The 50,165-nt window shown below is 59.4% G+C and carries 37 protein-coding genes, 1 tRNA gene and 1 riboswitch (1 of these 39 only partly in view); of the genes, 25 read left to right on the top strand and 13 right to left on the bottom strand.

From position 1 onward, the window contains the following. The first annotated feature begins 434 nt into the window (after window positions 1-434). Genes HY962_05490 through HY962_05470 form a run of 5 tightly spaced genes read left to right on the top strand, consistent with a single transcriptional unit; the run spans window position 435 to window position 9,059 of the window. Window positions 435-2,042, top strand: coding sequence for a DUF362 domain-containing protein (locus HY962_05490; GenBank protein MBI5646366.1), 1,608 nt, complete (start codon window positions 435-437; stop codon window positions 2,040-2,042). Between the two features lie 22 nt (window positions 2,043-2,064). Continuing rightward, on the top strand, window positions 2,065-3,354 hold the full coding sequence (locus HY962_05485) for a DUF362 domain-containing protein (protein ID MBI5646365.1): 1,290 nt from the start codon (window positions 2,065-2,067) through the stop codon (window positions 3,352-3,354). A 27-nt stretch (window positions 3,355-3,381) separates the two neighbouring features. Next, a complete protein-coding gene (locus tag HY962_05480) occupies window positions 3,382-3,927 on the top strand; it encodes a hypothetical protein (protein ID MBI5646364.1) in 546 nt (181 codons plus the stop codon). Beyond that, window positions 3,924-4,835, top strand: coding sequence for a DUF362 domain-containing protein (locus HY962_05475; GenBank protein MBI5646363.1), 912 nt, complete (start codon window positions 3,924-3,926; stop codon window positions 4,833-4,835). Before HY962_05480 ends, HY962_05475 begins: the two co-directional genes overlap by 4 nt. Window positions 4,836-4,871: 36 nt before the next feature. Further along, window positions 4,872-9,059, top strand: a complete 4,188-nt coding sequence (locus HY962_05470; protein MBI5646362.1) for a hypothetical protein — start codon at window positions 4,872-4,874, stop codon at window positions 9,057-9,059. Between the two features lie 287 nt (window positions 9,060-9,346). Here HY962_05470 and HY962_05465 read toward each other — a convergent pair whose 3' ends face one another. Genes HY962_05465 through HY962_05455 form a run of 3 tightly spaced genes read right to left on the bottom strand, consistent with a single transcriptional unit; the run spans window position 9,347 to window position 12,934 of the window. Next, complete coding sequence (locus HY962_05465) at window positions 9,347-10,231, bottom strand: hypothetical protein (protein ID MBI5646361.1); 885 nt, start codon at window positions 10,229-10,231, stop codon at window positions 9,347-9,349. Next, window positions 10,228-11,913 (bottom strand): 4Fe-4S binding protein, encoded by a 1,686-nt coding sequence (locus tag HY962_05460; protein MBI5646360.1) that lies wholly within the window; start codon window positions 11,911-11,913, stop codon window positions 10,228-10,230. The genes HY962_05465 and HY962_05460 overlap by 4 nt, the downstream gene beginning before the upstream one ends. Window positions 11,914-11,959: 46 nt before the next feature. Next, window positions 11,960-12,934, bottom strand: a complete 975-nt coding sequence (locus HY962_05455) for a DUF362 domain-containing protein (GenBank protein MBI5646359.1) — start codon at window positions 12,932-12,934, stop codon at window positions 11,960-11,962. A 447-nt stretch (window positions 12,935-13,381) separates the two neighbouring features. Here HY962_05455 and HY962_05450 point away from each other — a divergent pair, with 447 nt between their 5' ends. The 11 genes from HY962_05450 (at window position 13,382) to HY962_05400 (ending at window position 25,130) form a co-directional block, all read left to right on the top strand. After that, the gene (locus HY962_05450) at window positions 13,382-13,744 is read left to right on the top strand and encodes a four helix bundle protein (protein ID MBI5646358.1); all 363 of its coding nucleotides are present in this window, start codon (window positions 13,382-13,384) and stop codon (window positions 13,742-13,744) included. 439 nt (window positions 13,745-14,183) lie between these two features. Then, window positions 14,184-14,774, top strand: coding sequence for a thymidine kinase (locus HY962_05445; protein ID MBI5646357.1), 591 nt, complete (start codon window positions 14,184-14,186; stop codon window positions 14,772-14,774). Further along, on the top strand, window positions 14,774-15,604 hold the full coding sequence (locus HY962_05440; protein ID MBI5646356.1) for a purine-nucleoside phosphorylase: 831 nt from the start codon (window positions 14,774-14,776) through the stop codon (window positions 15,602-15,604). Before HY962_05445 ends, HY962_05440 begins: the two co-directional genes overlap by 1 nt. Beyond that, window positions 15,601-17,943, top strand: a complete 2,343-nt coding sequence (locus HY962_05435; protein ID MBI5646355.1) for a hypothetical protein — start codon at window positions 15,601-15,603, stop codon at window positions 17,941-17,943. Before HY962_05440 ends, HY962_05435 begins: the two co-directional genes overlap by 4 nt. 218 nt (window positions 17,944-18,161) lie before the next feature. Further along, entirely contained in the window at window positions 18,162-18,797 is a 636-nt protein-coding gene (locus HY962_05430) for a chemotaxis protein CheW (protein ID MBI5646354.1), read from the top strand. After that, complete coding sequence (locus HY962_05425; protein MBI5646353.1) at window positions 18,794-19,273, top strand: hypothetical protein; 480 nt, start codon at window positions 18,794-18,796, stop codon at window positions 19,271-19,273. The genes HY962_05430 and HY962_05425 overlap by 4 nt, the downstream gene beginning before the upstream one ends. A gap of 8 nt (window positions 19,274-19,281) precedes the next feature. Continuing rightward, entirely contained in the window at window positions 19,282-19,899 is a 618-nt protein-coding gene (locus tag HY962_05420; GenBank protein ID MBI5646352.1) for a hypothetical protein, read from the top strand. Window positions 19,900-20,262: 363 nt separating this feature from the next. Then, on the top strand, window positions 20,263-20,643 hold the full coding sequence (locus HY962_05415; protein ID MBI5646351.1) for a DUF4402 domain-containing protein: 381 nt from the start codon (window positions 20,263-20,265) through the stop codon (window positions 20,641-20,643). A gap of 27 nt (window positions 20,644-20,670) precedes the next feature. Further along, window positions 20,671-21,189, top strand: coding sequence for a hypothetical protein (locus HY962_05410; GenBank protein MBI5646350.1), 519 nt, complete (start codon window positions 20,671-20,673; stop codon window positions 21,187-21,189). A gap of 23 nt (window positions 21,190-21,212) precedes the next feature. Continuing rightward, complete coding sequence (locus HY962_05405; protein ID MBI5646349.1) at window positions 21,213-22,043, top strand: hypothetical protein; 831 nt, start codon at window positions 21,213-21,215, stop codon at window positions 22,041-22,043. Window positions 22,044-22,292: 249 nt separating this feature from the next. Continuing rightward, complete coding sequence (locus HY962_05400) at window positions 22,293-25,130, top strand: hypothetical protein (protein MBI5646348.1); 2,838 nt, start codon at window positions 22,293-22,295, stop codon at window positions 25,128-25,130. A gap of 70 nt (window positions 25,131-25,200) precedes the next feature. Here the strand turns inward: HY962_05400 and HY962_05395 are convergent, their stop codons facing one another. The 4 genes from HY962_05395 to HY962_05380 all read right to left on the bottom strand — a co-directional run bounded on the left by HY962_05395 (window position 25,201) and on the right by HY962_05380 (window position 30,698). Then, the gene (locus tag HY962_05395) at window positions 25,201-26,607 is read right to left on the bottom strand and encodes a sigma-54-dependent Fis family transcriptional regulator (GenBank protein ID MBI5646347.1); all 1,407 of its coding nucleotides are present in this window, start codon (window positions 26,605-26,607) and stop codon (window positions 25,201-25,203) included. Between the two features lie 13 nt (window positions 26,608-26,620). Beyond that, window positions 26,621-27,091, bottom strand: coding sequence for a chemotaxis protein CheW (locus HY962_05390; protein MBI5646346.1), 471 nt, complete (start codon window positions 27,089-27,091; stop codon window positions 26,621-26,623). A gap of 206 nt (window positions 27,092-27,297) precedes the next feature. Further along, on the bottom strand, window positions 27,298-28,695 hold the full coding sequence (locus tag HY962_05385; GenBank protein MBI5646345.1) for a sigma-54-dependent Fis family transcriptional regulator: 1,398 nt from the start codon (window positions 28,693-28,695) through the stop codon (window positions 27,298-27,300). Further along, window positions 28,692-30,698 carry a PAS domain-containing protein gene (locus HY962_05380; GenBank protein ID MBI5646344.1) on the bottom strand — a complete coding sequence of 669 codons (2,007 nt, stop codon included), beginning with the start codon at window positions 30,696-30,698 and terminating at the stop codon, window positions 28,692-28,694. Before HY962_05380 ends, HY962_05385 begins: the two co-directional genes overlap by 4 nt. A gap of 248 nt (window positions 30,699-30,946) precedes the next feature. Here HY962_05380 and HY962_05375 point away from each other — a divergent pair, with 248 nt between their 5' ends. From HY962_05375 to HY962_05355, 5 genes are all read left to right on the top strand, one after another. Continuing rightward, a complete protein-coding gene (locus tag HY962_05375; protein ID MBI5646343.1) occupies window positions 30,947-32,668 on the top strand; it encodes a DUF1800 domain-containing protein in 1,722 nt (573 codons plus the stop codon). 13 nt (window positions 32,669-32,681) lie between these two features. Beyond that, window positions 32,682-34,256: a DUF1501 domain-containing protein gene (locus HY962_05370; GenBank protein MBI5646342.1), complete on the top strand. Its 1,575-nt coding sequence runs from the start codon at window positions 32,682-32,684 to the stop codon at window positions 34,254-34,256. Window positions 34,257-34,373: 117 nt separating this feature from the next. Then, the gene (locus HY962_05365; protein MBI5646341.1) at window positions 34,374-34,961 is read left to right on the top strand and encodes a pseudouridine synthase; all 588 of its coding nucleotides are present in this window, start codon (window positions 34,374-34,376) and stop codon (window positions 34,959-34,961) included. Window positions 34,962-35,097: 136 nt separating this feature from the next. Continuing rightward, entirely contained in the window at window positions 35,098-39,855 is a 4,758-nt protein-coding gene (locus tag HY962_05360) for a choice-of-anchor D domain-containing protein (GenBank protein ID MBI5646340.1), read from the top strand. A gap of 10 nt (window positions 39,856-39,865) precedes the next feature. After that, entirely contained in the window at window positions 39,866-40,624 is a 759-nt protein-coding gene (locus HY962_05355) for a hypothetical protein (GenBank protein MBI5646339.1), read from the top strand. A gap of 168 nt (window positions 40,625-40,792) precedes the next feature. Here the strand turns inward: HY962_05355 and HY962_05350 are convergent, their stop codons facing one another. The 6 genes from HY962_05350 to HY962_05325 form a co-directional block, all read right to left on the bottom strand. After that, window positions 40,793-42,790 carry a M23 family metallopeptidase gene (locus tag HY962_05350; GenBank protein MBI5646338.1) on the bottom strand — a complete coding sequence of 666 codons (1,998 nt, stop codon included), beginning with the start codon at window positions 42,788-42,790 and terminating at the stop codon, window positions 40,793-40,795. Between the two features lie 14 nt (window positions 42,791-42,804). Continuing rightward, the gene (locus HY962_05345) at window positions 42,805-43,467 is read right to left on the bottom strand and encodes a fumarylacetoacetate hydrolase family protein (GenBank protein MBI5646337.1); all 663 of its coding nucleotides are present in this window, start codon (window positions 43,465-43,467) and stop codon (window positions 42,805-42,807) included. 93 nt (window positions 43,468-43,560) lie between these two features. Beyond that, window positions 43,561-44,841: an adenosylhomocysteinase gene (locus HY962_05340; protein MBI5646336.1), complete on the bottom strand. Its 1,281-nt coding sequence runs from the start codon at window positions 44,839-44,841 to the stop codon at window positions 43,561-43,563. Between the two features lie 60 nt (window positions 44,842-44,901). Continuing rightward, entirely contained in the window at window positions 44,902-46,047 is a 1,146-nt protein-coding gene (locus HY962_05335) for a methionine adenosyltransferase (GenBank protein MBI5646335.1), read from the bottom strand. Between the two features lie 99 nt (window positions 46,048-46,146). Next, a complete protein-coding gene (locus HY962_05330) occupies window positions 46,147-46,380 on the bottom strand; it encodes a hypothetical protein (protein MBI5646334.1) in 234 nt (77 codons plus the stop codon). A gap of 82 nt (window positions 46,381-46,462) precedes the next feature. Then, a riboswitch (SAM riboswitch) is annotated at window positions 46,463-46,577 on the bottom strand. A 105-nt stretch (window positions 46,578-46,682) separates the two neighbouring features. Further along, window positions 46,683-46,758: transfer RNA gene (locus tag HY962_05325), tRNA-Thr, on the bottom strand. 110 nt (window positions 46,759-46,868) lie between these two features. Here HY962_05325 and HY962_05320 point away from each other — a divergent pair. From HY962_05320 to HY962_05305, 4 genes are all read left to right on the top strand, one after another. Continuing rightward, a complete protein-coding gene (locus tag HY962_05320; GenBank protein ID MBI5646333.1) occupies window positions 46,869-47,459 on the top strand; it encodes an aminodeoxychorismate/anthranilate synthase component II in 591 nt (196 codons plus the stop codon). Beyond that, a complete protein-coding gene (gene pabB, locus HY962_05315) occupies window positions 47,456-48,868 on the top strand; it encodes an aminodeoxychorismate synthase component I (GenBank protein ID MBI5646332.1) in 1,413 nt (470 codons plus the stop codon). The genes HY962_05320 and pabB overlap by 4 nt, the downstream gene beginning before the upstream one ends. Further along, the gene (locus HY962_05310; protein ID MBI5646331.1) at window positions 48,865-49,689 is read left to right on the top strand and encodes an aminotransferase class IV; all 825 of its coding nucleotides are present in this window, start codon (window positions 48,865-48,867) and stop codon (window positions 49,687-49,689) included. Before pabB ends, HY962_05310 begins: the two co-directional genes overlap by 4 nt. A gap of 105 nt (window positions 49,690-49,794) precedes the next feature. Beyond that, a protein-coding gene (locus tag HY962_05305) for an NADH-quinone oxidoreductase subunit J (GenBank protein ID MBI5646330.1) crosses the window boundary here: on the top strand, window positions 49,795-50,165 show its 5' portion. Its footprint extends 151 nt past the window's final position; the window shows 371 of its 522 coding nt (coding positions 1-371); its start codon is at window positions 49,795-49,797; its stop codon lies off the right edge, out of view.

Genomic DNA, 50,165 nt, shown 5'->3' with positions numbered 1-50,165 from the left:
TTGGGCAAACAGAAATCTAAACACCACGTGCGAGGCTTGCTATGTTAAACATCGGGTCTGTCCCGCTCTCCCGCTGTCCCGCTGTCCCGCTCTCCCGCTGTCCCCAGAGTCGTCGCGCTTCGACTCCGCTCAGCGAGACACAAGGTTACTGTCCCGTCTCACGTCTTCCGTCTCACGTCTTCCGTCTCTCCCGCTGCCCCAGAGTCGTCGCGCTTCGACTCCGCTCAGCGAGACACAAGGTTACTGTCCCGTCTCACGTCTTTACGCCTTCACCTCTTTACGCCTTTAAGTAAGACGCTCAAGAATTCCGTCGAAAAACGTTTGATACGTAGAGCATCATTATCCTATATTCCAGTGGCAAACTATCAGTCTTGTGAAAGGGCCCGCTCCCGCGCAGATATACCCGCAGTACACTATGATTCCGGAGGATGCTTATGTCCGACAGTTCACGTCCGCGATCGCGGCGCGACTTTCTGAAGGCCGGTTCCGCGCTTGCGGGACTGACAGCGCTTCCGGTCCCGCTCTCCTCCCTTGCCGCCACCGACGCGGCGCCCGACACACCACACACCACAGCGTATAAATATCCGAATCCGGGACGTATCGTCATCGTCGAACACCCGAATGCCGTGTCGGGCTACAACAACGTGAACGCGGCCGTTGTGCAGTCCATGTTCGACGAGGGAATCATGCAGCTCACGGGCATCACGAGTTCGCCCGCGTCTGCGCTGGCGTCGCTGTTTCCCGGACTGACCACCTCCAAAAAAATCGCCATCAAGCCGAATCTCATCAATTCCTCGGTGCCGACACGCAAGGAGTTGCTCAAGGCCGTCATCACACGGCTCGTGCAGATGCTGGGCGGTTTTCCCGCCGCGAACATCACCGTGTACGAGCGCCATTCCATGAGCGCGGGCGGGTACTCGCAGACCTACTTCGGTCAGCAGGTCAATCTGGTGGTGGACAGCAGCTTTCCGAATCTTGGCTACACTATCCTGTGCAACGGAAAAAATCGACCGTACAGCAAGTCGCTCTACGAGGCGGATTATCTGATCAACATGCCCGTGGCGAAAGACCACAGTTGCGGATCCGGACTGAATTTCACGCTCTCGTTCAAAAACCATATGGGCACCGTGAATCCGGGCGGATCACTCGGCATTCACTGCGATAAAACCGCGGTGATGGACATCATGGCCAGCAGCGTGATGGTGACAAAGCAGCGGCTCGTCATTCTCGACGCGCTGTATGCGATTTACAACGGCGGCCCCAGCGGATCGCCGCAGGCCTCGCCAAAAAAGATCATGCTCTCGCAGGATCCCGTCACCATCGACGCGCAGGGCCGCATCCTTCTCAACGCCCTGCGCACCGCCAACAGACTCTCCGCCAAATCCGGCACATACATCGATGAAGCCGCGGCAACGCCCTACGAAATCGGCATTGCGGATCCCGCGCTGATGACCGTGATTCCCGTGCTGCTGCCCGTGCGTCTCACCTTGTTTACGGCCTTTGTGGAAAACGAGAAGGTGCGCCTGCGCTGGGCCACGGAGAGTGAAACAAACAACACCGGATTCGGCATCGAACGAAGCAGGGACGAGGGCGCGACGTGGATGCAGATCGCGTTTGCGAAGGGCGCGGGCACTACCACGGTGCGGCAGGAGTATTCCTATCTGGATGAAGACGCGGGCACACCATCTTCGCCGCTTCTGTACCGGCTGAAGCAGATCGACACGGACGGGCGCGAGGAATACAGTCCGACCGTCGAAGTGCGCACCGAGCCCGTCGAGGACGGCTGGACCATCGATCAGAATTACCCGAATCCCTTCTCCGGCAGTACCGACATACCGGTGACACTTCCCCGGTCCACCTTCCTGCATCTCGAGGTAATCGACACAAAAGGCGGGCGTGTCGCGGTGCTCTGCGACCGTGTGGTGGATGCGGGTCAGACGTATTTCACCTGGGAGGCAAAGGATGTTGCCGCCGGTGTGTACATCTGCCGGGGCACGGCGGAAGGCCGCACCATACAAATCCAGCTCATCAACGTTCAATAGGGCCGACACGATGGACGACAGTATGAACGGACGCCGACGATTTCTGACAGGCGCTGCTGCAGCCGTACTTGCGGGCTCGCTTCCCTCACGCCTCGCAGCGACACTGCCCCCCTCAAAAGCGGCCGCGTATAAGTACCCGAATCCGGGACGCATCGTGACGGTAACACATACGGGTGCGGTGCAGGGGTATAACAAGGTGAGCGAACCCATCGTGCAGAGCATGTTCGACGAGGGCATACAACGTTTCACCGGCATCACCTCGTCGCCCGCCGACGCGCTGGCCTCGTTGTTCCCCGGCCTGACGACGGCAAAAAAGATCGCGATCAAACCGAACCTCATTAATTCGTCGGTCCCCACGCGCAAGGAACTGGTCAAAGCGCTGCTCACGCGGCTGGTGCAGATGCTCGGCGGCTTCCCCGCCGCCAACATTACCCTGTACGAGCGGCACGCGGCGCGCGACGGCGGCTACAGCACATCGTACTTCGGCGTGAACGCGGGGTATGTGCAGGATGCGAGTTTCCCCAACCTCGGCTACACCATCATGTGCGACGGCAAGGCGCGGCCGTACAGCAAGACGTTGCACGACGCCGACTACCTCATCAACATGCCGGTGCTGAAGGATCACTACTGCGGAATCGACTTCACACTTGCGTTCAAGAATCACATGGGCACCGTCAATCCCGGCGGCTCTCTCGGCATCTGCAGCAACAAGAAGGCCGTGCTCGACATCATGGCAGATCCGGTGATGGTACAGAAGCAGGTGCTGGTGGTGATGGACTGCCTGTTCGGCGTGATCAACGGCGGTCCCGGTGGCAGTCCGCAAATTTCCCCGAACACGATCACGATTTCGCAGGATCCGGTGACATCGGACTACTTCGGACGCTCGCTCATCAACGACGGACGCAAGAAGGCCGGCTATTCGACCAAGGCCGGCGGGTACATCGAGGAGGCCGCCGCGGCGCCGTATTCCATCGGTGTGGCGAATCCCGCGGAAATGACCGTGATCCCGATTTCGATGACCACGGGAATACACGAGTCGCAACCCGATCTCGACTGGACCCTGTCCGACTGCTATCCGCAGCCCGTCTCCACTCGCGCCGAATTTGTACTGGACCTTCCGGCGTCATCGACCGTCCGCGCAGGCGTATACGACACGCGGGGCCGGCTGCTTGCGACAATCGTCGACGGTTCACTCGCGCCGGGATCACATATCCTGCACTGGTCGCCGATTTCGCAGCCGCACGGCATGTACATCCTCCGCGTGGACATCGGCGGCAATACCGTGACGCGCAGTTTCCTTCACGCACTCTGATTCTCCCACCTCCAAACATCCTTCCCCATGCGACCGAGTGTCCTTCTTCTCGTGTTCTGCTGCGCGGTGCTTGCCGCCTGCGACAAATCCGAAACGCCCTCGAACAACACCGTGGTTTCGATTACCGACCTATTGCCGCGCGACAACGAGATCAGCGGCTGGGCGCGGGGGTCGCGCGCATGGGTGGCGCGGAACAAGGACGATTTGCAGCGCGAGATCGACGGAGGTTTCGAGATTTACACAAAGAACGGATTTGTCGAGGGCGCGCTGCAGAATTACACAGGGACGGTAAACGGACAGCCGGGCATCGAGTGTGACGTGGAAGTGTACGATCAGCACAGCGCTGCCGAAGCCGACGCGCTCTTTGATGATCCCGAAAAGGCCTTCTCGAGTCCGATAACACCCACGCGTCCGCCGTCGACCAAGGCGCAGATTCAGAAGGACGTGTTCTCGTACCGGATGAAATTCACCAAGGGGAAATACTTCGTCGCGATAACGATCGGAAGCCCCGACGACAAGACGCAGGAAGTGATCGAGATCTTTGCGACAAACATCGCGGCGAAAATCAAATGAACCGCCGCTCTTTCCTGCTATCCTCACTCCTGGCGGCGCCGGCTCTTCGTTCCCTCGACACACTCGCGCAGGGGGTGATGAAGGATGAACCGTACGACCTGGCCATCGTGCGCGGCAGCGACGTGGCCGCGAATGTGACGGCGGCCGTGAACGCGGTTGGCGGGATGTCGGCCTTTGTGAAGCCCGGCAACGTCGTGTTTCTGAAGCCGAACATGTCTTTCCCGAATCCGCCCGAATGGGGAACGACAACACATCCCGAGGTGATACGCGCGGTGGCCGCATTGTGCGTGGCTGCGGGCGCGCGCCGCGTGGTGGTGGCTGACTTCCCGATGAGCCGTGCAGCCCTGTGTTTTGAACGCAGCGGCATGACGGCGCTGGCCGCCGAGTGCCGCGATTTCACCTTCGTCGAACTCAACGACGAACATCAGTTCGAACCTGTGACCATCGACGGCGGCGAGGAGGTGAAGGAGCTTCTCATACCGAAGCTCGTGCGCAAGGCCGACGTGTTCATTAATCTGCCCACGGCAAAAGTGCACTCCGCAACAACGGTAAGTTTCGGACTCAAAAATCTGATGGGATTGTTCTGGGACCGCATGCGCTTTCATCGCGACTTCGATCTGCATAACGCCATCGTGGATCTGGCGGGTGTGCTGCGACCGCAGCTCACGATCATGGACGCCACCTACCTGCTGCTCTCGAACGGTCCGCAGGGACCGGGCAAGGTGGAGCATGCCAAGACCATCGTCGCCGGAGCCGCACCCCTTGCAGTCGATGCGGCCACGTGTTCGCTCGCGTCCTGGAACGGCCGCAGCACCGCACCCGCATCGGTGAAACATCTTGCGCGCGCCGCCGAACGCGGACTCGGCTCGCTCGACATCTCGCGCCTGCGCATTCACCGCGCGGGCTGACATCCCGGGCTGTTTCCGCCGCCCGCCCTGCCCTGCATGAACTCCACCATACCCTCCCGCCGCCTCCGGCCATCAGCTTTTTTCATCACTCTCCTCGTCTGTTCCTGCTTTGCGCTTCCAAGCGCGCGGTCGCAGGTACAGAGGCAGTCGCCCACGCGCACAAGTGACGCGCTGCAACTGCTCGACGCGTTGTGGGTGGGCGGCGACCGCGGCCTGTTTCAATATCGAAGCAGCGAGAACGTGTGGTCAGCGCGTGGCGCGGAATCGGGACTGCCCGAACGTGTGACGCGGCTCTTTGCCGACGACGACGTCCTGTGGATAGGAAGTGATCACGGTGTAACGCGCCACGACGTGCGCTCGAATGCCACCACCGCGTTCGACACGACACGCGGCATCCCCGCGGGCCGCGTGCGCTGTTTCGCGGCGGAGCCCGATTACGTGTGGGTCGGAACCGAGCGTGGCGCAGCGCGCTACGACAAACTCATCGAGCAATGGCAGACCATCGACGCGCGGCACGGACTCACAGGCACCGCGGTGCACGCCATCGCACCGCGCGAGGGGCGCGTGCTGCTGGCCACCGACAGCGCCGTGTGCGAGTACGATCCGCGCTACGAAAAATGGCGGACATACAGACCCGAAACTCCGGAACCCATACGCGACGCATTTTTTGCGGGCACATATCTCTGGCTGCTGCTCGATTCCGAACTGCTGCGCTTCGACGCCGCGTCGAATGTGTTCCAACGCTACACACTCGCGGCGCTCGGCGGCGCGGGCGCCGTTCGCAGCATCTTCATCGACGGATCCTCGTTCTGGCTGCAGACCGCCGATAATCTCTGGCAATACGACACGCAGAGCGACGCGGTGCGTCCCTTCCTCGAGATCACGAATCTGCCCGACCGCGACATTCAGGCCGTGGCGGTCGTGTCGGCCTCGAGCATCTGGTTCGCAACAGCCGGCGGATTGTCGCATTACGAGAACCGCACCCGCGGCACGAATCAGGGAAAGTCGTGGACGTACCTCACTCGTGCGTCCGGAGTGCCCTTTCAGCAGTGTTCCGCGCTGTATGCCTCCGGCCAGAGCATCGCGGCGTTCACCGACACATTCATCGCCACATTCACCACCTCCGATGCGCGCTGGAACACCTTCCCGCTTCCCGAAGTCCGCGGATCCGGTGGCCAGGACCTTCTGCAATTCGACAACACCTCGGGCACGATGCTTCGCTTCGGCAAGGACGTGACGCTGTCCCTGGGGGGATCGCGCGCCTCGTTTCTGATCCGTGACGCGTTTACTTCCCGCGCGGAGACATCGAAGAACTTCGATCTGAAAGCGCGGCTCGATCTCGGCGGCGGCCGCACCATGACGGCCACCTACAACGACGTCGATTTCAGCGATGTGACCTATGGCGTCGAATATCGCGGAGCGTCCGACGACATACTGCAGCTCGCGCAGGCCGGGGATTTGCGCGTGGAGCAGGGCGCGCGCAGCATACTGCAGCCCATGGGTTTATTCGGCGCGGGCGCGCGCGCGGCCTTCGGTGAACGGACGGCGAAATACCGGCGGCCCCTCGTCGAAATAACGGCCGCGGGCGGGCATCAGACCACCGCGCGCACCACCGAAGCGTTTCTCGGCAGAAACTCCGCGCGTATGAGCCGCGTGCGAACGCCATGGTATCAGCGGCGCAAATACTTCCGCCTCGATTCGTTACAGAACGATGTACGCGTGGAGCCGGAGACCTTCGAGCTGTTCCTCGATGTCGATCCCGCCACACACGAGCGGCGCGGTGGCACCTCCGACACGGTGATCGCCGGACGCGTCGGACGCTGGCTGCGGCTGCTGCCGATACAGGATTTCACACTCGACGCGGAACGCGGCATCGTGCGCCTGCGCAACGAGGCCGGCACGCGCACACTTATCGCGCGCGCCGTGATCGACGGCCGTCCCGCGGACGTCGTGCTGAACACCTCCGCGCATACAGCGCACGAGATGCGCAACGTGTACGCGCTCGGTGTAACGGGCATCGTGCCCTCCTCGCTCCGTTGCAGTGATTGGATGCTTGCGCCCGAGTACGGACTCGACCGCGACCGCGACGGACTCATCGATCACGAACACATGGATTACGACGAGGGTGTGCTGCAATTTCCTGCGGCGCGGCCCTTCCCCGCCGACACATACAGCGACACCGCCTCCACAGGCGGCCGGTTGATGAGTTTCGGCTTTCTTACCAGCACCTACAGTTATGCACTTGCGCATCCCCGCCTTGTGCGCGGTTCGGAGTTGGTGCTTGTCGACGGACTGCTGACCCGCGCGGGCGAGGATTACGTGCTCGACTACACAAGCGGCGCCCTCTCGTTCACACGCGACGGCGTGGTGCACGACGACAGCCGCATCGAAGTGACATACGAATATGTGTCGGTCGATGACGAACGATTGTACGCGCAGGCATCGGTGACGGTCTCGCCGTCGGATCTGCTCCAGGGCTCTTTGACAGGGGCGGCATTCACCACGGGTCCCAACAACGTGCCCACCACCGTCGTCCACGCGATGGCCGACGCCCGGGTGCAGAGCGGCGGATTCGACGTGCGCATCGCTCCCGAATTTTCGCGCAGCCACACCGCATGGGACATGCCCGGCGCACCGCCGTCCGATGGAAACGCCCTTGCCGTGGTTCTTGCCGCGAGTTATGGACCGGCCCGCCTGAATGCGGCGGCCCGCCGTCGTGACGCCGGGTATGTCGGAAATTTCAAACGCTGGTATTCCTTCGGCGACCTGCATCAGAGCGCCAGTGTGCAGGGTGAAGTGGACGTGTTTCCGCAACTGCGCCTGTTCGGCAGCTACCGTCTTCGCGGCGGTCAGGAACAATGGGATCCGAATGATCGTCAACTCGACGCGGGTGTGAAGTGGTTCGATCCGGCCTACCCGTCGCTCACACTGCGCTTTACACGCGGTACAGAGGACGCCGCTTTCCTCCCGCTGCAGCACATGTACACCCGCGCGGGAAGCGGACAACGTTCCGCGCTGCGAGCCGACGTGCAATACGTGCTGCCCGAGACCGCTCTGCGCGCAAGCGGACTCTCGAATGCCAGTCTCATCTCCTACCTCCGCTACGGCGAGGAAGAGAATCCCTCCGTGCCGTACAGCGCCTGGACCACGCTGCCCGCGACCTTCCGTTTCAACAACACCTACGTGCGTGTCACCGTTGCGCCGCGCCCGATGTTCACGTTCACCACGTATTATCGGGGTGATGAACACCGTGCTTCTCGCTTCAACGGGGAATGGACGCGTGTGCAAAGTCTCGAGCGCCTCTTTCTCGACGGTGTGATGGAACATGTGCCGGGCCTGTCGCTCTCGGGCCGCTACACCGGCGATGTGCTTCAGTATGGATTGCCCGGTGCAGCCGGACGCACGAACAGCGCCGTTACACGCGTCCTGCAACTCGGCACTCGGTTTTCGCCCGGAACGATTCTCGCGTCGCTCAGCGACTTTACCGTTGAAGTGAATGTGCGCCGCGATACACGCCGCAACACCGAGGACGGATCCGCGAGCGAGATGTTCCTCTCCCTCTTCACCGGCTCCGATGGACGGGAAGCAGGAAGGAGCAACACGGATTTTCTCGAGACAAAATTGGAATGGCGTCCCACGCCCGGCTTTCTCTCGGTGACCACGGGACGTTTCACCGGCGGAAAGATGGAAGAGGGACGGTGGTATTTTCTCGACATGCGGCGTGATCTGATACAACGTCTCGATCTGCACGGGGACGACGCGGCGCTGTATACATTGCAGTTCAGCGTACTCGACGGGCGCAATCCCGTAAGCGAGTTTGTGCGTGTCGCGCCCTTTGTGTTCACCGAACACCGTCTGCACCGCACCCTGCTCGGACGTTTCACGTTCGGCGCCGGATTCGAGACACGCACGGAAGGCCGCCGCGTGCAACGGGCGACCACACTGTCGCCCGGACTCAGTCTCACCTTCTCCGTGCAGAACAGCGGCCTGCTCCCGCGTCTCGAGCTGCGTTACGATCTCGGTCTCGGATACACCGATGCGCGCAGCGAGAGCCGTTACGGTGACACCTACGTCTCGCGCGGCATGAGCAACGGCTTTTCGCTCGACGTGTATCCCTTCGGTGCTTCCTACCTGCGTTTCATGCTCAACAACTCACTCACCGCAACCTCCGGCAGCACAGTCTCAAACACCACTGCCACGGTGCAGGCAGTTGTTCAGTTGTGATGACGTTGTTGTGTGGATTCTGCCCGTGGGATCTGGTGATGGTTGAATGTTGAAAGTAGCAATGTAGCAATGTAGAAGGTAGCAAGGTGGCAATGTTGAAGGTAGCAAGGCGGAAGGGAGAAAATTGAACTCGAGAGCATGAAACGGTCGCTCCGCTGCTACTTTCCACATTCAACATTCTTTTACTTTCCACTTTGCTACTTTCCACATTCTACAATCTTTTACTTTCCACATTCTACAATCTTTTACTATCCACATTCTACAATCTTTTACTTTCTACTTTCCACCTACGGGAAACGGGCTACAAAGTCCTTCAGAAAACCCTTCACGAGCGAGGCATCTGTTGCGGGATACACACCGAGCAGTATGCGGCCTTTGACGAGTAAGACCACGTCTTTCGCTTCACGGTGTTTGCCTGTGAGAACCGACGTGCCGAGCCCCGCGTAGGCCTTGTCTTTCGAGCCGGGCTGCGAGAGCGCGGGCCGCAGGCCTTTGAGGCGCGTTTCCGCTGACGCGGGTGTATCGGCCTGACTGAAAAACGCGGTCAACGATTTGCCCTTCACAGTGTACTGGGCCGTGTAGGTATCGCGTAATTCGTTTCTACCGAGATAATTCTTTTTCTCGAAGGTCTCTGAATTTTTCACCAACCCGCCAGGAAGGAAATACGCGAGCAAGGTGGGCGCCTTTTTAAACGTGCCGATATTGCGCGACACGATGTCGGCCGCCTTTTTCATTGCGGTGCGCGTATCCTGATCGTCGCTGAAGGCCGAGATCTTGATATAGTTTTTCGCCTGATAAAAATTCAGCGAGACACCCTCCTGATAACCGCCGGCGCCGATGCTGATGAACTTGTACGACGGAGCCCGCTCGCGCGCGTACAGGCCAAATGCGCCTTCGAAATCCGCAAACTCGTACACGTCGATCACCATACTCTTGTCACCGGCGGCAAGATCCACTGTCACCACTTCCTTGAAGCCGTAGTCGATATACACGTCGGCGCCCCCGTTAATGTATTCCCAGAGCTTCTCGGCTTTGAACGAGCGTGGCTCCCCTTTGCGCGTCCATCCCTTCACCTCGTTGTCTTTCGGGAGGAGGCGGAAATTGCCGGAGGGTTGGGCATGGAGCGACGAGAGAAGGACACACGCCAGGAGTGCTGCGAGTATGTGTTTCATGAGGCGGATGGTTTTTGTGGCTGATTCGTTTTCAGCAGAATGCTGTTTTTCGGATTGCGCGTCTCGCCGACACTCGAGATGTAAATGGCCGGCTGGCCCTTGATCGGACACGCATACGTGCATGCGCCGCACCCCACGCAGAGCTGCGGATCCACATGCGGGCGCTTCAGTGTGACGTATTCCCCGGCGCGGTTCACCACTTCGACCTGCTCGAAATAAATCGCCTTGGGTGACGTCGGACACCATTCTTCACACACGATACATTCGGTGGCCATCGCCCACGGCAGGCAGCGGCCCGTGTCGTAAAACGCCGTGCCGATGCGGAGCGGCGGACGCGTGTCGTTCTCCGCGCCCTTCACATGCACCCAGGCCTTTTCACGTTCGGTGATCTCGTCGATGGCGCCTGTCGGACACACCGTACCACACAACACACAAGTGGGTTCGCAATAGCCGACGCGCGGCACGAGCATCGGCGACCACACGCCCTCGAAGCCCGCCTGCAGGAAGGTCGGATGCAGCGCGTTGTTCGGACACACATTCATACATTCGCCGCAGCGCACACAGCGCGCGAGGAAATCCTTCTCGGGAAGCGAACCCGGAGGCCGCACCAACGAGGGATCGGCTGCGCGTGTCACACCGGTCTCGGCGCGCATCAGAGGTATGGCTGCAAAACCCGCGCCGACGGAGGTCAGAACAGCGCGTCGCCCCGCGTCCACATCCTGGCGCGATTCTTCCTGCACAGGGAAGAAACGGAATTCGATGCCCGCCTCGGGGCAGGTGGCGACGCAGTTCAGGCACAGGTGGCATTCGCTCTGCCTCCACGTGTATCCGGGCTGCGGATCGTCCGCACCCTGGCACTCGAGCGCGCAGCGGTTACAGTCGGTGCAGAGCGAGTGGTTTTTCTGCATGCCGAAAATCGCGAAGCGTGAGAAGAGGCCGAGCAGCGCGCCGAGCGGACAGAGACCCCGGCACCAGAATCGCGCGATATAGCGGTTCGCCACAAGCACCGCTGCAAAGAGCAGTCCCACAATCAGCGCGCTCTGGAATATCACCGGTTTGGCGCGCAGTACCGCGTGCTGCAACAGCCACTCCGTCCCGTCAAATATCGGATTCGCAAATCCGAATATTCCGGAACCGCTCAGATCGGCGGCGCCTTGAAAGGCGGTGTTCCAGGCGGGAAGCACCGCCAGCGACATGGCGCGCGTCAGGAAGGCGATGGGATCGAGCCAGCCCACTTGCAGTGAGCCGAAGACCGCCGCACCAAAAAAGCCCGCGAGACCGTAATACTTCCATCGCTGATATGGCCGGTAACGGTTTGCGTCGAGACGCGCCCTGCCCTTCGGCCTGCCAGCGCGTATGCTGCCGACGAGGTGATTGATTGTGCCCATCGGACAAATCCACCCGCAGAAGAAGCGGCCGATAAACACGGTGCCCGCGAGGATGAGAAGCGCCCACAGCATACCCTCGTACAGACGGCCTGTTGTGAGGATGGTGTAGAGCGCCAGCAACGGATCCGCCTCGAGGAAAAGCCCGACGGGCGCGCTGATTGTCGGCAGCGCATCGGGCGCTCCGATCGCATCCACGCTCGTCTTCAACAGGAAGTAGATGAACAGCACGAGGAACAGTCCCTGCGACACGCGGCGGGCCTGCCGCCATAGTGTGTACGTGCGCGCGCGGGTCATGATTGATACTCCGGGACGAGGGCGGCGGCGCACGGGTTGGAGCGTGTCATACGGTGAACTCGTCGATGGGGAGAGTGCGATAGTCCGCCGTGCCGAGGCCGCGCTCCTGCGCGAAGCCCAGATAGTTCAGCCGGTCGCGCGTAAGTCCGAAAAACGTTTCAGCGGCGTAGGCGTCGGCGGCAACCGTATCTGCGCAGGCGACGAGCGTCTTTGTGTATTCCACATCCGCGAGATTGCCGCCCTGCGGACCGTTGCGCCGGAGTATGCGGAAGGCATCGACGACGGTCAGTGTGGGTCGCAGGAAATTGCCGAGATCGGCGAGACTGTTGTGTATGTCCTGATGCAGGCGGCTCCGGTTGCCGCTGATGATGCCGTACAGATTCTTGAGCGCGAGTGTGGTGCCGGTCAGCGAATGGTGTTTGGCGATAGGTACATTTATGACCTTGTCGGCCTCGAGGAAACTCTTGAGCACGGGCTGTTTGCCAAGCATCACGCCGCCCGTATTCACTTCCGTGAAATCCGATTCGCGCGGACGGCGCACCTCGGCGCCCGCCTCTTCCGCGGCGCGCGCAATGCCGCTACGCTGGAAGCAGCGTTCCGTCTCATTACAGGTGACATCGGTCACGATCACCTTTGCGGCACCCGCGGCGAGGCAGAGCTGGATGATCTCGCGCACCACGGCGGGATTGGTGTTTGCGGCCTGCTCGGGCATGCGGTCCCATCCGATGTTTGGCTTCACCACCACGACGTCGCCACGTTTGATGAAGGTGCCCATGCCGCCGAGTTTCTCTATGCTTGCGCGCGCGAGCAACGCCGGATCCTCGCCATGTACGACGGCAAGCCGCGGCGCAAGGCCTGCTATGCGTAGATCACGCACGAGCGGCTTGGTCTCGTCTTCATCAAACGGCCTGGGGTCGCGCACGTGCAGTGCCAGACCGGCGGTGCTTGTGAGCGCGGCCAGCCCGGCGGCCTTGCCGGTTCGGGAGAGGAATTCGCGGCGCGTTAATCTTTCGTTATCCATGGGGTTTGCCGGTCTATTCCTGGCAAATTAGGGATGCCGGAGGTCGGGTTCAACTACACGCCTATGGAGAGTGGGGCATGGGTCTACCTTACTCCAGTGAGGAGTCAGGAGACAGGAGGCAGGAGACACGTATCGACGTAGCGCCTGTCTCCTGTCTCCTTCATCCTGTATCCTCACACGAGTTTTAGGACCCAGGAGACAGGAGGCAGGAGACACGAATCGACGTAGCGCCTGTCTCCTGTCTCCTTCATCCTGTATCCTCACGCGAGTTTTAGGACCCAGGAGACAGGAGGCAGGAGACACGAATCGACGTAGCGCCTGTCTCCTGTCTCCTTCATCCTGTATCCTCACGGGAGTGTTCGGACTCGGGATCCCATTTTCGGGAACAATAATCCCTCGGGAAGCGTACTCTGTAGGGTTGCATCAAGGGAGATTCTGAGGCAGGTTATGGCAGCACAGTCTTTTACCGATTTACTCGTCTGGAGAAAAGCGCACTCGTTGGTGTTGGTGTCGTATGCGGAGAGTGAGGGATTTCCTATGACAGAACAATACGGTCTCACGTCTCAACTTCGTCGGGCGGTTGTGTCCGTTCCTGCAAACATCGCCGAAGGATTCAAGCGTCAGTCCGATGCGGAAAAAATCCGATTCCTTAACATCGCGCAGGCATCCTTGGAAGAGACTCGATATTATATTCTTCTTGCACGTGATCTAAACTACTCCAACAACGTTTCGTGGGAGCCCCATGCCGAGGAGGTGTCACGATTGCTGACTTCGTACAAAAAATCCATTGAAAGGCGTGTTCGACGCTGAAGGCCGTCGACTCAGCATCTGTCTCCTTTCTCCTGTATACTCACGTGAGTGTTAGGACACAGGAGTAAGGAGTCAGGAGACACGAATCGAGATAGTACCTTCCTCCTGTCTCCTTTCTCCTGACTCCTCACTCGAATGGTAGGACCCAGGAGACAGGAGGCAGGAGACACGAATCGACGTAGCGCCTGTCTCCTGTCTCCTTCATCCTGTATCCTCACACGCGTGTTAGGACCAACGCGATAGGAGGCAGGAGACACAGACCGACGCAGTGCCTGTCTCCTGTCTCCTTCATCCTGTATCCTCACGCGAGTGATAGGACCCAGCAGAATAGACACAGCGCCCGGCCTATGAGAGTGCAACGCTTTGGGCAAACCCGGAATTCCCGCTATCTTACCCGCCACTTTCAATCAGACACGACACTACAGTGGACACCATCCCCATCAAAAATCTGCCCCAGGACATTGGCTGGATCGAAGTCGTGTGCGGCAGCATGTTCAGCGGAAAAACCGAGGAACTGATCCGCCGCCTGCGACGCGCGCAGATCGCAAAACAGCGCGTGGCGATTTTCAAACCGGAGATCGACACCCGCTACAGCAACGGACACATCGTCTCACACAGCGGCTCCTCGCTGCCATCCGTCACCGTCACCACCCCGCAGGAAATACTCGACGGCTGTCACGGCGTCGACGTCGTGGGCATCGACGAGGCACAGTTCTTCGACAACACGCTTGTGGAAGTCTGCGAGCGGCTCGCCAATACAGGGCGGCGTGTCATCGTGGCAGGGTTGGATCAGGACTACCTCGGCCAGCCCTTCGAACCGATGCCGCAGCTTCTGGCCATCGCCGAATACATCACCAAGACACTCGCGATCTGCATGGTGTGCGGCAATCCCGCCAACAGGACGCAGCGCGTGACAAAGAGCGACGTGCGTGTGCTGGTGGGGGCCGCGGGCGCCTACGAGGCGCGCTGCCGGAGTTGCTTCACCACCGATCTCGAACACGTCGTCCCCGCATCGGATTCGCGCGGCTGATGTCGGACGCCGCCACATCCGCCGCCGACATTGCGCGCGGCATAGCCGCTGTGCTGCGCGAGCGGCTCGTCGACAGCGCCGATACCGCCATCGTGTTCGGTTCCGGCCTCGGTGATGCGGCGGACGCGCTCGACGCGCAGCACTCGATCGCGGCCTCGGATCTGCCGGGGTACCCCGCATCGACCGTGCCTGGGCACGAGGGGCGCATCACCGCCGGACGCATCGGCGGAAAAACCGTGCTTGCCTTCCGCGGACGCATGCACGTATTCGAGGGTTTTCACACGGACGCGTCGGCGCTGCCCGCATTCATCGCCGCCGAAATGGGAGTTCAGGAGCTGATTGTCACAAATGCCGCGGGCGGCGTGCATCCCCTGCTCGACACGGGCGACCTCATGCTTGTGACGGATTACCTCGTGCTCCCGCTCTCGCTGCGCATGGGAGGCGGACTGTCGGCCTTCGACGCTGCGGGCGGCATCGATCCACGCGGGTACGGCGACGCCGGATGTGTCGCGCGCGCACGCACCGCCGCGAACGACGCGGGCATACAGTTGCGCGAGGGCTGTTACGGATACTGCTCCGGACCCTCCTATGAAACCCGCGCGGAGATCGCATTTCTGCGTGGTGCCGGAGTCGATGCCATTGGCATGTCGAGTGTTCCCGAAATTGTCGCCGCGTCGCGGCGCGGAATCCGGACCGTTGCGATATCGTGCATCACCAACAAAAGCGCCGTCGTGCCCACCGTCACCGCGCACGACGACGTGACACGCGTGGCGGGCGAGGCAGCGGGCCGGCTGCACCTCTGGCTGGAACACTACATCCGCGCGCTGTGAGCCGTTCGATCGCCATCCTCGGCTTCCTGCTGCTGCTCTGCCAGGCGGCGCGGGCGGCGGGTCCCGGCGACACAACGTCGATAGACCTGCGCGGTCTCGCGGCTTTCAAGCCCGGCGACGACGAAGTGTGGCGCAGCAAGTACATCGACGAGCGCGAGGACGGATGGAACTTCATACCCGTACCCGGCTCCTGGGAGCGCGCGGGATATCCCCTGCTTGACGGCTTCGGCTGGTACCGCCTGCGCTTCCGCATCCCGACCGCGCTGCGCCGCGACTCGCTGCTGCTCGTGATGAGCGCGGTGGATGACGCCGACGAGGCCTATCTGAACGGCGTGCTTGTAGGCGAGACGGGCGCCTTCCCGCCCGCGCCTCGATCGGAATTCGCGTCGCTCCGCGTGTATCCGCTTCCGCGCGAGTTTCGCGAGGAGTACAATCTGCTCGCGGTACGCGTGTACGACATGGGCGATTCCGGCGGCATCGCGGGATCCATATTCCGGATAATCAGAGCCGATTCTCTTCCATCCGTGCTCGATGAAATCGTTGACGCGCCGTTCCGCCGCTCGCCGTTGTTTCTGAGCAACGGCGCGGCGGTCTCGGCCCTCGATCCCGTGACGCTCCAGATTGCATGGACAAAGCCGCATCTTTTCCATGAACTCGAGAACGGGGTCCCGACGCAGTCGATACTCAGTGCCTGCGGGATCACGGTCGAGGTCCGCGGCACAAGGAAACCGCTCGCGGACTGCGAGATGACGGAGATCGGCTACGTCCGCAACACGGCCATCATCACCGCCCGCTTCCGCGAAGGATTCGATGTGAGCTGGTTCCATCCGCGCGCGACACGCGGACGTGTGCTTGCGATTCGTGTTGCGATGCGTGCCGGCGCCCCCGTCACCGATCCGGGCCTCTTCGCCACGTTCGACCGCAGTTACTGGGCGCTGCGTGAATTCAACGACGAGGATCCCCTCGAACGGCGCCGCACCTTCGTGCTCGCCTGGAACTCGTGTTGCGACGAACTCGCGCAGCGCGACCTCGCCGACGCGCTCGACGCCCCGGCTGTTGATGGACACAAGTCCTGGTCGCTCGAGGCCGAGATACATCGCTGGGAGGTTATTCTGAAGGACGCGCTTTACGCTCCGGCCGCATTGCGCGAGAACGAACGCCGCGTGTACGAGACGAGCCGCGCGATCCTGCTCTCGGCGCAGGTGCGAGAGGCGGGCATGGGCGAGGGACAGATCGTCTCGGCCTTTGCGCCTGATTCGCGCGCGCGCTGCCAGCCGCGCGACCATTTCGCGGCGTGCATCGCACTGGCGACCTGCGGTCTACACACACAGGCCGCCGCGGGACTCGCCTTTGTCGACAAAGCCGATGCGGGCGAATACGCGCGCTTCGACGTGTATGGGGAGGAGTTCGGCGTCGGCTTTCCGTACCGGATAACGCCCGCCTGGTATCTCGGCAACGGCACGGAAAAGCGGTGGCAGCGTCCCGACCACGCGCAACTCTCGCTCGATGGCACAGCGCTGTACATCGAGGCGGTGGAAGCATACCGACGCGCGATCGCGCGTCGCGAAACGGCGTCCCGCGCACTATCGCCCGCAGCGCGCAAAAGCGCCGACAGCGCCTGGATCCTTCCCCGCTGGCGCAACCTCTCGGCACTCGCGGCCGATGTGCTGCTCTTCACGCGGGACAGTGCGACGCAGCTCCTGCACGACGGACATGCGCCGTGGGGAGAGGCACTCGCGCACACACCATCGGCAGTCACCTCGCTGCATGCCTCGTGGGCGCTGTTCACCGCGGCACGGTACGCTTTCGCCCTGGGCGAGTCTACAAAGTCGTATCTCTACCGCGAGGCCTCGCAGTCGATCCTGCGCGCGATACGCGAGAACATCCGCAGTGCCGCTCGCAAACAGTCGGCGGCCGAGTTGACTCCGGCCGAGGTGTCCCTCTTCCATCCGTTGATCATCGACGGGATACTGCTCGGACTCTTCGAACCGAATTCGGCCGAGGCACGATTTGCCCTCGATGTGGTTGAGCGGGGATTCCGCGCCGACGACGCGGGCCTGGCCTTCAACGCCCTTCCCGACGGCGACGCATACGGGCGCATGGCGCGTCCGCTTATCACACTGCGCTTGGCGCGTGCGCACGCTGTGTGCGGAAATCTCCCGCGGGCCGAACAGCTTTTTCAAGCCGCCACAGGTATTGCGCAACACAACGACGGCCTGCTACCCGAGCTCGTCGATCCCGTGTCCGAATCCGCCTATGGCGCCTTTCCCTCCACGGCTGCAGCAGCGGAATACCTGCTCGCGGCGGAGGAGATTGCACGGCTGAGGGGCGTGCGCTGACCGCTGGTTCAAACTAGCTGCGGTCGCGCAAAGCGGGATCACAGCGATGGCATCGGCTGTAAAGATTCCTTACGCGGGATTCAGTTTCTTTACGTCGGGACTCCTCGGAGTACCTAATACAGCGTGTTTGAGGGATTGATTTCCGGCATGGACTTTGCCGTGTTATAAACATCCGGGAAATCGCATTCTCAAAAAGCATTGCTCAGGGGTGGTGACGCATGTTGTCGCATTCTGTGATTACTACGTTTTCAATCGGCTCGGAAGAATATGCCGCCGCGTGGGATCGGGTACTCGCCATAGTGTCATTGCAGCATATACAACTCGCCGATGTGCGGACATTCAAAGTTCATTGCGATTCGGCACCGGAGGCCCTGGGTGCGACCCCGCTGGATTTTCTGGAACTCCTCGGTCAACCGAGGCGTGGCATCGCGGACTCATCACAGTATCTGATCGTGGAACAGACGAATAGTCGTTATGCCCTGCTTGTTGACCGTGTCTCTTCCATGTGCTCCTCGGACGATCTTGATTTCGATCGTCAAGATGTGCTCCGGTTCGAACGTCGCGGAGAGATACTCCTCAGCACCGTACGGCTCGGTGGACGAATGCTCCACCTCGTCGATACGGCGCATTTTCCCAATGAATCGGACGACTACGGCGCACGGACGTTGTCGGGTCGCAGCAATGCCACCCAGACGCCAAGCTCTGAAACTGAAACTGTGGACGAACCCTTATACGATACAACGAGAGATACACCTCCGATCAAGACTGTTGCCGCAGGGCCCCCGAATATGTCGCAGCAGCCGAGAGCGGTTACTAACACATCACACAACAATCGATGGAGTGAATCGTCATGAAACACATTCTCCTTATCCTCGTCGCCTTTGTACTCGTGAGCGGCGCCGCATTCTCGCAGTACGAAAATCAGAGTGCAGAAGGTACCATCAACGTGCAGGTGATTCAGAAGGCCAATGTTCAGAAGCTTACTCAGACCGGTGATTTTTGGATCGTGGTCGGTCAGACAAAGGATGTGGACTGGACCTTCAAGGTGAGCGGTGATCAGACGGCGACCGTGGATATTGCGTGGGAATTCACCACGCTCAATGCTAAAATCACTCTCAGCAACTATAGCGTGAAGGGCGATGATTTTACACCGCCGACCACGAGCCAGGGAACAACGGCGACCGGGAGTATCGACGATGCGGCTCTTTCCGGATCCACCCTGTACAGCGAAGGATATTACTATGTCGATACGAAGACCACGGTGACGGCTGTCACACCCGGCGCCTCATCGGTCACATGCAAGCTCACACTCAGCGACTATAAGATCTGATGATCTCCATGGAGCGCGACATCACATTGCATAATGCTTTCCGCGGCGTCCTGGCGATTCTTGCGGTCGCCGGAGCGCTTGTGATCTCGTCTCCGGACCTGTGTGCACAGTACATCAACGATCAGGCCAGCGGCACGGTGACGATAAATGTAGCCCGCCTCGCGCGCGTCGATGCCCACAACGAACCGCTCACCTTCGGCTGGATGACAGTCGGCATGAGCAAGGAAGTTCACGCATGGGAATCGCGCGCATTGCGCTTCATGGTCACCGCAGAGGGAGCGTCGGATATCGACGTGACTTTTCCCCTGTCGCTCGTCCTGCACCGGAAAATCGGCGGCAATCTCCTCAGCGGACCAGGCAACGAAATTCCATTTCTCAGAGAACCGGTGAAGTACTACATACCGCCCACAGGCACAGAAGATCCTGTGCAACCTGGAAGCGGCGGAGCAAACTTTGTTGGTGATGGTGTGACGACCAATACAATGCACATGCCGGGAGATCCGGGACAAAGTATTGAACCGCGCACCTTTTTCTGGGTTGGAGGCAGCGTTTCTGCGCCTGCAGGAACCATTCCAGGACTCTTCTACGGACGCTATACAGTAACCATCAGCAATTATCGAATGTGAGTGCTCCGACGTGTGTCACACCTGGAAGTTCATATTTCCGATGAGAAGCGCCACCATGTACCAGGTGGAGTGAGATCATCCACATCCACGCTGCAGGGTGGAGGCGGGGCTACCGTTTCCGTCCCCACCCTGCTATCTGTATGCAGCACATTGTTTCGTAACTCTCCCGCTGAGCGCATACCAATGGTATCCCTGAGTGTCGGCTGTCGGATTATGGTATTCGTCACCGTCCTTCTCCCTGCGGGGCTGTATTCACAGCCGTTCCAGGCGGAAGGGAGTGTAACGATAACAATCGCCCGTCCCGCCTGCGTCGAAGGCAACTGCATTTCCTGGTGTGTACAATCGTGCATGCGTGGAAACACCGTGACAGTGCCGTCGACATCGTCGAACGCCTGGCAATTCATCGCACGCGGAGAGGCGACTGCGGCGGTGGAAATACAATTTCCGCTGACCGCCACATTGCGACGGAGAACGTCCTCAGGTTTTGCCAACGGATCAAACAATACCGTGCAGTTCACGCGCAGCACCGTGCGCAAGTGCAACAGCAGTACACAATCGGCATCCGTTGTATTTCTGTATTCGGGAGTGGCACGCGGCCAGACGACACTACCAGGGCAACGAGGTCAGAGTGCTCTCTCGCAGATATACTTCTGGGTAGGCGGTTCGCTCCAAGTACCCGCGAATGCAAACACAGGATACTACCTCGGGACCTACGATGTGTGTATCTTGCAATACTCCATGTAATTTCAGCGAGAACTGCGGGACTCCTTCATGGTGCATCAACATGTCATCGGTCGCGTAATGCAGACGGGCCTGCGCGTCGCCTGTATCGCAGTGTTGTTAGTCGCCTCTGCCACTCTGTGTCATGCGCAGCATCTCTCCATCGACGCGATGAACGATGAGCTCGATTTCGGCACACTGTATCCAGGTGCCGTGGCCTCACTGACTCCCACTTCCCCGGGGGCATTGTGTTACAAAGTCTCCGGACCACGCGGTGCAACAGTCGCGATTCAGATTGCCACTGCGGTAACACTGCGTCGTTCGGGTCCGGGGACGATACCATTCAGCCGCAGCGCAGTGAAGAAAAAAACTACATATACCCAATCCGGTTTGCTGCCACTTCTTTCCGCAACACAATCGTATGGCACGTTCACTCTGCCAAGCGGAGGATCAGCGTGCACTGCCTCGATGTACATCTGGTTCGCCGGGTCAATCACCACGTCGGCCGCCACGAGTGCCGGATCCTACACCGGTGTACTGCTTATTTCCATTTCCCAAATGTGTCACTGAACCACCTCTCGTCCGGAGGTTTCATGTACCGTTTCCTCATGCTGCTCCCGTTGCTCCTGCCGTTCGCACACGCGGAAGCGCAGCTCATGATCGCGCCGACATCGGTGTTCATCGATCCCGATTCTAAAACCGGCACCTTTCTCGTCAAGAACACCTCGGAAACCGCACGAGAGGTCAGCATCGAATTTTTCTTCGGATATCCCGCGAGTGACGAGAACGGAAAACTGTTCATGCAGAAGAATGATTCCGTGACCGAGAAGCGGCACTCGCTCGTCCCACATCTCAAGGTATTTCCCCGAAAACTTGTGATACCTCCAGGGGAGGAACAATACGTCAAACTACTTGTTCGTGATGCGGGTTCGCTGGTGGACGGTGCTTATTGGACAAGAATGGTCGTGCGTTCGCTGCCCGCAGTAAAACCCATCACGCCAGAGGTGCACGGCGACTCGACACTCGCGCAACTCGTTATCGCCGTCGAACAGGTAACAGCCGCGGTCTATCTGAAGGGAAAAACAACAGCCAACGTCTCCGTCGATAGTATACGATCAAAGGTCGATTCAAATGGCGTCTCCATCCTGTGTCGGTTCACGCGGTCGGGAAACAGCCCATACTGGGGGGTTGCACGTGTGCGCGTTCTCGATGCCCGCGGCGAACCCGTTGCCGAAACTCTGGAATCGATTGCAGTGTACTACGAACTTGTACGACGTTTTCATTTTGAGGCCGGTAAGCTGCCCCCGGGAAATTACACTGCGGAGATTATGGTGAATGGATCCCGAGATGACATTCCCAAAGAACAGCAGTCACAGTCACCGCCGCATACAGTATCCAAAGCCCTTGCCATCGGCGCAGAGTAACAGCTCGCGCCGCCTCAAAGAACCGGTGCCCCCAATTCCCGCGCTATGCCTACACGCAGCGTCGGCATTTCCCTTGTATTCCTATCGTGTCTCGCGTTTGTGACGTCTGCACAGTCAACTCATGACGACGACATCAGTGAGGCCTTCCTGACACTTCGGTACGATCGAGTAGTTCGTGCCACAGTTATAGGTCGCTTTTACAAGGATTCGCTGTACCTTCCCTTTATTGATGTCTGCACAAAGCTGCATGTGAAGACACGGTACGATGCAGTACGAAAATCGGTCACCGGAACCTTTTCCATTGAGGGCGTACCGTTTGAAGTGGACTTCCAAACTCATCGTGCACAGTTCGGCGACCGCTTGCGTCTTCTCGATTCCGCAGGGAGCATTACAGAAGACCTCGAGGTATACGTCCTGCCTTCAATCTTCGAGGCGGCATTCGACATCTCGATAGTCACATCTCTCAGGGACCTGACGGCCAACGTCACGTCCGAGCATGTCCTGCCCGTCCTCGCCGAATTCGAAAGAACCGCGAGTCTTCCGACTCGAATGAAGCAGATTTCGTATAACCATGCACCCCTCATCGGAGATCTGCAACGCCCCCTGCTCTATGGCGGCGTTGTTGGTTACGATGCCACCCTGGGTGTGGCCGGATCCTCTTCGACAGTTAATTACTCCGTGCGTTCAGGTTTGCGCCTTCTTGGCGGTGATGTCGAGGCGGGCTATGCCGGGATGTACTCCTCCGATCAAAAAACGGTCACAGGAATACCTCATGCCCGGTGGCGGTTCGCTCTGCCCGACAACCCATGGCTCACTCGAATTTCGGCGGGCCAATTGACCGCGGATGGTGTTGAGGCGCGGCAAATCGAAGGAATAGAAATCGGGAACCAGCAATGGACTCCGCGACTGCATTTCCAGGACGTCAGTTTCCGCGCGCGAGGCAATCCGGGGTGGAAGGTGGAACTGTACGATGGGTATTCACTCGTCGAGCACCTCCGTGTAGGCGAGGATGGCGTGATTCAAACCACAATACCTTTGCAGTACGGCGGCACGTATATAACCACCAAAGAATATGGGCCGCTCGGAGAATTCGAGACACACCAGTATTCGATACAGGCACCAGTATCATTGCTGCCCCCTGGAACAGTAGAATATTCCCTCTCCGCAGGTCGGCAGATACTGACCCACAATCCCAGTGCATCGGCAAGGTTTTCGCTGGGACTCGCCTCGTGGGTTGGATTGACAGGAGGATTCGACTACCTGCACGACGGCGGTCGAAACCAGAAACGCCCGTTTTCGGGAATCGTGCTTCGTCCATTACCGACGACAACGCTCGAAGGGACGTATGCCGGCGATGCGTATTGGCTTTGCCGAGCCGCGATGACCTTTGGTTCAATGGCCAGACTCGAGATGGAACACATTAATTACACAGGTGTTCAATCGTCCTCATGGGCATCTCTCCTCTCTCGGAGTGCATTTACATGCTCTCTGCCCAGCGTCTCCGTTCTTCCCGCACTGAACGCGCACATCGTTTTCGACCGCAGCTCCAGTCAGCGAGGAGTGTTGCGTATCGACGCCGGGACGTTTGTCTCGTTCGGCGGTTTCACATGTCATCTGCAATACGGCGCGTATTCCGCGATAGCGATCAACACCACCCCGAATTGGATACAATCCGCCACCTTCAATACCTCCATGTCTGTCCCCGGATCCGAAGGACTTCTCGGATCACTTATCGGAGGTATCACCATTACCTCCTCCTTGCAGATCAATGCGGCCAGTCGAGGCATTTCGCGCGTTGTTACAGGCATCCAGAAGCGCATGTTCGGCGAGACGACACTGCAGTGCTCGCATGTTTTCGATCGGAATCAAAATGCCGGCGTATTCCAGCTCGGCATCCAGTGGAACCTCGGTGCCGTTCGAGGTAGTTCGCAAGCCACATTACAGGGTGAGAGCCGGTTCTACTCCCAATCTGTGGCCGGGAGCATTGCGGTGGATCCTTCCACACCGTTTTTCCGCTTCTCCCGCATGGATTGGATCGGGAACGGAGGAGTTCTATTCCATCCCTTCATCGATGAAAACGGCAACAGCAGTTTCGATGAAGGTGAACGTGACATCAAGGGCATCCGATTCTCGTTCGGACGCATTTCCGGCATGCGTGAGGGAGAAAACGAGGAACGTTATATAAATGTGCTCCCGTATGCACGCACTGATGTGGAGGTTGACAGAGAGAGCATGAAAAATCCCCTCTGCATTCCCGCGCTGCACAAATTCTCCTTCATCGCCGAACCCAACATGTATGCACGACTCGACATCCCGTTTTTTATCACGGGTATGCTCGAGGGCCGGGTTGCCGAGGAGGATGCTGGAGCGCGCGGCATAGGCGGTTTACGGATTCGAGCGGTTTCGCAATCCCGCAGTCACTCGTATGAAGCGTTGACGTTCTCCGACGGCAGCTTTTCCTTCGTGGGTGTTGTGCCGGGTGAATACCTGTTGGCGATCGATTCGACACAACTCGACATCCTCCGCGCCGATGCGAATCCGACCCGTGTGTCGATCACGGTTCGGTCAACACGCGACGGAGACTTTATCGATGGGATCACATTCTCGGTGCGTCGACGGGCCGCATCTCCTCAAGAGCCATCGTTATCAACCAGGACGGATACGACTCGCCCCATGAAGTTGAGCCAGGAAAACGCTTCCGGCTCAAGCAAGCCGAACCTGGCACAGACTGCCCCTCGGATGTTTCCCCTGCTATACTCGAACTCCGAGGATCGCAGCGGGTTGCACGAGTATCTCGATTCACTCGCAGCCATGTTAACATCGAATCCGGGATTCATTCTTCAAGTTGATGGTTACGCCGATTATACACTCCCGGCGAAACTTGCCCGAATAAGTTCGGACGAACGTGTCGGCTATGTGACACGTTACCTCGCTGGCAGAGGAATACCGCAGCAGCAGATTCTCTCACGTTCCAGGGGAGGCACGAATCCCATACGCCGCGCGTCGTCAACTGCCGGAAGAATGGAAAACATGCGGGTGGTACTCACGATTCTTCAGGAGACGCCACGCGTTTCCGGCGGTGGATGAGCGGTTGCGTTGTACCGCCTGAATTCAAAGGGGCGTGACATCACTCCCAGGTGTGCCCGTGACCGGCGCCTCAAGTCTTTGCCGTGTCGAACAGGTGATATATCTGAATCTTATGGTACAGTGTCGGCTTGCTTATTCCGAGAATCGCACACGCTGCCTGCTTGTTCCACTGACATGCGCGTAGCACCCGGTCGATGTGCATCTTTTCTACATCCGCCAAACTCAAATTATCGGGTATTCCTTCGTCTGAGCGCCTTTCCGTGTGGATCTGAGGGCGGAAATCGGATGGATTCAGTACATCACCTTTGCTGCGGAGCACAGCCTGGAGCACGACACTCTCGAGTTCCCGGACATTTCCCGGCCAGTCGTGTGCCGCGAGCACATCAATTACAGTATACGGCAGCTTGACGATGTTCCGGCCGAATTCGACATTATACTTCCGCAGAAATGAGAGGACGAGACGTGGTATATCCTCCAGTCTTTCGCGTAAGGGCGGCATATCGATTCTCATGATATTCAGTCTGTAATACAGATCCTCACGGAAACGCCCATCCGCCACCGCCTCTTCGAGCTTCGTATTTGTCGCCGCAATAATACGTGCGCGCATGGTTCTGCACTCCTCGCTTCCCACCATTTCGTAACTGCGTTCCTGAAGAAGGCGAAGAAGTTTCGCTTGAAGCGACAGAGGAATGTCGGAGACTTCGTCGAGAAACAGTGTCCCATCTCCGGCCATCTCCACGCGACCGCGGCGATCGCGATGCGCGCCTGTGAACGAACCACGGACATGACCGAACAACTCGCTTTCAAACAATCCCTCCGGTACCGCGCTGCAATTGAGTGCCACAAAGGGTTTTCCTGCCGTCACACCTGATTGGTGGATCACACGAGCCGCACATTCTTTCCCAGTACCACTCTCGCCTTGTATCAGAACAGTGACACGGTTACCCGTCACCAGTCCGATCTGCCGGTACACCTCGTCCATGACATGTGTTTTTCCAATAAGCGCAATGTCGTTTTGAATATGCAGCGGGTCGCACGGCATCGATTCAGCCTCCTCACTTGCACGCATATAATCGAGCGCTTTTTGTAAGGATCTATGCAGCCGGTTCCAATCGATAGGTTTCTCCAGACAGTCAAATGCACCCTCCCGGGAAGCGCGAATAGTCAAAGGAACATCATCGTACCCTGTGATGAAGATCACAGGCATCCAGATGTGTCTTTCCCGCAATTTCTTCAGGATGTCGAACCCCGAGCACATCGGCATGTGAATATCCGACACCAGAACATGCGGACGCCATTCGTCGCAGAACGACACGGTCTCCTGTGCATCAGTGAGCGATCGTACTTGGAGACCGAGCCGTGTCAATCTCCATTCAAGCGTCTGGCAAACAAGCGGGTCGTCGTCAACAATAAGGACCTTCCCAAGCAACTGGCCTGCCTGTGCTGAAGGTGGATTCACATAGGGCACATCCTGCATGTCATTCTCCCGATTACTCACTCTGTGTTTCGGATATATATGTCACATGTCGACAGTGTTCCTGAGACGCATCACGTATCACCTGCTCGATGTCTATCATTTGCAGATACATGCCGCGCACAAATGCGCCGCGCATTTCGACAAGGCCTCTTCGTGGTGTCCGTTGATACACGAGGTATCGAATCTCGCGTTCATTGACCGCCAGTAATTCGTTGACTGAATCCACAATGATGCCCTGGAGATTCCCGCCGCTCTCGACAACCAACAGTCTTGCGGACGGATCGATTTTATCGAATACCGATCCAAGACACTGATGCATGGCCAGACAGTGAAGTTCCGGATGAGCAGCTTCCACCATTCGAAGCGGCGTCTCGTACCGAACCGGACTCCCGGCCAGTGTTGACAGGTCACGTATCCCCGCGACCCGTGCTGCATCGATGGCAAACTCCTCACCCCTCACGAAAAACGTGATGAGTGTTTGCATACAAGGGATGTGATTAAACGATGACCCGGTCTGGCACACAAGTACCGGGTGTTGCAAACAATTACAGCAATTATGCCAAATAAAAAGCGCCTTTGTGGCGCTCAGTATTAATGCGGATGCAGCACATCCTCGAATTGTTTTACGTTTCCGAAAATATTTTTTTCATCAGCGTATCGTTCGTCTCACTATCTCGCGCGCGCGCGCGATTATTCCTCCTCCCTGCCTGTTGCGTCCTTGGCACGATCGGGGCCATAGGCGCGCAGCTTTGTGTTGAGCGTCGGCCTGCTGATTCCCAGAACAGCACATGCCCTCGCCTTGTCCCATCGAAGCAGGTTCAGAACTTGTATGATATGACCTTTTTCGAGTTCGGCCAAGCTCAGAATATGATCGCTCGCATCCGGCTCTGTCACTCCTTCACACACAGATGGCGGACCCGACTGAAAATCCGTCACCAATTCGAGCACGCTGCCCTTTGATGCCAACACGGACTTTGTGAGCACATTTTCCAGTTCACGGACGTTGCCCGGCCAGGAATGCCGCTGAAGTTGTTCGATGCTGTCGTATGAAACCTTGTACACACCCCTGTGCAGTTCGGTTTCGATTTTCGAAAGGAAATGAAGCACAAGTTGGGGCAGGTCCACAAGCCGCTCGCGCAGGGGGGGAACATCAATACGCGCCACATTGAGCCGGTAATACAGATCCTCCCTGAAAACACCATCCCGCACGAGACGCCGCACATCGCGGTTTGTCGCCGCAATGACACGCGCGCGCATCGGCAGTGTCTCCTCGCCACCCACCTGCTCGAATTCGTGTTCCTGGAGGACCCGCAGAAGCTTGGCCTGAAACGATGGAGAGATGTCCCCAATCTCGTCGAGGAAAATCGTGCCCTCGCCCGCAAGCGTGAATTTGCCACGCTTCCCGCGAATGGCCGAGGTAAACGCCCCTTTCACATGTCCGAACAACTCACTTTCCAGAAGCCCTTCCGCAAGGACGGAACAATTGACGGCCACAAAGGGAAGCCCGTGTGTCACTCCGCTCTCGTGTATCACACGCGCAACGAGTTCTTTCCCTGTACCGCTCTCTCCCTGTATCAAAACGGAGATCCGCGTGTCGGAAAGCTGGCCTATCTGTTTGTACAGCGCGCGCATCAATGGCGCGTTGCCGACAATGTGCGGTCCGTTTTCATCGGCACGCCGCAACTTTTCACCGGAATGCTGCAATTGCACGCTGCCGCGTGTATGCAGTCCGGGCGAAGCGGCCTCGACAATCGAGCGGAGTTTTTCGAGGTCCAGAGGTTTCTCCAGGAAGTCGAAGGCCCCACGGCGTATCGCCTCGATCGTATATTCCATCTCGTCACACACAGTGACTATCACAAAGGGAAGCCATGGGTGAGACACTTTTACGGACTCGAGCAAGTCGAATCCCGACATTCCCGGCATGATCAAATCGCTGATCACAAGATCCGGAGCCGCATCAGACAATTGCTCGAGCGCCTCCTCCGCGCTGCCGGCCTCCGTGACGGTGCAGCCGAAACGTTCGAGAAAGATCCGCAGCGATTCTCGGATTGATGCATCGTCGTCCACCACAAGCACCGAAGAACTCATGCGCCGTCTCCATACGAAGGAAGAATGATTCGAAACACCGTACCGGAATCGTCGCTGTGCTCCAGTTCCAGAATCCCGCCTTGTTGCTCGACCAGATGTCGCGCGATCGGCAATCCCATGCCCGTGCCATTTTCCTTGGTGGTGACGAAGGGACGGAACACCGGGACGTTGTTCGGGAGTCCCATCCCGTTGTCCCGCACACGAAGGATACACCCGCCGCCCGGAGCATTCCGCTCCGCCTCGACAAACACTTCTCCCTGAGGCGGCACCGCCTCGACCGCATTCAACACGAGATTCATCAACGCGATGCGCATGCGCGCCACGTCCAGTCGCAGGCACAGTTCGGGGATGGCAACAGTGACACGTACCTGTTTTGCCTGGATCTGGGAGGAACATGCATCAACAACCTCCCCGACCAAGGTGTCGAGGTGCACTTCCGAGTACTGCAGGGATCCGCCACCCAATCCACCCAGAATTGAACGCAGCAGTGTCGTGAGGCGCTCCAGTTCCTTGTCGATGAGTGCGAAGGATTGCGCCGATCGAGCGGATCCATCGGACTCCATACGAAGCATGTCGATATTCATCTTGATCGAGGTCAAAGGCGTCTTGATCTCGTGGGCGAAGGTCGACGACATTCTCCCCAGCGCGGCAAACAACGCATTCTCCTGTTCCCGTTCCTCCGCCACCATGCGATCGGTGATGTCGCGGCCGATTCCGAGATATCCCGCCTTTTTGTCCGCGTGAACACGGACTTCCGTCACAGCAATCGAAAAAACGCGTTGCCTGCCCTGCGTGTCCATGAGAGGGATCACGCCGGACCACGCCCCGCACGCCTGAACTTCGTTCATGATATCCGACAACTCGCTGCGTGAAAAATGAGGGAACAGCGCCGCCGGATTGTTGCCGCGAAGTTCCCGGCGCGGTTTCCCTGCAACCGACTCGACAACATGGTTCGCGTAATGGATCGTATAATCGGGGTGAAACAGGACCACCGCATCCGTGGTGCCTTCCAGGGCATGTCGAAGAAGGAAATTCTCCTCCTGCTCGCTGCGGGCGAGATCGAGAGCGTTGCGTAAATCCTGCTCGACTTCCCTGCGGCGACGGATCTCGTGCTGGAGCGACGAGACTGTGGACTCGAGCTGCGCCGTGCGTGCACGCACGCGCTCCTCGAGTTCCCTTGAATGCACCTTTGATGCCGCCAGCAATTCGTTCTGGTATGTGACATTCTGCGACATCAACAGAACCGCCCGCACTCCCTGCGTGTCATCCGACAGGGGCATCGACTGGAAGCGGTAGTCGCGATCGCTATATCGAAGCTCCAACGTCCCCGGTTCTCCGCGCAGCGTCGATCTCACCAACCGCAGCAGGGGCGTGGCCGTTTCCTCCTGAAACAGATCCTGAATACGTCGTCCGATAAAATCATCCGCGCTCAATCCCAACACCGCGAGTTCGGATCCATGTATCAGCCGGTACCGGTATTCGGCATCCACAACCGCGACAGCTCCGTTGGGAAACTGCCTGATGATAGCGTCGAGAAGCCTGTCGTTGCGCCAGGGCTGATCAGACGTCTCTATAAACGCGGAAACTTGCTGTTGCTGTTCTCCGGATTCGTCCCGGAGCCCGCGGTCCGTGTCGCGCTGCTTCAACGTGTTGTGTATCTGCCGCAGCAATTCTTCTCGAAGCACCGGTTTGAGGAGGTACCCGTACGGGCTGCAACGGGCCGCCCGGTCACGCATGTCCTTGTCCGTATACGCGGTAATAAATACGACGGCCGCATCACAGATTTCATTCACACGGGAGGCCGTCTCGATGCCGTCGAACTCTCCGGGCAACCCGATATCCATCAGCACGATATCAGGCGGCGTCTGGGCGCAGCATCGAAGCGCCGCAGCGCCGTCCGGAGCAGCCAACACCGCGGTAATATCCATCATTCGCAACTGCTCGGTCAGCAGCCGCACAGTCCACGGATCATCCTCGACAATAAGAATTTTTACTTCACGCATGTGATCCCAATCAAGTGCGCGTGGCCAGGAGCCAGTGTGAACGACATTACGTCTTGAAATACCTGTTAATGTGCAAACCTCTGAAATCATTTCCAACAGAAAAACACTTCAAATGATAGTACCGGGCAAATGCTCCCCACGGCACATTTCCACTGTCCCGATGAAACCTTTTTATGTTCATACTGTCTTATCCACTAAATTCAGACACTCGCAGTCTCATTACCAGCCACGACACACAAGGACGCTGTATGAACGCCGAAAGGGACACATTCGCCGCGCAGGGTGGCGACGATCTGGAGCGGCTCGATGCCGCGCTCCGTTCGAGAACACGCACACCATTGGCGCGCCCAGGCGCCTTCGTTGCAAGCGCCCGCGGGCTGCGCACCACCGCAGGTTTGGAACCGTACACCGGTCCGTGGGATACGCGTCACGCCGAGCATCTTCTGCGGCGCACCACCTTCGCGCCCACCAGGGAATTGATCGCGCAGGCGGCGGGCATGACCCTCGACGCGGCGGTCACGGCATTGTTCGCACAGCAGCCGGCCCCGCCCGATCCATACGGGTACGGGCCGTCGGATCCGGCAGATCAGACCAGCACACGGCGCATCTGGGCATGGAGCGAGTACACGGCGCAGATCGACTTCTACTACAGAAACGGACTTCGAACCTGGTGGTTCGACCTCATGTACACGCAGGGCTTCTCGCTGCGTGAAAAGATGGTGCTCTTCTGGCATAATCACTTCGTGTCGGAATTCAGCGTCGTGAACAACACGAAACTGATCCATGCGCAGAACATGCTCCTTCGTAACAACGCCTTCGGCAATTTCAAGAAGCTGGCGCGCGATATCACCATCGATCCGGCAATGCTCATTTACCTCAACGGCACCGACAACACCAAAACGAAACCGAACGAGAATTACGCGCGCGAACTGCAGGAACTTTTCACGATCGGCAAGGGACCGGAAATCGCCGCAGGCAATTACACCTTCTACACCGAACACGACGTACAGCAGGCGGCCCGCGTGTTGACCGGCTGGCGTGTGAACCGCCTCACAGGCAGCAGCAGTTTCTCGTCGTCGCTGCACGATACGGGAGACAAGACCTTTTCGTCGGCCTATCAAAACACGATCATCAAAGGCGAGACGGGCGGCGACGGCGCCAAGGAACTCGACGCCCTGCTCGACATGATATTCGCGCAGAATGAAACGGCGCGTTTCATCTGCCGCAAGCTGTACAGGTATTTTGTGTATTACGACATCAGCGCCGAGATCGAGACGAACGTGATCGAGCCGATGGCGGCGCTGCTGCGTTCGAGCAATTGGGATGTGCGTCCCGTGCTCGAGGCACTGTTGAAAAGCGCGCATTTTCACAGCGACGCCGCGTTGGGCTGCGCGATCAAACACCCGGTGGACTTCATCATCGGCGCGCTGCGACAGCACGACATCACCCTTGTGACTCCGGCGCAGGACCAGCTCCAAGCGCTGAACGTGCGCGCATCCCTGCTGGTCGCATCGAGCATGCTGCAGATGGACATCTTCGATCCGCCCAGCGTCGCGGGCTGGCCGGCGTATTACCAGGTGCCGCAGTTCGCAGAGCTGTGGATCAATTCCGCGACGCTGCCCTACCGTGGCGGATTCTCCGATTCGCTGATCGACAGCTTCCGGGCCGGCGGCATCAGGATACAGGCCGACGTGATCGCGCTCGCAAAACGCGTCTCCGATCCCTCCGATCCGCGTGTACTGATCAGTGAGACCTCGGACTTTCTGTATGCACTGCAGCTCACGTCAAAACAGAAGGAGTTCATCCTGACCGATGTGCTGCTGCCGGGATTGCCCGACTACGAATGGACCGTGGAATGGAACGATTACATTGCGGATCCCACCAATACGGCAAAACGCCTGGCCGTGCAGAGCAAGCTGGCCGCCCTGTACAAATTCCTTCTGCGTCTCGCAGAATATCAGCTCATGTAGAGGAGGACGGAACATGAAACGCAGAGATTTTATCAAACGCGTCGGGCCCGCCGTCACGGTTCCCTTCGTCCTCAACGGACTCCCGATCAACGCCTACAGCCGGCGTACCGGACTCGAGAGTTTCCTCCGCACGGCCGCGGAAACCGACCGTGTGCTCGTGCTCATACAGCTCTCGGGCGGGAACGACGGCATCAACACCGTGCTTCCGCTCGATCAGTATGCGAGTTATCAATCGCTGCGCGCGAATATCGCCATCCCCGAGAGCAAGGCCCTGGTGCTGAAGCCGGGCACGGGTTTACATCCCGCGATGAGCGCGGCACACACCATGTACCAGAACGGGCAGATGGCCGTCGTGCAGGGTGTCTGTTATCCGAATCCAAACCTGTCACATTTCCGCGCCACGGACATCTGGCTGACCGGATCCGATTACAACCAATATCTGCGCGACGGATGGCTGGGCCGCTACCTCGACGGCGAATTCCCCGGATACCCCACGGGATATCCGAATGCACAGATGCCCGATCCGCTTGCGATACAGATCGGCGCCGTGGTATCCCCCGCGCTTCAAGGCTCGGCGCAGATGCTCGGCATTGCCATCACCGATCCGAGCACCTTTTACGCGCTTGTCAACGGCGGGAAACCGGGCGGCCTCGACGATCCGCCCGCGGGTCCGGCCGGCAAGGAACTCGAATACATACGCGGGGTGCAGCTCGAGTCGCAGCAGTATTCGACCGCAATCAAGACCGCGGCCGACAAGGCGCAGAACAAGGCCACATATCCCACGCAGAACACACTCGCGGATCAGCTCAAGATCGTGGCACGGCTCGTGGCCGGCGGACTACGCACACCCATCTACATCGTCACACTCGGAGGTTTTGATACACACGCGGCGCAGGTTGCGACCGACACAACGACGGGCACGCATGCAACACTGCTCGGACGGCTGTCGGAGGCGGTGTCGGCCTTCCATTCCGATCTTGCCGCGAACGGTGTGGCCGACCGCGTCGTCTCGATGACCTTTTCTGAATTCGGGCGGCGTGTACAATCGAACGCCAGCGACGGAACGGATCACGGGACCGCCGCCCCGGTACTCGTTTTCGGCAGCAAAGTACTGGGCGGAATCATCGGCAGCAATCCGTCGCTCACAACTCTCGACAACGGCAATCTGAAGCTGCAGCACGATTACCGTCAGGTATATGCATCACTGCTCTCGCAGTGGTTCGAAACCTCGCCGTCCGAAACACAGGCCGCGTTGTTCAAGGAGTACACGCAGGTGCCCATCATCCGAGGGGGTACAAGCAGCGCGGAGGCAGCAGGTCTGGCGAGCGGTTTCCATCTCGCGCAGAATTACCCGAATCCGTTTCATCCGGCCACAAACATCCGCTTCACCGTTCCGCGCGCGACGGATGTGGTGCTCCGTGTGTACGACACACGAGGCCGTGTTGTGGCAACACTCGTCGAAGCCAGCGTTCCGGCCGGCACACATCACACAATCTTCGACGCGGCGAGCCTTCCGAACGGCGTGTACACGTACCGCCTCACGGCGGCAGGATTTGCCGAATCACGAAGCATGGTGCTGGCGCGATAACGTATCGTAAAGGGGTAAAGAGGTAAAGGCGTAAAGGGGTAATACCCGTGCCTTTACCTCTTTACCTCTTCACGCCTTTACGTTCTCGATTCAAGATGCTACCTTGTATCGAGATCCATGCTGATTGCCTTTCACAAACCATACGGTGTGCTGTCGCAGTTTACGGACGAAGGCACGGGACATCGAACATTGGCCGAGTTCGGATTCCCGCCGGGTGTGTATCCGCTGGGGCGTCTCGATGCCGACTCCGAAGGGTTGCTTCTTCTGAGCGACGAGGCAGGCCTCAACACACGGCTTCTGCATCCCGAACACGGTCACGAACGAACCTATTACGCGCAGGTGGAAGGGACGCCCGGCGAAGACGCGTTGGAACGTCTGAGAAAAGGCGTGATTATCCAGGGCAGACAGACTCTGCCGTGCAGCGCGCGCCTGCTCCATCCCGTTCCGCAGATACCGGATCGCCTGCCGCCGATTCGCTTCCGCGCATCAATACCGACAACCTGGATTGAACTGCGCCTGCACGAGGGAAAGAATCGGCAGGTGCGGCGAATGACCGCCGCGGTAGGACACCCTACTCTGCGGCTCATACGTGTCGCCATAGGCCGACTGACGTTGAATACACTCGAGTACGGCACATGGAGAGTGCTCGATATTAAAGACAAAGTAATCCTTTTTAATTCGGACCGGGATCCGGGCCGCAAATAATAAGACTAACGCATCTTATTAATCCGTATTAGCGAAATTTTTTCAATTTTTTTTCGCGATTTACTGGATTTTTCTCATTCAGTACTTAAATTGATGCTGGTAGTCTATTCATATCCAATAGGTTATGAGGTAATTTATGCCCAGCAGATCCCGACGCCCCCTGATTGCGTATCCGGCGCTGTTGATGTGCACCGTGTTCCTGCTCGCCACGCCGGCGTTGTTTTCACAGGACATCCGCACGTCGATCACCGTGTACGACAATCTCGCCCACAGCAGGACGCTGACGGTCGGCATCAATTCATCCGCATCGGACGGCATCGACGGCGCTCTTGGCGAGTCGCTTCTACCGCCCACACCTCCGGGTGTATTTGATGCGCGGTTGATCGATACCGACCTGCGCTTCCCCACCTTGCTCTTCACAGGCGTGCGCACGGATCTGCGCGGCATTTACAGCGCGCCTCCCATCACGCAGCAGTTCGAAGTGCAGGTGCGCCGGGCATTTGGCGCGTCGGCGACCTTCTTCTCGTGGTCGCTGCCGCTTCAGGCGGGTATCACGGCTGCGCGAATCACGTCCTATCCCGATCCGAGCATCGTCGACATCGACATGACCACGCAGACGCAGTTGCTGCTGCCGACCTCGGCAAACCGCTACATGGTCACAATCACGTACGGCGGACCGGCACTGCAGCGCTACAAGCTCACGGCCGACATCGCGCCCGCGGGTCGCGGCAATATCACCATATCGCCGAATCAGGTGGATTATGCGGCCGGCACCACCGTGACGTTGACGGCACAGAACCTTCCCGCGCCGGACACGTGTTTTGTGTTCTCGCACTGGACCGGTGACGCGATCGGGACCAATCCGACAGTGCTGATCGTGATGGACACGGCCAAACATGTCGTCGCAAATTACGTGCGCCGCCAATTCCCTGTGACCGTCTCCACACTCGACACGTTCTTTGTGCAGAGCACGCCACCGGCGCCGCAGAAGCTGTACCTCCGCAACAGCGGCCTCGCCTGTTACGACTGGACAGTGACGGCGAACGATCCGTGGATAAATCTTTCGAAAAACGCGGGCCGCGGCGACGACTCGCTACTTGTTTCCATCCTCGCGTCCGCGATACCCTGCCAGGGCACACATGTCGGTTCGATTTCACTCGTATCCAACGGCTCGATTCCGCGCAACATCACGATTCCCGTGATAGTACTGGTGGGCCGCAGCGACGTGACTGCGACAGTGCTCGGCGCCCCCGTGCTGCTGAGCTGCGAAACGAAGGCACAGGACGCCATCTTCGTGACACTGTACAACGACGCCGTCTCACCGCTGGTGTTCCCGAACGCGCCCGTGGCAGGCCAGGGATTTATCCTCAAGAATCCGGGACTGTTCCCGCTCAGCATCCCCGGACGCGATTCCGCCAGACTGATCTTCGAATTTGTCCCCGATCAGACACAGCGCGGTGTGATCGTCGACAATATCATCATGAACTCGAGCACATGCGGACGTCAGGCCTTCTTCAAGTTGACAGGGACACGGATCGCCCCCACAGTCACCGCCGATGTGCACGACGTGGATTTCGGCACCATCAACGCGTGCCCCACTGATCCGCTCCCTTCGCGGACGGTCGTGCTGCGCAACGCGCATGGACAACCCGCGCTGCTGCGCTACACCGTGCCTGCGGGCATCACACTTACATCGGCGCCCACGAGTGTCCCGGCATATGGCAGTGTCGACCTGGTGTTCGAGCCGGCACGGCTCGGTCCGGTGGACATCAACACCACGCTCGGTGTTGCAGCCGACTTCGGCATCTGTGTTGAGGCGCTCGACATCACGCTGCACGGACGCCGACAGGCCCCGTCCTTCCTCGTCGAAGCGGTCGCCACCCCTGGCGCGCTGCCGCCGCAAACCTTCGACTCGACCTGCGTGGGACGCTATTCCGCGCCGAAGGGTATTCGCGTCAGCAACAACGGCTCAGCCCCGTTGAATTTCACACTCGCCATCGCCGCACCCTTCGAACTCGACGGCTTCGCCAGTACTTTCGCCCTGCAGCCGGGTGAGAACCGCATCGTTGACGTGCGTTTCCATCCCACAGCTCCCGGTGTTTTTTCACAGCCATTCACGATCACCGCCGACCAGTGCGCCTTGACATCCAGCGTCACGCTCGAGGGATCGACGTACGAACAGCAGATCCTTCAGGCCGTTCTCACCCCGTCGCTGCTTTCCCTGGCCAACTGCGAAACCGACGGCAAAATTCTGCTGACCGTCACAAACACCGGCTCGCAGGCGGCCGTGTTCACCGAACTCCCGCCGCTTCCGTCCGGTTTCGCGTGGGACAGCACTTTGACGCTGCCCGTGATCATCGCGCCGGGTGGATCCTCGCCGCTTGCAACGATGATCACGTTCACACCACCCGCCGGCCAGAGCGGCACCTTCGGCGGCAGCGTGTCGTGGTACGGAGATCCCTGCGGCACCAGCGTGTATTTTACACTGGCCGGTGAACGCATCGTTCCCAGCGCTGCTCTCTCGCCGCGTTCGCTGGACTTCGGCAGCATCGTCAACTGCGGACCCACAACGCTGCCCGTCGTAAAGACCGTCACGTTCACGAATGCGAGTCCGCTGCCGGTAACCTTCACGCTCGAAGCGCCGACTAATTCGTACCGCCTGCTGATAGGCCCCGTCGACTTCCCCTCGCAGGGTGTCACAGTGCTCCCCGCCACGGCGCAGGATTTCTCGATCGCCGCGCTGCCGGGATCCGGCGGCAGGTTCAACGACAGTCTGCTCGTGCGCATTTTTGCGGGCGCGAGCAACGCGTGCAGTGAGACAAAGGTTCTGCCGCTTTCGGGTGAAAAGTTCACTCCCGCCTTTGCGCTGCTCGTGAAACCGAATCAACCGGAGTTCGACAATGTATGTGTCGGCACCGCGGTCACATGCACATGGGAAGTGGTGAACAGCGGCGACAAGCGCCTGACTGTCACCTCGCCCGGCTTCGACGCGGCGTCACCGTTCTCGCTCCCGTCGCTGCCGTTCTCGGTCACCCTCGCACCGGGCGAAAAATCGGATCTTCCCATCCGATTCCGTCCTGCCGCGGAAGGCAGTTTCTCGGCACCCGTCGTCTTCACACAGGATGCATGTCCTGGCGAACTGACGCTGACAGTGCAGGGCACGGCGATACAGCCGCTGTTTGACATCACCGCCGTCGTGCCCGCGCAGCAGATCTCGATACTGAGCTGCGAGCCCAGTCTCAGCCGCCAGTTCCGCGCGACGGTCGCAAATACGGGCACGTCCCCCGTGACAATCGCCGACGGCAGCATTCCGCCCGAGGGCTTTGTGTACGATCCGCCCGGACAGTTCCCCTTCACGCTGATGCCCGGCGGCACACGTGATGTAGTCCTGCGCTTTGCCCCGCCAGCACCGGGTGCGTATGGCGGTCTTGTGCGCCTTTTCTCTGCACCCTGCCGAGGTGAAGCGACATTCTCGGTCGGCGCCCGTCTGCTGAAGACCGACTTCGCAGTATCCCCGCAGGAAATCGATCTGGGTGACATCACCGTCTGTCCTTCCGGCACAATTCGCGACGCCGATCTCGAGAAGCTGATGCGCGAAGTCACGTTCAGAAACACTGGTGAAGTGGCTCTGTCGGTGGAGGCGGTCATCAAACCCGCGTCCACAACCCCTGCACTGCAGATTGTGTCGCCAGCGGGCAGCCCCTTCCTGGTCAATGCAAACATGATTCAGAAAGTGGCGGTCTCGGTTGTGACACCGATCGACAGCACGCTCGAACGCCTCTCAGCGTCGCTCGAGTTGACGATCCGCCGCTCCGATACGTCCTCCTGTCCGCCCGAGGTCGTGGCCGTTCCCTTCACCGCGCGCATACGTCGCACCAACTTCGCGTTTCTGCAGGACAGCGTCTCGACACTTGTCACCTGCGCCGCGCAACCGGTCACCGTGTATGCGACCCTGCACAACAAGGGCAACGCCCCCGCCTCCTTCCGTTTCGCCATCGACGGCTCCCCCGCCTTCGCTCTGGTCGACAGTCTCAGCGAGATCTCGCTGGCTCCCGGGCAGTTGAAGGATGTTCCCGTCGTGTACACACCCGACACAACGGGTGGTTCGTCGGCGATACTCATCGCGCGCGATCTGATGTGCGGCGCCGAGGCGCACGTGCATCTCGATGTCACTGTGAAACGTTCGACGCTGCAGCTTGCCTGCAACAAAAACGCGGGCATCTCTCCGCAGCAGCAAGTGCGGCCGGGTGATCAGTTCATCATTCCGATCTACCTCTCCGACGAAATCGCGTGCGCAGGCAATCCGCTCGAAGTGTCGTTCCGCATGACCTTCGACGTGCACAACCTCTCGCCCGTCGCGTTCCGCACTGCCACGGGTGCCGCAACCATCCGGCGCATCGACCCTGGTACCATCGAGGTCAGCATCGCAGCCGACAAATTCCTCGCCGGCGAGCTGGGTCTGCTGGTCATGGAAGTGCTGGTCGGCAAGGACAAACAGTATCAGTATGCAATTCAGAATCCCGCCGTGCGTCCCGATGTCGGCGGCGTGCTTCTCGACCAGAGCTGTTCCGGCACCCTGCAGGTGCGCCCGCGCCTCGGCGTGAGCACCTGGCGCGAACTTGGAATCAGCCAGCTCTCACCCCCGCGTCCAAACGTCACGGAAGGCAACGGCGGCACGACACACATCGATTTCGAGCTCGGTCGCGACGCATACGTGGAACTCGCGATACACGACCGTCTCGGCAACCGTGTTGTCACCGTGTTCTCGGGCTCCCTGAGCCGCGGCATCCACTCGATGGAACATCAGGTGTCGGCGCTGCCCAGCGGACTGTACCTGATCTCACTCAACACAGGAAGCGAATTCCTGACACAGAAATTCATCGTCGCGCGGTAAGGAGGACGCCATGAAACGCACACTATCGCTTCTCGCTCTCGTCGTGTGTCTCTGCGGAACAACCGCGCAGGCCCAGTATTACCATGTCGGAGAACGCACCTGGACCGCCTTCAGGGGCGGTATAGGCACCGGCATCAATTACACGATGCACACGGGTGACATACCCGTCCTGCCCTTTTCGGACAACACCAATTTCACCAAGGGCGGCGACGTGAACTTTACGCTGCAGGGCTTCGTCGAGAAGCCCTTCACGCGCTCTTTTGCGTTCGGCCTCAAGCTCGCGTGGGATCCCATGAGTGCCACGGTCGAACAGAACACCCTCGAACCGTACCGCATCACCGACCCGCAGGGCCAGGTGTACGACGTGCGCCGCGACCATGTGACCGAATACATACTCCGCTATGTGACAATAGGCGGATATGTGAAGATCTACCCTGTCGGCGGTCCCGGGTTCTTTGTGGGCGGCGGTGCATCGATGTCGATACTCACAACAAAACGTTTTGTCAACAACGCCACCATCACCGAACCCGAATGGGCCATCGGCACCAAGGGCACACCGCTCACCGGACCGATCGACAACGCAAATCCCCTCCGCGCCTCGGTCGATCTGATGCTGGGGTATGAGGTCTTTTTTGCATACGGCTTCCTGTCGCCGCAGGTGCAATACAACTACGGATTCGGCAGTCCCATCGACGAGAAGTACGCCGAGTCGTGGAGCATCGACAACGTCCGGCTGCTCATCAATTTCGCGCTGCCGTTGTATCAGTGAGATGACCGGTAGGACGAGTAGTTGGTAGATGGTAGATGGTAGTTGGTAGTTAGTAGATAAGTAGGTAGTAGACATTCAAGAGGCGGCCGTGTGGTCGCCTCTTTTCGTATCGCAAAGATCCGCTCTACCCATCTACCAGCTACCAACTACCATCTACTTACCTATCATCTACCCCCCAACAGTCCGTTTATTTCCCAGCAGATCAGAGGCCGTCAGCGTGACAGGACCTTTGAGTTTCGAGACCGAGACGTCGGAGGGAACAAAGTAGAACTTCTGTCCTTCGGAATACTCGAGGGGCACAATGTCGTTGCCGATTTTCAGCACGATAGAATTCGGATCAACACCGGAACTCGTGTCGCTGATGCGCGCCGTGATACGTCCGCGTGCGGGAGCCGACAGCACAATCGACGGTCCCTCGATGTCGCGTTTCACTCTGTACGACGCGAGCATTCTCCCGAATACACCGCTGACCACTCCGGGATCGCCGCCGTCCTGACGATCGAATTTCAAGAAGGCGTGTTGGCTTTGCGCCTTAATGAACGCGCCCTTGCTGTCACCACACTCTATGCTCACACGCGGCCTGCCGCCCAGTGGCATGTCGTCGGGAAACACATGGTAGGTCGTGCCCTGCTCGTCACGCGTCTCGCTGACTGTGCAGATAAGGGATCGATAGACGTCGCCCTTCACAAACTGCATGCGGAATTTCCCGTCGGGTGACACGATGCGTCCGCCCTGCGCGCTCGACACGGGAAACATGGTGTACTCCTCCGACCATGTCTCAGAATTTCCGCCCACCTCCGCGTGCAGCTCCGCACGAACGGTGCCGCCAAAAGCGGGAGGCGGCGCAAGGACGGCACGCGCCTGCGTCGGATTCACAAGCCGCACAACCGCGCGCAGCTTCTCGGATCCCTGCGCAAGCGTCACTTCAGGCACCTTCGTGAACGGCGCCGATGCTTTTACCGTGTAGACGATTTCACCGTAGAGAAAATCACGCGCCACAGTGACCGTACCCGGCCGTGTCGAAGCGACGGGTTGGGGATGTATGGCGGGAGCTGCTTGCACAAGTACGCGGAGCACGGCCTTGTTCCCGGCGATGTCGGCGGCGGTGATACGCAGCGCATTGTCGCCCGCCTTGAGTTTGTCCGAAACAAGGGCGCCGTTGTCGGCGGTGAATGCATAATACACCGCAAGATCACTCCCCTCCTCGCGGTACAATTTGCGGAACTCCCCCTTCTGTTCCTTCATCATCCAATGGTCGCGATCGATGCGGATGTGCCAGGAGTTTTTTTCCTGGATACGGTCGAAGCGCGCCTCAAAATGCGGCGTGTCGTTGAGCGCGGTGTTGATGAGGTAGGGTGTGGGATAATCCTGCGCCCCGTTGGCGCGGTCGTGCGCGCGGAGCAGCACTCCCACGCGCCCGGTGATCCGCACGGGACGCGATATCTTGAATGTTCCGTCGCTGCCTTTCACCACGGAAAACGTCTGCGGTGACGCTGATCCCTCCACTGTCGAGAAGGCGTCGAGCGGCATAAAGCAGAGCTGCCGCAGCTCGGGCGCAATACTGTCGACAGTGCGGATGTGTTGTGCGAGTTCCGGGTGCACCGGATTGTAGTCGCGGTCGCGCACCTCGAAGTGCAGGTGCGGCGGACCCGCGCCGGTGTCGCCCGTGTACGCGACGACTTCCTTCTTCGTGACGGGACACTCGTTGGCGCGGAACTCCGCGAGCCCGTAGCTGCGGCCCAATTCCGCGAGTTTTGCGCGGTAGGCGTCACGGATCTTTTTTGGGAAGCCCTTCAGATGCGCGTACACGGTGTAGTAGCCGTCGGCATGTCGCAGAATCAACAACCAACCGTATCCGCCCGGTTGAAACGTGATGGAATGCACCCACCCCGCGCGCGACGCATAGACGTCGAAGCCGGTCTGATTGCCCGTACTCACATCGATGCCGGCGTGGAAGTGATTCGAGCGGAACTCGCCGAAGGACGATGTGCGCACCGTGCCGGCATTCGTCGGCCAGATGTAGTCGTTCCAATCGGTCTCGACACGCACCGACTTGCGCCATGCTTCGACATCTTCACGCGGAGGAGCAACGGCAGTACTCGGGCGGGAGAGTTGCAGACCGGCATACCCGCCGGCAAGAACGGCGAGAACAAGCATCAGTCGCATCAGCGGCCTCCTCTTCATGCCTTCGACACAATGAAGCGGGCCGAGGGTCCGCCGTTCAACGCCACCACCAGTTCATCACCCGGGTCGATGCGTGCCACGCCTTCGGGGGTTCCGGTGAAAATGAGGTCGCCCTCCGTGAGCGTAAAAATGGAACTGAGGTATGAAATGATGTGCTCCACCGGAAAAAGCATCATCGTGGTGCTGCCGTCCTGCCGTAACACCCCGTTCACATGCAGGGTGAACGAAAGTTCCGTCGGATCGGGGAGCTGCGCGGCATCGATGAAATCGGAGAGGCACGCCGAGGTGTCAAAACCCTTTGCGATGGTCCAGGGCAGTCCTTTCGCCTTGAGGGCGTCCTGCACGTCGCGCGCGGTGAGATCGAGGCCCACAGCATACCCGGCGACGTGCTGCAGGGCATTCTCGCGTGTGATGTGTCGGCCGCCTCTGCCGATCAGCACAACAAGCTCGGCTTCGTGATGCACGTTGGATGAGATGGCGGGCAGTACGATGGCGCTGCCCTCGTGTATCACGGAGGATACGGGTTTCAGGAACACGACCGGACTCTCCTCGGTCGTGTTACCCAGCTCGGCTGCGTGCCGCGCATAGTTGCGGCCGATGCAGAAAATTGTATTGATGCCGACGCTGCGGCGCGAAGGAAGAAGAACTGCGTGTGCCATGGGGTAAAATGTGCTGTGCGGATGGGATAAAAAAAAGCTGTCACAAACGGCGGGCGTCGGCGACAGCTTTCTGGGGAATTCAATGAAGCCGGATCAGGTACCCGCGCTGTAATCGTCCATATACGCGCGCTGCTCGGCCGTGAGCTTGTCGATGCGGTAGCCCATGGTGCGGAGCTTGATGCCTGCGATTTCCTGGTCCTGCTCGACGGGGATGTCGTGCACTCCTACGTCGAGGCGCTTGCCCTTCTTCGCGAGTTCGGCGATGCGGAGCTGTGCCATGAACTGGTTGGCGAACGACATGTCCATCACTTCCGAGGGATGTCCTTCCGCCGCGGCGAGATTGACAAGACGGCCCTGCGCAAGCAGATAGATGCGGCGTCCGTCTTTCATGAGATACTCTTCGTTGTTCGTACGGATGGTACGCTTGGATTTGGCGACGGCGTCGAGTTCGGGGATGTTGATCTCGCAATCGTAGTGGCCGGTGTTGCACACGATGGCGCCGTCCTTCATCGAACGGAAGTGGCGGTCGCGGATCACGTCCTTCACGCCCGTCGCGGTGATAAAGATGTCGCCGACCTTCGCGGCCTGGTCCATCGTCATCACTTCGTGGCCTTCGAGGGTCGCCTTCAGCGCGGCTGTGGCTTTCACCTCGGTCACAATGGTGTTTGCACCGAGTCCCTTCGCGCGCTCGGCAACACCGCGGCCGCAATGTCCGAAGCCCGCGACGACCACGTTTTTGCCTGCGAACAACACGCTCGTGGCGCGGAGAATGCCGTCGAGAGTCGACTGCCCCGTGCCGTAGACGTTGTCGAAGTCCCACTTGGTCTCCGCATCGTTCACGGCGATGATCGGATACTTGAGTTCGCCGGCCGCGGCCATGGAACGGAGGCGGTGCACGCCGGTGGTTGTTTCCTCGGTGCCGCCGAGCACCGCGGGAATGAGGTCGCGATGTTTGCTGTGAATGGTGAAGATGAGATCCGCGCCGTCATCGAGCGTAAGATTGGGCTTGAAGTCGAGTGTCCGCTCGATGGCCCAGTAGAATTCCTTCACGCTCATGCCGTGCCACGCATAGATGGAGGTGCCGTTTGCCGCGAGAGCGGCGGCGACTTCGTCGTTTGTCGACAATGGATTGCACCCGCTCCAGCTCACGTCGGCGCCGGCCGCGGAGAGTGTCTCGACCAGCACCGCCGTCTCTTTCGTGACGTGCAGGCAGCCGGCGATGCGGAAACCCTTCAGGGGCTTGGTCTTGCTGTATTTTTCGCGCAGAGCCATGAGAACGGGCATGCGGCTCTCGGCCCACTGGATCTTCATGCGGCCTTCCGTGGCGAGGCGGATGTCCTTGACTTTGTAGTTCTTCTTGCTGGGTGTAGGCATGGGTTGGGGGGATAGTGTGTGGTGTGGAAAAATGAGCCGCGTGCGGAGTTGCAGCGGACGTCAGCCGATTTTCTTGAAGGTTTTCACGAGATCGAGGCCTTCCCAGGTAAATTCCGGATTCGATCGTCCGAAATGTCCGTAGGCGGCGGTGTTGCGATATATCGGGCGGCGGAGCTTGAGGCGCTTGATGATGCCGGTCGGCGTCATGTCGATGTTGTGCAGGATAAAATCCGCGATCTGCTCGTCGGTGAGGCCCTGCCTGACGCTGCCGTGCGTGTCGACATTGATCGAGACGGGCTGGGCGACGCCGATCGCGTAGCTTACCTGTATGGTACACTCGTCGGCGAGTCCCGCGGCGACCACATTCTTCGCGAGATGCCGCGCCGCATAGGCGGCGCTGCGGTCAACCTTCGAGGGATCCTTGCCGCTGAACGCGCCGCCGCCATGCGGTGCGCGGCCGCCGTACGTGTCGACGATGATCTTCCGGCCGGTGAGTCCGGAATCGCCGTGCGGTCCGCCGATCTCGAATTTGCCTGTCGGATTCACATGTATGACGGGTGCGACAGGAAGCAGCTTCTTGGGAATCACCTTGTTGATGACATGTTTGACCACATCCTCGCGGATGCGCTTCTGGGAGACGTCGGGATCGTGTTGTGTCGAAATCACGACGGTGTGCACACGCACGGGTTTGCGCCCGTTGTATTCGATCGTGACCTGCGACTTCGCATCGGGCCGCAGGTACGGCATGGGCGAGGATTTCATTTTCCGGATTTCCGCGAGCCGCGCTACCAGCTTGTGCGCGTACACGATGGCCATGGGCATGTATTCGGGGGTCTCGTTCGTCGCGTAGCCGAACATCATGCCCTGGTCACCGGCGCCGCCTGTGTCCACACCCATCGCGATGTCGCCGGACTGCTGATGCACATGCGACGCGACGCCGCAACTGTCGGCATCAAAGCGGTACTCCGCCTTCGTGTACCCGATCTCACGGATCGTGCGACGCACAACCTCGGGGATGTCGACAAAGGTGCGCGTGGTTATCTCACCGCCGACCAGGACGAAGCCGGTCGTCACAAAACATTCGCAGGCGACGCGGGCTGTGGGATCGGCTTTCAGTATCTCGTCGAGCACTGCATCCGATATCTGGTCGCAGACCTTGTCGGGATGCCCTTCTGAAACGGATTCAGATGTGAAGAGGTATGACATTGTGTGTCCTTTTGGGAGAAAATATTGTGCGTTTTCACAAAATTGTATCAATATACCGCTTTCCCGGATGCGGAGAAAGGGCGACTGCAGGAGAATGGACTATTGCACGTAGAGGTACAGGGCCTCCGGTACGTCGCTGCGCCCGTCCCGTGAGTTGTTCGTCTCGATGGGAGCTTCCACGCCCCGGACAACACCGGACGATCTGATGCACACGTCGAGACCTATGCGTGGGTCAACCGTCACTGTAATCGCGGCCGATCCGCCCGGATCACACAGCGCGTGTGTGACAAGAATGTGGACGTGTCGCGGATTGTTATTGTGTACTGCACTCATGATGAACTCCTTCGGCCGGCGGCCAATAAAAAACCTCTTCACGATGATCGGAAGAGGTGGCCGGGAACCGGATGCCGTCTTCGTCTCATCTTTCCCCCTCGCGGGGGCAGGATGGAGCACCTGTCATTCCGTGAGGTTGACGGAACCGGTTGCTACGGCGTCACAGGGCCTGATCCCTCAGCCGTTCTTGATAAGAGAAGCGTTCAACAACGCACAGTAATGTAACACGGGTTCCCCTTCCGTGTCAAGGCGGAAACGTGGAGCACACAATGGAACAGGTCCCTGCGCGGGGACCTGTTTTGTGGAGCCATCCATCGGACTCGAACCGACGACCTGCTCATTACGAGTGAGCTGCTCTACCAACTGAGCTAGGATGGCATAGCGATGTAATATAATCGTTGACGCCTGCCGACGCAAGAGCGGACCCGCATGGCCTGCGGGAGGCCACGGCAGTTTCGTGTTGGTTTCCTTTCTCGATATTTTCCCGCATGCGCATCCTGCTCATCGACAATTACGATTCGTTTACACACAACCTCGTGCACCTGTTCCGCCGCGCGGGCGCCGAGGTTGTGGTGCGACGCAATGACGAGGTGGACGACACATTCGTCGAGGGCTCTTTACCAGACCTGCTGGCGCTGTCACCCGGACCCGGCACGCCGCGTGACGCCGGCGTCAGCGCCGCCCTGGTCGGGAAATTCGCGGGCCGGCTGCCGATTTTCGGCGTCTGCCTCGGCATGCAGGTGATCAACGAAGTCTTCGGTGGAAGCACCATCCATGCCCCGTGTCCGGTGCACGGCAAGACCGATTCAATAACTCATGAGGCACAAGGTGTCTTCTCCGACATCCCGTCCCCTTTCACCGCGGCGCGCTATCATTCGCTGTGCATCGGAGATCTCGGCGAGGGATTGCGCATCACAGCGCGAGCGTCGGACGGCGTCGCGATGGCCCTCGAACACACGTCGTTGGCGATCAACGCCGTACAATTCCATCCCGAATCCTTCATGACGGCGCACGGGGATATGCTGGCCTCGAACGTGCTCCGTCTGGCGCACTTAGCCGCATCACGAGGCAAAATATGACGGCGGCGCTTCCGCATATCCGTGTGGCATCGATCACCGAGAGTGCTGCTCCCGCGCTTCTCGGCGACGAGGAATTTGTCGCCCTCTGCGACGAGGCATGTCGGCGCGCAAACACAGTGCTGTTGCTCAGCGGAGGCGGATCGGCCGAGGCACGGCGGTCCTGGCTTTTTGCGGAACCCGCAGCCCTGCTCACATACAAACCCGGCTCGCTGGAATGGCGCGACAGCAGCGGTGTCAGACATGTAGCGGCACATCCGCTCGACGCCGTGGACGGCATGCTCGAGCAACTGCGGACGGATTTCGGTAGAGATATGCCGACCCCGCGGTTCGCAGGATATTTTGCGTACGAGTTGAAGGACAGCATCGAACGCCTGCTCCGCACGGCGACCGACGACCTGTCCCTGCCGGAAATGTGGCTCATGCTGCCGACGCTCATACGCATTCACGAACGCGCAACACATCGGATGCGTGAATTCCGCGTCACCTACACCGACGTGCACGGCAGCGCTTTCGATGTGCTGGGCGCAACGGCGGACCCGATTCCACACGGCAAAACACCGCGGCTTCGCGCCAACCATTCCACACATGGCAGGGACGAATACTGCCGCATGGTGGAAAAAGCACGCACACACATCCGTGATGGTGACATCTATCAGATCAATCTCTCGCAACGCTTCGACGGTGAATTCGAGGGAGATCCGTTCGCGTACTGGACCGCGCGTTTCCGTTCGAATCCCGCCCCGTATTACGCGTGGATTAACGCGGGTGATCACCTCGTGCTTTCGACGTCGATGGAGCAGTTTCTGCGCCGCGAGGGTGACGCGGTGCAGTCGCGTCCCATCAAGGGTACACGGCCGAGGGGCAAGGATCCCGCATCCGACGCTGCCATAGTCGAGGAGCTGCTCCGCAGTGCAAAAGATGACGCGGAACTCTCGATGATTGTTGACCTCATACGCAACGACATGAGCAGGGTGTGCCTCCCCGGAAGCGTTGTCGTGCACGAACACAAACGCGTTGAATCGTACGCAAACGTGCATCATCTGGTGAGCACAGTGCGCGGAATACAACACGACGGAGCCGGTTTTGCCGAATGGATGCGCGCCATGTTCCCGGGCGGGTCCATCACGGGCTGTCCGCGCATCCGCGCGATGGAGCTTATCGAGGAATTCGAAAAAGTTGCGCGGCACGTGTACACCGGCGCCATTGGCCACGCGGCGGCCGACGGCGACATCGATCTCAGCGTGGCGATACGGACCATGATACTGGCACGCGGACGTTTCCACCTGTCCGTCGGCGGGGGCATCGTGCACGACTCGGATCCGGATGCGGAATACGAGGAGACTCTGGCAAAGGCCCGGAACTTCCTCCCCTCGCACGAGGACACCCACGGCCCCGGGAGCGCCCTATGAACATGGCGGTTCTGTATCTGAACGGTCGGCTTGTCCCCGCAGCGGAGGCCGCCATCTCCCCGCTCGACGCCGGCTTTCAATACGGTGACGGCGCGTTCGAGACACTCCTCGCGCGCGAAGGGCGGCCGCAGTTCCGGGCCGACCACTACGAAAGATTGCGGACCACCTTGTCCTTTTTGGATATCACACCGGTCCCCGCGGATGCCGAGCTGGATGCCGCGATCGACGCGGTTCTGCGCGCCAACGCTCTCGCGAATGACGAGGCGCGCGTCAAAATCATCGTGAGCCGCGCTTCCGGTCCTGAACAAGATCCGACACTCTGCATCACGGCAACTCGATACATACGGCCCGCGGTGTCGGCTCCGTACCGATTGCAGACAGTGGATGTTGCGCATCCATCCCCGTTCGCCCGTTGGAAAACACTCAGCTACGGCATGTATCGCGCGGCTTGGCTGAACGCCGGGCGCAACGGATTCGACGATGCCGTGTTCCGGACCCCGGACGGCTCGTTGCTCGAGACCAGCACCGCGGCGCTGATCGCATGGGACGGCGAACAGTGGCTCATCACTCCATCCGATCAGCGCCTCGACAGCATCGCCGCGCGTCACATCTGTTTGTTTCTAGAGGAACGCGGGTTTCGTGTTTCGAGGTCCGCTCCACGTTCGCAGGACATCCCGACGTATCGCGCCATGTGGGCGTGCAACACGCTTCGTCTTGTCCAACCCGTGACAGGCATCGACGATTGGCTCATTCGCGGGCCCGTACCCCTGCCTCCCGCGGAGTTGCGCGAGGCAATGATTATCCGCGGAAGCCACAAATAGCGCCTGTTTTCCCCAATTCGGAGCCGGCTTCGATTGTTTTGAAGGCGGTGCGCGAGTATATTGAAACGATATCCATTTCCGCCCCTCCTACCCGGTGGAGAAATCGTGACAATTGAGACCATTTTTTTCGTGATTTTGGCCGTCACGGCCGTTGTTTCAGCCGTCCTGCTTGTGACGCGCGTGAATCCGATGCACAGCGCGCTGCTGCTCATCGTGAATTTCATCGCGCTGGCGGGCATCTATCTCACCCTGCACGCGCAATTTGTCGCCATCATGCAGGTGCTCGTCTACGCGGGGGCCATCATGGTGCTGGTGCTGTTTGTTATCATGCTCCTGAACCTGCAGGACGAGGCACGATTGCACGACACGCGCTCGTGGCGTCAATACAGCGGCGCGGGACTCGCCGTGGCCGTTCTGGCTGCACTGATCCCGCTTCTTGGCGGTTCCGGTGCGTTCACGACCGAGGCGCTTGCGCA

Source organism: Ignavibacteriota bacterium (assembly GCA_016218045.1).
Lineage (GTDB): Bacteria > Bacteroidota > Ignavibacteria > SZUA-365 > SZUA-365 > JACRFB01.
The sequence above is the reverse complement of the archived record's forward strand: the minus strand, read 5'-3'. Positions and strand labels throughout refer to the sequence as shown.

Bases quoted from the DNA above. Each gene is read 5' to 3' on its own strand.
- HY962_05375 (MBI5646343.1), top strand. From the start codon at position 30,947: ATGAACGCCGAAAGGGACACATTCGCCGCGCAGGGTGGCGACGATCTG.
- HY962_05340 (MBI5646336.1), bottom strand. From the start codon at position 44,841: ATGCCTACACCCAGCAAGAAGAACTACAAAGTCAAGGACATCCGCCTC.
- HY962_05310 (MBI5646331.1), top strand. From the start codon at position 48,865: ATGAACATGGCGGTTCTGTATCTGAACGGTCGGCTTGTCCCCGCAGCG.
- HY962_05360 (MBI5646340.1), top strand. From the start codon at position 35,098: ATGCCCAGCAGATCCCGACGCCCCCTGATTGCGTATCCGGCGCTGTTG.
- HY962_05470 (MBI5646362.1), top strand. From the start codon at position 4,872: ATGAACTCCACCATACCCTCCCGCCGCCTCCGGCCATCAGCTTTTTTC.
- HY962_05480 (MBI5646364.1), top strand. From the start codon at position 3,382: ATGCGACCGAGTGTCCTTCTTCTCGTGTTCTGCTGCGCGGTGCTTGCC.
- HY962_05460 (MBI5646360.1), bottom strand. From the start codon at position 11,913: ATGACCCGCGCGCGCACGTACACACTATGGCGGCAGGCCCGCCGCGTG.
- HY962_05335 (MBI5646335.1), bottom strand. From the start codon at position 46,047: ATGTCATACCTCTTCACATCTGAATCCGTTTCAGAAGGGCATCCCGAC.
- HY962_05490 (MBI5646366.1), top strand. From the start codon at position 435: ATGTCCGACAGTTCACGTCCGCGATCGCGGCGCGACTTTCTGAAGGCC.
- HY962_05420 (MBI5646352.1), top strand. From the start codon at position 19,282: ATGGAGCGCGACATCACATTGCATAATGCTTTCCGCGGCGTCCTGGCG.
- HY962_05385 (MBI5646345.1), bottom strand. From the start codon at position 28,695: ATGAGTTCTTCGGTGCTTGTGGTGGACGACGATGCATCAATCCGAGAA.
- HY962_05405 (MBI5646349.1), top strand. From the start codon at position 21,213: ATGTACCGTTTCCTCATGCTGCTCCCGTTGCTCCTGCCGTTCGCACAC.
- HY962_05465 (MBI5646361.1), bottom strand. From the start codon at position 10,231: ATGAAACACATACTCGCAGCACTCCTGGCGTGTGTCCTTCTCTCGTCG.
- HY962_05410 (MBI5646350.1), top strand. From the start codon at position 20,671: ATGGTGCATCAACATGTCATCGGTCGCGTAATGCAGACGGGCCTGCGC.
- HY962_05330 (MBI5646334.1), bottom strand. From the start codon at position 46,380: ATGAGTGCAGTACACAATAACAATCCGCGACACGTCCACATTCTTGTC.
- HY962_05345 (MBI5646337.1), bottom strand. From the start codon at position 43,467: ATGGCACACGCAGTTCTTCTTCCTTCGCGCCGCAGCGTCGGCATCAAT.
- HY962_05320 (MBI5646333.1), top strand. From the start codon at position 46,869: ATGCGCATCCTGCTCATCGACAATTACGATTCGTTTACACACAACCTC.
- HY962_05395 (MBI5646347.1), bottom strand. From the start codon at position 26,607: ATGCAGGATGTGCCCTATGTGAATCCACCTTCAGCACAGGCAGGCCAG.
- pabB (MBI5646332.1), top strand. From the start codon at position 47,456: ATGACGGCGGCGCTTCCGCATATCCGTGTGGCATCGATCACCGAGAGT.
- HY962_05365 (MBI5646341.1), top strand. From the start codon at position 34,374: ATGCTGATTGCCTTTCACAAACCATACGGTGTGCTGTCGCAGTTTACG.
- HY962_05455 (MBI5646359.1), bottom strand. From the start codon at position 12,934: ATGGATAACGAAAGATTAACGCGCCGCGAATTCCTCTCCCGAACCGGC.
- HY962_05370 (MBI5646342.1), top strand. From the start codon at position 32,682: ATGAAACGCAGAGATTTTATCAAACGCGTCGGGCCCGCCGTCACGGTT.
- HY962_05440 (MBI5646356.1), top strand. From the start codon at position 14,774: ATGTCGGACGCCGCCACATCCGCCGCCGACATTGCGCGCGGCATAGCC.
- HY962_05355 (MBI5646339.1), top strand. From the start codon at position 39,866: ATGAAACGCACACTATCGCTTCTCGCTCTCGTCGTGTGTCTCTGCGGA.
- HY962_05430 (MBI5646354.1), top strand. From the start codon at position 18,162: ATGTTGTCGCATTCTGTGATTACTACGTTTTCAATCGGCTCGGAAGAA.
- HY962_05485 (MBI5646365.1), top strand. From the start codon at position 2,065: ATGAACGGACGCCGACGATTTCTGACAGGCGCTGCTGCAGCCGTACTT.
- HY962_05425 (MBI5646353.1), top strand. From the start codon at position 18,794: ATGAAACACATTCTCCTTATCCTCGTCGCCTTTGTACTCGTGAGCGGC.
- HY962_05380 (MBI5646344.1), bottom strand. From the start codon at position 30,698: ATGCGTGAAGTAAAAATTCTTATTGTCGAGGATGATCCGTGGACTGTG.
- HY962_05475 (MBI5646363.1), top strand. From the start codon at position 3,924: ATGAACCGCCGCTCTTTCCTGCTATCCTCACTCCTGGCGGCGCCGGCT.
- HY962_05450 (MBI5646358.1), top strand. From the start codon at position 13,382: ATGGCAGCACAGTCTTTTACCGATTTACTCGTCTGGAGAAAAGCGCAC.
- HY962_05390 (MBI5646346.1), bottom strand. From the start codon at position 27,091: ATGCAAACACTCATCACGTTTTTCGTGAGGGGTGAGGAGTTTGCCATC.
- HY962_05350 (MBI5646338.1), bottom strand. From the start codon at position 42,790: ATGCGACTGATGCTTGTTCTCGCCGTTCTTGCCGGCGGGTATGCCGGT.